Source organism: Clostridium sp. Marseille-Q2269 (assembly GCF_943736985.1).
In the GTDB taxonomy this organism is placed as follows: Bacteria; Bacillota; Clostridia; order Clostridiales; family Clostridiaceae; genus Clostridium_F.
Genome location: NZ_CALSFS010000006.1, coordinates 1 through 57,671 on the forward strand (window position 1 = coordinate 1; position 57,671 = coordinate 57,671).

52 protein-coding genes, 7 pseudogenes and 1 riboswitch (1 of these 60 running past the window's edge) are annotated in these 57,671 nt (G+C 26.3%); of the genes and pseudogenes, 48 read left to right on the forward strand and 11 right to left on the reverse strand.

Features of this window, described 5'->3' with window-relative positions:
* Positions 1–1,333: 1,333 nt before the first annotated feature.
* From NGI68_RS08920 to NGI68_RS08935, 5 genes and pseudogenes are all read right to left on the reverse strand, one after another.
* A complete protein-coding gene (locus NGI68_RS08920) occupies positions 1,334–1,549 on the reverse strand; it encodes a DUF2922 domain-containing protein (RefSeq protein ID WP_251861126.1) in 216 nt (71 codons plus the stop codon).
* Between the two features lie 40 nt (positions 1,550–1,589).
* Positions 1,590–1,789: pseudogene (locus NGI68_RS17080) on the reverse strand (DUF1659 domain-containing protein).
* A 186-nt stretch (positions 1,790–1,975) separates the two neighbouring features.
* Positions 1,976–2,089: pseudogene (locus NGI68_RS08925) on the reverse strand (YvrJ family protein); the annotation flags it as partial.
* A 79-nt stretch (positions 2,090–2,168) separates the two neighbouring features.
* Complete coding sequence (locus NGI68_RS08930; protein WP_353505371.1) at positions 2,169–2,390, reverse strand: transposase; 222 nt, start codon at positions 2,388–2,390, stop codon at positions 2,169–2,171.
* A 20-nt stretch (positions 2,391–2,410) separates the two neighbouring features.
* Entirely contained in the window at positions 2,411–2,746 is a 336-nt protein-coding gene (locus NGI68_RS08935) for an IS5 family transposase (RefSeq protein ID WP_251861129.1), read from the reverse strand.
* Positions 2,747–3,160: 414 nt separating this feature from the next.
* Between NGI68_RS08935 and NGI68_RS08940 the strand changes: the two genes are divergently transcribed.
* From NGI68_RS08940 to NGI68_RS08970, 7 genes and pseudogenes are all read left to right on the forward strand, one after another.
* The gene (locus tag NGI68_RS08940) at positions 3,161–4,744 is read left to right on the forward strand and encodes a PTS transporter subunit EIIC (protein WP_251861130.1); all 1,584 of its coding nucleotides are present in this window, start codon (positions 3,161–3,163) and stop codon (positions 4,742–4,744) included.
* Between the two features lie 117 nt (positions 4,745–4,861).
* Positions 4,862–6,187, forward strand: a complete 1,326-nt coding sequence (locus tag NGI68_RS08945; RefSeq protein ID WP_251861131.1) for a 6-phospho-alpha-glucosidase — start codon at positions 4,862–4,864, stop codon at positions 6,185–6,187.
* Positions 6,188–6,593: 406 nt separating this feature from the next.
* Complete coding sequence (locus NGI68_RS08950; protein ID WP_251861132.1) at positions 6,594–7,355, forward strand: MurR/RpiR family transcriptional regulator; 762 nt, start codon at positions 6,594–6,596, stop codon at positions 7,353–7,355.
* Positions 7,356–7,862: 507 nt separating this feature from the next.
* Positions 7,863–8,060, forward strand: coding sequence for a cold-shock protein (locus tag NGI68_RS08955; protein ID WP_003356423.1), 198 nt, complete (start codon positions 7,863–7,865; stop codon positions 8,058–8,060).
* 341 nt (positions 8,061–8,401) lie between these two features.
* Positions 8,402–8,956 (forward strand): DUF1003 domain-containing protein, encoded by a 555-nt coding sequence (locus NGI68_RS08960; protein WP_251861133.1) that lies wholly within the window; start codon positions 8,402–8,404, stop codon positions 8,954–8,956.
* A gap of 434 nt (positions 8,957–9,390) precedes the next feature.
* Positions 9,391–9,822, forward strand: coding sequence for an Rrf2 family transcriptional regulator (locus NGI68_RS08965; RefSeq protein ID WP_251861134.1), 432 nt, complete (start codon positions 9,391–9,393; stop codon positions 9,820–9,822).
* Positions 9,823–9,968: 146 nt separating this feature from the next.
* Positions 9,969–10,121 (forward strand): annotated as a pseudogene (locus NGI68_RS08970) (MurR/RpiR family transcriptional regulator); the annotation flags it as partial.
* Between the two features lie 116 nt (positions 10,122–10,237).
* Here the strand turns inward: NGI68_RS08970 and NGI68_RS08975 are convergent.
* The 4 genes from NGI68_RS08975 to NGI68_RS08990 all read right to left on the reverse strand — a co-directional run bounded on the left by NGI68_RS08975 (position 10,238) and on the right by NGI68_RS08990 (position 13,896).
* The gene (locus NGI68_RS08975; RefSeq protein ID WP_251861135.1) at positions 10,238–10,891 is read right to left on the reverse strand and encodes a response regulator transcription factor; all 654 of its coding nucleotides are present in this window, start codon (positions 10,889–10,891) and stop codon (positions 10,238–10,240) included.
* A gap of 50 nt (positions 10,892–10,941) precedes the next feature.
* Entirely contained in the window at positions 10,942–11,574 is a 633-nt protein-coding gene (locus NGI68_RS08980) for a hypothetical protein (RefSeq protein WP_251861136.1), read from the reverse strand.
* The gene (locus NGI68_RS08985) at positions 11,571–13,016 is read right to left on the reverse strand and encodes a HAMP domain-containing sensor histidine kinase (protein ID WP_251861137.1); all 1,446 of its coding nucleotides are present in this window, start codon (positions 13,014–13,016) and stop codon (positions 11,571–11,573) included. Before NGI68_RS08985 ends, NGI68_RS08980 begins: the two co-directional genes overlap by 4 nt.
* 475 nt (positions 13,017–13,491) lie before the next feature.
* Positions 13,492–13,896, reverse strand: coding sequence for a helix-turn-helix domain-containing protein (locus tag NGI68_RS08990; RefSeq protein ID WP_251861138.1), 405 nt, complete (start codon positions 13,894–13,896; stop codon positions 13,492–13,494).
* Between the two features lie 305 nt (positions 13,897–14,201).
* Between NGI68_RS08990 and istA the strand changes: the two genes are divergently transcribed.
* The 34 genes and pseudogenes from istA (at position 14,202) to NGI68_RS09155 (ending at position 45,238) form a co-directional block, all read left to right on the forward strand.
* Complete coding sequence (gene istA / locus NGI68_RS08995) at positions 14,202–15,353, forward strand: IS21 family transposase (RefSeq protein ID WP_251861139.1); 1,152 nt, start codon at positions 14,202–14,204, stop codon at positions 15,351–15,353.
* A gap of 273 nt (positions 15,354–15,626) precedes the next feature.
* Positions 15,627–16,082 (forward strand): annotated as a pseudogene (locus NGI68_RS17240) (ATP-binding cassette domain-containing protein).
* 24 nt (positions 16,083–16,106) lie between these two features.
* Positions 16,107–16,292 carry a hypothetical protein gene (locus NGI68_RS17245; RefSeq protein WP_502799378.1) on the forward strand — a complete coding sequence of 62 codons (186 nt, stop codon included), beginning with the start codon at positions 16,107–16,109 and terminating at the stop codon, positions 16,290–16,292.
* 245 nt (positions 16,293–16,537) lie between these two features.
* A riboswitch (purine riboswitch) is annotated at positions 16,538–16,639 on the forward strand.
* A 180-nt stretch (positions 16,640–16,819) separates the two neighbouring features.
* A complete protein-coding gene (locus NGI68_RS09005; protein WP_251861140.1) occupies positions 16,820–18,121 on the forward strand; it encodes a nucleobase:cation symporter-2 family protein in 1,302 nt (433 codons plus the stop codon).
* A gap of 22 nt (positions 18,122–18,143) precedes the next feature.
* Positions 18,144–18,716, forward strand: coding sequence for a xanthine phosphoribosyltransferase (locus NGI68_RS09010; protein ID WP_251861141.1), 573 nt, complete (start codon positions 18,144–18,146; stop codon positions 18,714–18,716).
* Positions 18,717–19,039: 323 nt separating this feature from the next.
* Entirely contained in the window at positions 19,040–19,735 is a 696-nt protein-coding gene (locus NGI68_RS09015) for a response regulator transcription factor (protein WP_251861142.1), read from the forward strand.
* Between the two features lie 145 nt (positions 19,736–19,880).
* On the forward strand, positions 19,881–20,783 hold the full coding sequence (locus NGI68_RS09020; protein ID WP_251861143.1) for an ABC transporter ATP-binding protein: 903 nt from the start codon (positions 19,881–19,883) through the stop codon (positions 20,781–20,783).
* A 1-nt stretch (position 20,784) separates the two neighbouring features.
* Positions 20,785–21,534, forward strand: coding sequence for a hypothetical protein (locus NGI68_RS09025; RefSeq protein ID WP_251861144.1), 750 nt, complete (start codon positions 20,785–20,787; stop codon positions 21,532–21,534).
* Between the two features lie 19 nt (positions 21,535–21,553).
* Positions 21,554–22,249, forward strand: coding sequence for an ABC transporter permease (locus tag NGI68_RS09030; RefSeq protein ID WP_251861145.1), 696 nt, complete (start codon positions 21,554–21,556; stop codon positions 22,247–22,249).
* Positions 22,250–22,417: 168 nt separating this feature from the next.
* Positions 22,418–23,329, forward strand: coding sequence for an ABC transporter ATP-binding protein (locus NGI68_RS09035; protein WP_251861146.1), 912 nt, complete (start codon positions 22,418–22,420; stop codon positions 23,327–23,329).
* Between the two features lie 4 nt (positions 23,330–23,333).
* Entirely contained in the window at positions 23,334–24,098 is a 765-nt protein-coding gene (locus NGI68_RS09040) for an ABC transporter permease (RefSeq protein ID WP_251861147.1), read from the forward strand.
* A 98-nt stretch (positions 24,099–24,196) separates the two neighbouring features.
* Positions 24,197–25,096 (forward strand): sensor histidine kinase, encoded by a 900-nt coding sequence (locus NGI68_RS09045; protein WP_251861148.1) that lies wholly within the window; start codon positions 24,197–24,199, stop codon positions 25,094–25,096.
* Between the two features lie 70 nt (positions 25,097–25,166).
* Positions 25,167–26,033: pseudogene (locus NGI68_RS09050) on the forward strand (sensor histidine kinase); the annotation flags it as partial.
* Positions 26,034–26,277: 244 nt separating this feature from the next.
* A pseudogene (locus tag NGI68_RS09055) lies at positions 26,278–26,532 on the forward strand (ATP-binding cassette domain-containing protein); the annotation flags it as partial.
* Between the two features lie 53 nt (positions 26,533–26,585).
* Complete coding sequence (locus tag NGI68_RS09060; protein ID WP_251861150.1) at positions 26,586–27,608, forward strand: hypothetical protein; 1,023 nt, start codon at positions 26,586–26,588, stop codon at positions 27,606–27,608.
* Between the two features lie 258 nt (positions 27,609–27,866).
* On the forward strand, positions 27,867–28,223 hold the full coding sequence (locus NGI68_RS09065; RefSeq protein WP_251861151.1) for a CidA/LrgA family protein: 357 nt from the start codon (positions 27,867–27,869) through the stop codon (positions 28,221–28,223).
* Positions 28,224–28,225: 2 nt separating this feature from the next.
* On the forward strand, positions 28,226–28,921 hold the full coding sequence (locus tag NGI68_RS09070) for an LrgB family protein (protein ID WP_251861152.1): 696 nt from the start codon (positions 28,226–28,228) through the stop codon (positions 28,919–28,921).
* A 202-nt stretch (positions 28,922–29,123) separates the two neighbouring features.
* On the forward strand, positions 29,124–30,029 hold the full coding sequence (locus NGI68_RS09075) for a helix-turn-helix transcriptional regulator (protein ID WP_251861153.1): 906 nt from the start codon (positions 29,124–29,126) through the stop codon (positions 30,027–30,029).
* Between the two features lie 108 nt (positions 30,030–30,137).
* Positions 30,138–30,401, forward strand: coding sequence for a zinc ribbon domain-containing protein (locus tag NGI68_RS09080; protein WP_251861154.1), 264 nt, complete (start codon positions 30,138–30,140; stop codon positions 30,399–30,401).
* 164 nt (positions 30,402–30,565) lie between these two features.
* Positions 30,566–31,465 (forward strand): SPL family radical SAM protein, encoded by a 900-nt coding sequence (locus NGI68_RS09085; protein WP_251861312.1) that lies wholly within the window; start codon positions 30,566–30,568, stop codon positions 31,463–31,465.
* A 133-nt stretch (positions 31,466–31,598) separates the two neighbouring features.
* Positions 31,599–33,107 carry a DUF1846 domain-containing protein gene (locus tag NGI68_RS09090; RefSeq protein WP_251861155.1) on the forward strand — a complete coding sequence of 503 codons (1,509 nt, stop codon included), beginning with the start codon at positions 31,599–31,601 and terminating at the stop codon, positions 33,105–33,107.
* A gap of 279 nt (positions 33,108–33,386) precedes the next feature.
* On the forward strand, positions 33,387–33,938 hold the full coding sequence (locus NGI68_RS09095) for a DUF5317 family protein (protein ID WP_251861156.1): 552 nt from the start codon (positions 33,387–33,389) through the stop codon (positions 33,936–33,938).
* A 140-nt stretch (positions 33,939–34,078) separates the two neighbouring features.
* The gene (locus NGI68_RS09100) at positions 34,079–34,564 is read left to right on the forward strand and encodes a hypothetical protein (protein WP_251861157.1); all 486 of its coding nucleotides are present in this window, start codon (positions 34,079–34,081) and stop codon (positions 34,562–34,564) included.
* Positions 34,539–35,219: an accessory gene regulator ArgB-like protein gene (locus tag NGI68_RS09105; protein ID WP_251861158.1), complete on the forward strand. Its 681-nt coding sequence runs from the start codon at positions 34,539–34,541 to the stop codon at positions 35,217–35,219. The genes NGI68_RS09100 and NGI68_RS09105 overlap by 26 nt, the downstream gene beginning before the upstream one ends.
* The gene (locus NGI68_RS09110; protein WP_251861159.1) at positions 35,212–35,346 is read left to right on the forward strand and encodes a cyclic lactone autoinducer peptide; all 135 of its coding nucleotides are present in this window, start codon (positions 35,212–35,214) and stop codon (positions 35,344–35,346) included. Before NGI68_RS09105 ends, NGI68_RS09110 begins: the two co-directional genes overlap by 8 nt.
* Before the next feature lie 67 nt (positions 35,347–35,413).
* The gene (locus tag NGI68_RS09115; protein ID WP_251861160.1) at positions 35,414–37,117 is read left to right on the forward strand and encodes a bifunctional diguanylate cyclase/phosphohydrolase; all 1,704 of its coding nucleotides are present in this window, start codon (positions 35,414–35,416) and stop codon (positions 37,115–37,117) included.
* Between the two features lie 229 nt (positions 37,118–37,346).
* Positions 37,347–37,855 (forward strand): annotated as a pseudogene (locus tag NGI68_RS09120) (GNAT family N-acetyltransferase).
* Positions 37,856–38,301: 446 nt separating this feature from the next.
* The gene (locus tag NGI68_RS09125) at positions 38,302–38,751 is read left to right on the forward strand and encodes a hypothetical protein (RefSeq protein WP_251861161.1); all 450 of its coding nucleotides are present in this window, start codon (positions 38,302–38,304) and stop codon (positions 38,749–38,751) included.
* Positions 38,752–38,777: 26 nt separating this feature from the next.
* Entirely contained in the window at positions 38,778–40,628 is a 1,851-nt protein-coding gene (locus NGI68_RS09130; protein WP_251861162.1) for a PAS domain-containing sensor histidine kinase, read from the forward strand.
* A gap of 271 nt (positions 40,629–40,899) precedes the next feature.
* Positions 40,900–41,367, forward strand: a complete 468-nt coding sequence (locus NGI68_RS09135) for a hypothetical protein (RefSeq protein ID WP_251861163.1) — start codon at positions 40,900–40,902, stop codon at positions 41,365–41,367.
* Positions 41,354–41,983: an accessory gene regulator ArgB-like protein gene (locus tag NGI68_RS09140; RefSeq protein WP_251861164.1), complete on the forward strand. Its 630-nt coding sequence runs from the start codon at positions 41,354–41,356 to the stop codon at positions 41,981–41,983. The genes NGI68_RS09135 and NGI68_RS09140 overlap by 14 nt, the downstream gene beginning before the upstream one ends.
* A gap of 64 nt (positions 41,984–42,047) precedes the next feature.
* Positions 42,048–42,182 (forward strand): cyclic lactone autoinducer peptide, encoded by a 135-nt coding sequence (locus tag NGI68_RS09145; protein ID WP_251861165.1) that lies wholly within the window; start codon positions 42,048–42,050, stop codon positions 42,180–42,182.
* A 36-nt stretch (positions 42,183–42,218) separates the two neighbouring features.
* Positions 42,219–44,117: a PAS domain-containing sensor histidine kinase gene (locus NGI68_RS09150; RefSeq protein WP_502799379.1), complete on the forward strand. Its 1,899-nt coding sequence runs from the start codon at positions 42,219–42,221 to the stop codon at positions 44,115–44,117.
* A 254-nt stretch (positions 44,118–44,371) separates the two neighbouring features.
* On the forward strand, positions 44,372–45,238 hold the full coding sequence (locus NGI68_RS09155; protein WP_251861167.1) for a tRNA 2-thiocytidine biosynthesis TtcA family protein: 867 nt from the start codon (positions 44,372–44,374) through the stop codon (positions 45,236–45,238).
* 90 nt (positions 45,239–45,328) lie between these two features.
* On the opposite strand, the gene NGI68_RS09160 is transcribed toward NGI68_RS09155, so the two are convergent.
* Positions 45,329–45,874 (reverse strand): helix-turn-helix domain-containing protein, encoded by a 546-nt coding sequence (locus tag NGI68_RS09160; protein WP_251861168.1) that lies wholly within the window; start codon positions 45,872–45,874, stop codon positions 45,329–45,331.
* 369 nt (positions 45,875–46,243) lie between these two features.
* Between NGI68_RS09160 and NGI68_RS09165 the strand changes: the two genes are divergently transcribed.
* The 6 genes from NGI68_RS09165 to NGI68_RS09190 all read left to right on the forward strand — a co-directional run bounded on the left by NGI68_RS09165 (position 46,244) and on the right by NGI68_RS09190 (position 56,146).
* Positions 46,244–47,644, forward strand: coding sequence for an APC family permease (locus NGI68_RS09165; RefSeq protein WP_251861169.1), 1,401 nt, complete (start codon positions 46,244–46,246; stop codon positions 47,642–47,644).
* Positions 47,645–47,767: 123 nt separating this feature from the next.
* A complete protein-coding gene (locus NGI68_RS09170) occupies positions 47,768–48,844 on the forward strand; it encodes a M24 family metallopeptidase (RefSeq protein WP_251861170.1) in 1,077 nt (358 codons plus the stop codon).
* Positions 48,845–49,235: 391 nt separating this feature from the next.
* The gene (gene adhE, locus NGI68_RS09175; RefSeq protein ID WP_251861171.1) at positions 49,236–51,827 is read left to right on the forward strand and encodes a bifunctional acetaldehyde-CoA/alcohol dehydrogenase; all 2,592 of its coding nucleotides are present in this window, start codon (positions 49,236–49,238) and stop codon (positions 51,825–51,827) included.
* A 497-nt stretch (positions 51,828–52,324) separates the two neighbouring features.
* Positions 52,325–54,913 (forward strand): bifunctional acetaldehyde-CoA/alcohol dehydrogenase, encoded by a 2,589-nt coding sequence (gene adhE / locus NGI68_RS09180; protein WP_251861172.1) that lies wholly within the window; start codon positions 52,325–52,327, stop codon positions 54,911–54,913.
* A 303-nt stretch (positions 54,914–55,216) separates the two neighbouring features.
* Positions 55,217–55,534, forward strand: coding sequence for a DUF2325 domain-containing protein (locus NGI68_RS09185; RefSeq protein ID WP_251861173.1), 318 nt, complete (start codon positions 55,217–55,219; stop codon positions 55,532–55,534).
* 21 nt (positions 55,535–55,555) lie between these two features.
* Entirely contained in the window at positions 55,556–56,146 is a 591-nt protein-coding gene (locus NGI68_RS09190; protein ID WP_251861174.1) for a DUF3793 family protein, read from the forward strand.
* Between the two features lie 125 nt (positions 56,147–56,271).
* On the opposite strand, the gene NGI68_RS09195 is transcribed toward NGI68_RS09190, so the two are convergent.
* Entirely contained in the window at positions 56,272–57,231 is a 960-nt protein-coding gene (locus tag NGI68_RS09195; protein WP_251861175.1) for a PLL family lectin, read from the reverse strand.
* A 95-nt stretch (positions 57,232–57,326) separates the two neighbouring features.
* On the opposite strand from NGI68_RS09195, the gene NGI68_RS09200 reads away from it, so the two are divergent.
* Positions 57,327–57,671: the 5' portion of a phosphatase PAP2 family protein gene (locus NGI68_RS09200; protein ID WP_251861313.1), read on the forward strand. The gene runs 180 nt beyond the window's last position; the window shows 345 of its 525 coding nt (coding positions 1–345); the start codon lies at positions 57,327–57,329; its stop codon lies off the right edge, out of view.

The following is a 57,671-nucleotide window of genomic DNA, read 5'->3' on the forward strand; positions in this document are numbered from 1 at the left end:
TTGAAGTCATTAATATACATGTAACAAATAATATTAGATTATTTGCTACTACAACTGATGAATAACTTACATTAAATTTTTTAAGTAGATGTACTATAAAAAATATGAGTCCTATCATAGAAATTATTTTTACTTCTATAGTTATATTAATAACTAATTATTTTAATATTACTGATATTATTAGTAAAGCTAATAATAATCATATTATACATATATTTATTAAATTCAATAAAATGATGATAAATCAACACACTATAAAGGCATCATTATTGATTTTATTAGTTTTGTTATATACAATCATATACATAATAACATACGGTATTTTTTATAAGATTTATTATATAAAGGGACTTTTTATTAATAATTCAGATAATGTTTTATGTTATAACAAGCAACTTATCAAAATAAAATTTTTAAGTAATTTTTATTTTTATCAAAAAGATAAAAAATTATTATTTAGAAATTTTGATAGATTAAAATCTATTATTTTTACTTTGATTATATTTATAATAATTACTATATTTACAATAAAAAACAGTAAAAATGATATATTTATTTTTCTTTTAATTATTAATCATTTTATGTCTTTATCAATATTATTTCAAATTATTTATGACAATATTAATATAGAACAAGATAAAACAGATTTATTTTCTTTAAGTGGAATCTCTAAGTATGATTTTTATATTCAAAAAAATTTTTATTCACGAATAGTACCAGCTATATATATTTTTATTTATAATTTTATTATATTGATTATGTTTAATTTACAAATTAAACAAATTATTATTTATTTATTGATAAATTTATTTACAATTTTCATTGGAAGTTCATTAGTAACATTAATAAGTATTTATATGAATAATATAGAGACTTATTCTTTTAAAAATTTGTTTTACATGGTTAAATATATTAGTAAAATATTAATATATTATGCAATAATTTTACTTATTACAATTATTGCACTAAGTAAATATATATTATTAGGTATTGTTATAATTATATTATTAAATAAAATAACTAATAAGTTAATTTATTTCCGATTAACTCATAGTATTAGTTAAATTATTATCTTCATACTAAATACGAAGATCTAAAAGGGAGGACAACCAATGAGTTCAAAAAATAAAGATACTAAAAAAGAAAATATAAAATTTATTTTTTATTTTTTAGTTTTCATAATTTTATGTATTTTATTTTATTTTAAATAAGAAGATTAAAGCATTAAAAGGTATACCCTAATTCCAAACTTATTTGGTATTTTAATATTTTCAGTTTTAACACTTAAAAAGCTCCCACAATTTAATGTGAGAGCCTTTATTTATTCTTCTATTTAAATTTCTTCTGTATCTGTAGTTATTATTCTAGCAACTCTAAGGCTTGAAAGTTCTCCATTTTTAGTTTGAAATATGTTTTGATCCACTATAGCTTTACCACAATTTTTTATTTCCTCTTCTGTTACTTCATCTTTAACCTTTGGAATTCTTAGGGTTGAACTAGTGTTTTCTGCAGTTCTAAACACTAAATTTAGATATTTTTTTGCACTCATATTTTATTCCTCACTTTAATTATTTTAATAATGTATAATTTTATAATAATGTAGCTTCTGATATATCCTCTGGCATTAATGGTTCTATGGCATCCACCACTGTCATAAGGGCCTCTGGTTCTGCATCAAACTTTACATTTTTGTAGCTAGATTTCTTTATTATGTTTTTCCTTTCTCATCTAAGCCATCTTGGTAAGATATAGCTAGACTTCTTTCTAAAAGATTCTTATTTACTGCCATGTTTTTTTACATCCCCTATTTTCTTTAAATTTTATTTCACCTATATATATGACTAAGGAATGGTAGTAGCAGAAAATTTTAAGTTACCTTTCCTAGAATTTATTCTTTTACAATAAAAAAGAAAGATCCTAAATAAGACCTTTCTTTTTTGTGATTTGCAGCTAATTATGATCTTTTAGTATAGTCATTAAAATCCTTAATTAAATCATCTAGTTTTTTTTCAACTCTAACTAAAAGATATACACTGATGGCTATGGGGAATCCTACATTACTTATAAGTTTTACTAGGTTGTCATACATGTTCCCACCACCCTAAGTAGAGAATTAAATTGAATCTATAATCTAGGGCGTGTCTGAAAACAATATATCAAGAGCTTATTTAGATAAAAGAAAAATGGCAGAAATATAAACAAATTTCATTTGTGCCATATGCTTTATCAGCTAAAATATTACTACCTTGTATATCAATGTTTGAAAGGATATCTATGGCTTGTGTACTGTCATGTAAATTACCAGATGACAATTGCAAGTATACCGAATTGCCAAGGGCATCCACAACTGCATGAATTTTTGTCGTATGTCCTCCGTGGCTTAATCCAATATGTTGTTTCGTTTCGTTGTTTACAGCCCCTTTTTAGCACCTGCACTATGTTGGTAGGCTTTAATGCATGTTGAATCGATACTTAAATTTTCATAATCTGCTTCTGAGGTTAGCTCTTTAAAAATTACTACTAAAGTACCGTCATCACGCCACTTACAAAAACGACTATATACTGTTTTCCATGACCCAAAGCGTTCAGGTAAATCACGCCATGCAGCACCGCTTTTTGCAATCCATAGTATGGCATTGAACATAATTCTATTATCTTTGGGTGGTCTTCCTGTCTTTGCAACGGGAAATAAGTTTTTTATTTGATTCCATTGTTCATCTGATATTTCGTAGCGTTTTTGTGTCATTGTTTTAACCTCATAGTTTTTTATATTATTATACCTAAAATTTAAGTCTTTTGCACTAGTTAGTTTTAAGACACACCCTAATTAAATAGTATATTTATATAATATTAAAAAGAAATAAGCAATATTAAATGTATATATAAATATAATTATTTTTAACATAAATGTAAACGTTAAAAACCTGTTATGAATTTACTTAAATTGTTTCTAAATGGTTATTTTGTATTAAAATACTGTGGAAAATTTGTTAAAGTGGAAATGTAAACATTTTAATGGATTTTAAGGAAAGGAGAAAATTTTAAAAAGGAATAATTATTAATTTTTACGATTATTTACAAGATGGTATTTAAGTACTATATGGAAAGTTATAACTGACATTTTAAAAGTGAAATTATGTTTGAAAAGGAGCGATCATAAATGAAAGATTTAATAGTAGATAAAATGCAAATATTTGCTAAGGCTATAATTGTCCCTGTACTGTTTTTGCCTATTGTAGGTATAATTTTAGCTTTATCTTCTATTTTAAGTAATCCTTCTATTGTAGGACAAAAGGATTTTTTTATGAATATAGGTAAATTTATAGGCAGTGGACTTTGGCCTATTATGAATAATTTGAGCATTATTTTTTGTGTAGGAATAGCTATGGGAATAGCAAAAGAAAAGAAAGCAGAAGCTGCATTGGTAGCTGTATTTTCTTACCTAGTATATTTAGGAGCTAATAATCAATGGCTTACTTTAACAGGAAAATTAGTAAAATATAAAGTTTCTGCAGATTTATATGGAACTGGACAGACTGTGCAATTGGGGTTTCAGGTAATAGATATGGGAGTTTTTTTAGGAATGATTCTTGGAGTAGTGGTAGCCATTATTCATAATAAATGCTGTAATAAAGAGTTCCCAGGAGCATTAGGGTTATATGGGAATACAAAACTTGTATTTATAGTACTAGTTCCTATTTTATTGGTATTGGCGGTGTTATTTAGTTATATATGGCCTGTAGTGGCAAGTGGCATTAGCGCTTTAACTGGATTTATAAATTCAGCTGGTTCTATAGGCGTATTTTTATATGGATTCTTAAATAGATTTTTAATTCCAACTGGGTTGCATCATCTAATATGGACACCATTTTCTTATTCTAATATTGGTGGAGAATTGGCTGTAAATGGACAAAATTATTATGGAGCATATAACATATTTTTAGCCCAATTAGCTGATCCATCTATAAAAGTATTTCATTCATCAGCAAAGTATTTACAGTATGGTATGGTTAAAATGTTTGGATTAGTGGGAGCTGCATTGGCATTTTACAAAACAGCTAAACCTAAAAATAAAGTTAAATTAAAATCTATTTTATTGCCTGCAGTAGCAACATCAATTTTAGTTGGTATTACAGAACCTTTAGAGTTTACATTCTTATTTGTAGCACCATTTTTATGGGTAGTTCACTCAGTTTTAGATGGTATATTTGAAGCAGTAGTGGCTTTATTAGGAGTTAGAACTTATGCAGCAAGTGGATTTATAGATTTTATAGCCTATAATTTACCAGCAGGAATTGGTAGGACTAAATGGCCTATATTTATTGCTGTTGGATTAGTGCAATTAGTACTATATTTCTTTATATTTACATTTTTAATTAAAAAATTTAGTCTTAAAACCCCTGGTAGAGAAGACAATGAAGTAAAATTAGTAAATAAAAAAGAATTTAAAGAGAGTTTAGATAAAAGTTCAGAAGAAGCTGCAGCATCTAAAGAATCAGAGCCTAATTTGGCAGGTATAATAGTTAAAGCTGTTGGTGGAAAAGAAAATATTGAAACAGTGGATAATTGCTTTACTCGTTTAAGGCTAAAGCTTAAAGATTCAAATTTAGTTGATGAAGCATCTTTAAAGGGTACTGGAGCTGTTGGAGTAATAAAGAAGGGCAATAATGTTCAAGTAATATATGGGCCAAAGGTAAATAAAATCAGAAGTATAGTAGATAAATATTTGGGTATTAAAAATTAAGTTAATATAAAACAAATTACTAGTTAACTTAACATGTTTTTTTATGTGGTTTTTGTATTTAAGTAGATTAGAAAATCTGTTAAATTATAAATATAAACTTAGAAAGAAGGAATAATTATGAAAAAATTTTCAGTAACAATAGCTGGCGGTGGAAGTACCTTTACACCAGGGATAATATTAATGCTTTTAGACAATTTGGATAAATTCCCTATAAGAAAATTAAAATTCTATGATAATGATAAGGAAAGACAAGCAGTAGTTGCTGGAGCTTGTGAAATTATTTTAAAAGAAAAAGCACCTGAAATTGAATTTTTAGCTACTGTAGATCCAGAGGAAGCTTTTACAGATATAGATTTTGTTATGGCTCATATAAGAGTTGGAAAATATGCAATGCGTGAATTAGATGAAAAAATACCTTTAAAATATGATGTTCTTGGTCAAGAGACTTGTGGACCAGGAGGAATAGCTTATGGAATGAGATCAATTGGTGGAGTTATTGAGATACTAGACTATATGGAAAAATATTCACCAAATGCATGGATGTTAAATTACTCTAACCCAGCAGCAATAGTTGCAGAAGCTACTAGAAGATTAAGACCTAATTCAAAAATTTTAAATATATGTGATATGCCAATAGGCATAGAAGTACGTATGGCAGAAATCTTAGGATTAAATTCAAGAAAAGACATGGCAACTCGTTATTATGGACTTAATCATTTTGGATGGTGGACAGATATTCGTGATAAAGAAGGCAATGATTTAATGCCAAAAATAAAAGAACATGTTTCAAAACAAGGTTATGTAGTTAGCAAAGGGGATACCCAACATACTGAAGCAAGTTGGAATGATACCTTTGCTAAAGCAAAAGATGTATATGCTGTTGATCCAGATACATTACCTAATACTTATTTAAAATATTATTTATTCCAAGACTATGTTGTTAAACATTCTAATAGGGAATACACAAGAGCAAATGAAGTAATGGACGGAAGAGAAAAGTTTGTATTTGGAGAATGCAGAAAGGTTATAGAAAACCAATCAACAGAAGGTTGTGAACTTCATATAGATGAACATGCTTCATATATAGTTGATCTTGCAAGAGCCATAGCATATAACACAAAAGAAAGAATGTTATTAATTATAGAAAATAATGGAGCTATTCAAAACTTTGATCCTACAGCTATGGTTGAAATACCTTGCATTATTGGTAGCAATGGACCAGAACCATTATTAGTAGGTAAAATACCACAATTCCAAAAAGGATTAATGGAACAACAAGTTTCTGTGGAAAAGTTAGTAGTTGAAGGTTGGATAGAAAAATCTTATCAAAAATTATGGCAGGCTATTACACTTTCTAAAACAGTACCTAGTGCATCTGTTGCCAAGAATATTTTAGATGATTTAATAGAAGCAAATAAGGGTTATTGGCCTGAGCTAAAATAATAAAATTTATATTATTAGCATGAAAATATATAATTCATAAATACAATTTAAGTATATATCTGTAATAGAATATAGATATAAAGTTTGATTTAGACTAATTAAAATATAAAATATATGTGACATTATATTGCTAAAGTGATTTGAAAATTTACTTTAGCAGTTTTTTTATAATATAAAAATTTTAAATAATAAAGTAAAACAAAGATAAAAACAATTTATTTAATGTCTAATTAAATATTAAAAGAGATTATTAAATATTGTGCTAAAAATATATTTGTAATCATATTACTTAAGTGGTCATTACTTTTAATTTTGTAAAATGTGATATATAATAAAATAAAAATATTTATAAAATAAAAGTAATTACAAGATAAAGATTACAGTATTTATAATAGGGGCGAAATATATGAATTTAGACATTAGTAAAATTGTACACAAATATAACTTAAGTAAAACAGAAGAGAATATACTGAGTTATATGATAAATAATATAGATCATGTGAAAGAATTAGGTGTAAGAGGTATAGCAAAAGAACATTATACATCTACAACTACCATTGTAAATTTAGCAAAGAAGATGGGATATTCAGGATTTCTGGATATGTACTATAATATAAATTTCACGTTAAAGGATAAAAAAAATTATTTTGATAGTGGAAAAAATAATAAATATTATGGAATCGAATTAGAAGAATTATTATCTCTAATAGATAATAATGATATAAATAATTTTATAGATTTATTGATAGAAAATAAAAATGAAGTTATATATACCAGTGGAGTAGCATTTTCATATTCTATTGCACAATATTTTACTAGAAAGTTAATAGTTCTGGGATTTAAGTGCATTTATTCTGAAGCATATGAAAGCTATGATGTAAATGCTGTAAAGGGTAAATTATTAATAGCTATTTCAAAATCTGGTGAGACGGAGTTTTTGATAAAAACTTCTAAATCTGCTAGAAAAAATGGAATAAAAATAATTTCTTTTACAGGAGAATCAGAAAATACATTAGCTAAAATGTCAGATATAAATTTTAAAATATACGACATGCATACTATTGATGATAGAAATAAATTATCTAATTCTTTTTATCCCAATGCATTAATGTTATTTGAATTTTTAATTGGTAAATATTTGCAAAAAATCAAAGCTGATTCAGTTTAATATCAAAAATTTAGTGTTGGATTTCATCATAATGTTTTATTTCATTGGTATTTTTTCTAATCTTATTAAGGAGATAAGCTTTGTATTTTTATGAAATTCAATATGAAATTCTTGTCTATATTTATCAAGATCATTTACCCATCCTACTTGTTTCATATGATCAACTTTTCCAGTACCATAGGCTTTAATAACATCATTATATGTTGATTTTAAAGTGATATCTTTTGGTAATACTAGAGTGTTTTTGTATGAATCTTTTGTCTTTTTTATTTCAATTTCCCCTTAATAAATGGGTTGTTTAATATTAAAATAACTTGTTTTATATTAAAATAACTTGTTTTATATAATAAACTGTGTTATTCTTAATAAGAACTTAAATTAAGAGTAAATAATGTAACATAAATATATTTCAATTAGTACTTAATAAATATAGTATGGTGATATGGAAATTTTATTAGTGGGTTATTACAATGAATTTAAGAATAAAATTTCGGAGGTACACATTATATGAATGGTACAGTAAAATGGTTTAATGGAGAAAAAGGATTTGGATTTATTACAGGAGAAGATGGAAATGATGTTTTTGCACATTTTTCTCAAATAAATTCAGAAGGTTACAAATCACTTGAAGAAGGTCAAAAAGTTTCTTATGACGTTGTTAAGGGACCAAAAGGACCTCAAGCAGAAAATATTACTATTATTTAATTAATGAATATTTTACCCCTTGAATAGATAGTCTATTCAAGGGGTTTTTAGTTGTTTATAAATCTATACAAGATTTGTTTTAAATATGAAAAAATTATCCTAAGTTTTAGTAGCCTATTTAAAAAATATGAAATAAACTTACAAGTTGCATAGGTTATTTAAAAATATTATAATTTATACTAATAAAGGAGAATATATACCAAGAAGAAGATTTACTATTATGGATAAAATAGGCTATTATATAAAGAAATACTTTTTGTAAGGGAAGAAAAAATTTTAGAATATACAGAGGATTAATGTGAAATATTAAAAAATTAAATAATGAACAGGGGAGATTATTTATGGATGATAAGAATGTAATGTCCTACAGCAAAGAAGAGTTAATACGGAAAATATTAGAAAAAGATAAGGATTTAAAAGGCAGTAATATTGATGAAGAATTATTTCATGAACTTATTAGTGGTAAGATTTCAAAGAATATAAATAATGCACATGATAACAATTTAACATTAGGACAAAGAACTGCTGATAAAATAGCTACATTTGGTGGAAGTTGGACATTTATAATTACTTTTGGTGTAGTATTATCGATTTGGATTATAGGTAATGCTGTTATTTTAAGCAATAAAGCATTTGATCCATATCCTTTTGTATTTTTGAATCTAATATTATCTTGTCTTGCGGCTATACAAGCGCCAATAATAATGATGTCACAAAATCGTCAAGTGGAAAGAGATAGATTAACTGCTGCAAATAACTACCTTGTTAATTTAAAATCTGAAATTATAATAGAAGATTTGTACAATAAAATTGATATGTTAATAGATCAACAGGAAGAATATAAAAAAAATCAAGAAATATTATTAAAAAAAATAGAAGAATTAAAATCTAATTAATTTATAATGACTTTATTCAAAATGATTTTGAAAAGGTTTAAAGATCTTATAGATAGATGTAGAAAAAAATAAAGCCTCCAATGAAAAATGGAAGTAGGTTTACCAATCCCAATAAGTAAAATCTTATTGGGGTAATAATTTTTATATTTTTATTAAATTTAATATGAAGTTCTTATCCTTATTTACTAATATATTCAATAAAATAGGAAATTGATCCTGCTTTTTTATATAATCAATTTTTGGAGTATCATAAGCCTTAATAATATCGTTATATGTTGATTTTAAGGTAATACCTTTTGGTAATAATACAGTATTTTTTATAAATTTATCCTTTATTTACTGCAAAAACTATAATTTTGCAGTAAAAAGAATTTATAAAGCTATTAACTTTAATCATAGTTAGAACTACAATAGTTACAACAGGAGTGATAATAATGAAAATAAGCAGTAGATTTTCTGTAGCAGTTCATATTTTATCCATATTATCTATGGAAGATAAAAACTTATGTACTTCTGAGTGGATAGCAGGTAGTGTAAATACCAATCCCGTTGTTATACGAAGAGTAATAGGAATGTTAAAAAGAGCTGGTTTAGTTAATGTTATAGCAGGCACTGGTGGAGCTTATTTATTAAAGGATTTAGATCAGATAATATTGCTAGATGTTTATAGGGCTGTAGAGGTGGTGAAAGAGGGAGAATTATTTCAATTTCATGACTCACCAAATATAAATTGTCCTATTGGCGCAAATATTCAATCTGTTATGGAAGGTGTTTTGTTAAATGCCCAAGAAGCTATGGAACAGGTATTAGAGAATGTAACCATGGAATATATAGTTACAGGTATAAGAAAAAAAATTAAGAAATAGATCAATTTTTTTATAATGGGTGTAACTTAGAAGGTTACAACTACTTATTAAATTCATAACTTGTGGAAATAAGTTAATTATCATAGATGAAAATTTTTTTGGAATTGTTGTAACCAAAGTAATTATAAATAAAATAGGAGGTTATTAAAATGTCATTAAATATTAAAGTATATGACATGCATACTATTGATGATAGAAATAAATTATCTAATTCTTTTTATCTCAATGCATTAATGTTATTTGAATTTTTAATCGGTAAATATTTGGAAAAAATTAAATATAATCCTATTTATAATTGAATATATCATGGAAATATTTCAAACTATTATGCTATTTGTTTGTTAGCTGCAAAATGTATATGTATTATAAAAAAAGTTGCTTAATTAGTGATAAAACTAATTAGCAACTTAAAAAATTAATCTTCAAGCATATAACCAACTTTATATATGGTTTTTATATAATTTTTTAAATCTAATTTTTCTCTAAGTCTTTGAACATGAATATCCACAGTTCTTGTTTCTCCATAGTAATCATATCCCCAAACCTTTTCTAAAATTTGGTCTCTAGATAGGGCAATATTTTTGTTATTCAAAAATAAAATTAATAATTCATATTCTTTTAAAGTTATATCTACAATATCACCATTACTTTTCACTAATCTCTGATCTGGGAATATATCTAAATGCTTAAATCTTATATTTTCTTCTATATTTCCACATCTTCTTAGCACTGCTTCTATTCTAGCTAACAGTTCTATACTTTCGAAGGGCTTAGTTATATAATCATCTGCACCTAATTTTAGCCCTCTAACTTTATCAATAGTAGAATCCTTAGCTGTAACAAATATTACTGGTATACCTTTACTTTTAATCTTTGCAATTAAAGTAAAGCCATCAGTTTTAGGCAACATAATATCTAGAAGAATAATATCCATATGTTTATTTTGAATATAATCCATTGCTAAGTTTCCGTCTTCAGCTTGAATTACTTCATAGCCTGCCATTTCAAGGTTAATAGCTATAAGTTCTCTAATAGCTATTTGATCTTCAACTACTAAAACTTTTTTCATTTAGTTTCCTCCTATAATCATATTATATATTTTGGAGTTCCATCATTATATTAAAGTTTTTGAAATAAAAACACACTTTTGCTTTTACAATTTATAGTTATCATAAATTTATTATCTTTATGTTTCATATCTTGAAAATAAATTATTTTATATTGATCTGTCTTATAATTTTTAATATTCTCATCATACTTAATATAATAGTTATTAGGATTTATTTTTAACTCTTTAAATAAAGAATTTGATATTTGAAGTATTTCTTTTTTACTTAATAATGAATACTTACCTATAATGGGCCCTTCGCTTTTATTATAAGTTAAATAGGTTATTTCTTCAGTGGTAGTATCTATTATGCATTGAGAAAAATACATATTGTCAATAGATCTTAATGTTATATTCCAACAAAGATTACCACTTTTATAATCTGTTTCTATTCTTATATTCTCAATTAGTTCATTTCTGTTCATATCTACATTAAAACCTTTTTTAAAAATATCTAAAGCTTTTTTTAATGCCTTTTCTCTTGTTAGTGAGTTACTACTTTGTAAATTATTAAATTTTAAGTTTTTATTTATATCTTTTTCAGAGTACAATTTATCTGTATGATATTTGGAAAACAGTGTACAATGTGTTAAACCCCATATTACTAATAGGACAGATAAAACTAATATAATAATTCTTTTCATAATGAAGAACGCTCCTTAATAAATTCAAGTATTACTTCTGTACCTTCGTTAAGTTCACTATTAATTAGAAATCTAATGTTATTTACAGTACATATTTTATCGCATATTGATAATCCTAGACCAATTCCACTTTTAGCTCTATCTCTAGCTTTATCCACCATATAAAAAGGTTCTTTAATTTTGTCCAATTCATTTTTAGGTATACCAACACCGTTATCTTTTATAGATAGTTGAATTCTTTCATGACGTTTGTCCAAATTAGATTTTATTTCAATAATACTTCCACTTATTGAAGCCTTTATAGCGTTATCTAAAATATTAATCAATAGTACAATTATAAGCTGCTTGTCTCCATTTACATATATATTGTCATGAACATTAAATTTTATAGTTAAATTATTATTGTCTTTTTTTAAGCTTAAACTTTTATAAGCAACCTCAATACATTCATTTAATGACAATTTTTCTAAATTTATTTCATTTTTATTAATTAATATTAATTTTATCAAAGTGGAACATAAATTTTCTAATCTTTTACCTTCTGAGTTTATGTAATTTAGTGCTTTAATCTTGATTTCTTCATTAATTTTGCCATTAATAAGTAAATCAGAGTATCCAATAATTGATGTAAGAGGTGTTTTAAATTCGTGAGTTAAACTATCTATGAATCGCTGTTTTGCCTCATTTAAATCTTTTAATTCATCTATAGTTTTTTCTGTTGTTTCAACCATAATATTAAAATTATTTGCAAGTTCACCAATTTCATCTTGAGTGTTTTTAATAATGGCACGTTTACTATAATCTCCTTGTGCTATTTCTTTAGATATTTGGCTAAATTGTAATATAGGTTTAGTAACTTTTTTAGATATAAAATACATTCCTAAACCAAGTGTTGTGAGTACTATTAGGTCTAACCAAAGAAAAATATTATAATTTTCTTTTTTTTCTTTTTCTATATAATTTATATCTTTCATTAGAATAAATTTTAAAGTATCTTCTTGTATTTTAATTTTAGAGCATATAAATAGATATTTTTTATCATTAATTTTTCTAATTAAAAAACGTCTTTCATCAAATTTAGCGTTATATAGCTCAATTCTTTTGTTATTAATTTTTATTCTTGAATTTGAAAAAATCAAATCATCATTTTCAGTATAAAATTCTACAGCATTTTCAGTTATTTTATCATTATTAAAATACTCTGCAACGGCTATTCTAAGAAGATTTTTTAACTGAATATCTTGATAAGTATTATTTTGACGTATTATATCTCTATTCAAATAAATACTTCCTTCTAGTCTTTTATGTTCATCTATGGTTGATGCTATAGTTCTATTTAAGTCTCTTATATAAATATTTTCTATAATAAATATTCCTACACCATTAAATATAATAATGAACAATACCATGGAGTAAATAAATATTTTTTTCCAAAATTTCATTCCTTTAACCTCTAACTTTATAAGGATTTTTTGTTTTTATAAATTAGTATGTAGATTATCAATTTTAAATTGTACTGTTTTATAGTTCAGTACATTTTTAAATAAATATGAGAATATATATTTAACTAATTAAAATTATACACTAAATTTTTTTAAATATAACTTGGTTATTAATGTAAACATCATAGTACACAATGTTTATTAATGTATTATAAATATAAATTTAATAACTAGATTATATTAGAATAAACAATATACATTGGTAATTTATTTCAATATATTAAAGTTACAAAATAAATTCCATCCATTAATAGTATAATAAAATGTACCCTATAGGTTAGATACTTTAAAAAAGTCTATCTCATAGGGTACTTTTATGTATAATTAAATAATAATTTCTGTAAGTTATTATTTGATTTATAGTTATAGCATTTTATAAATAATTACTTTAAAATGTTTTTCCCTTAAAACAGAATTATAGATTAAAAGATTTTCGAAATACACTAGGTGTAATGCCGTAGACTTTTTTAAATGCTGCCGAAAATTTACTAGCACTTTCATAACCTAATGTTGTAGAAATATTATGAATACTCATTTCATCATGAGATAAAAATCTAATTACATATTTTAGTTGCTCAAAAACCATAAGTAAATCAGGAGTATTATAGTGGTCAGGTTTTAAAGATATATTTTTGGATAATAAAAATAATGGTTTAGATGAAAATTTATTTAGATGTTTAATTATAAAATCTTCAAATAAAATAGTAAAGGTGCACCATACAGGTTCATCTTCATTAATAATTATCTTAATTTGTTTCCCTTTATTAACAAATAAATGGATACCTTGATATAAAAGTCTGGATTTTTCACCTTTTCCCACAATAGCAATATTACCTCTATATAAAGAGCATATCCATATATGATCTTCTGGAATGTGGTAGGTATGAGTTACTGGTTTTAATAATCAAACATATGAATCAGTAAAAAGTAAACCATCATCAGGTTGAACTTCTATAAACCAGCTGTATCCATTTTCTTTAGGTAGACGATAAATAGTTCCATTTCCATAGTTGAATTTTCTACAATTGAGATATATATTAATGCTAAAATAAAAATGTACTAAGTTGCTAATATTTTTATGTACAACATTGCCTAAATTCTTTACAGTATTATTGGGTGATGAATATGAATGTAAAGATGAAAATTAATACTGAAATAGAAGTAAACTCAGTGGAGGATTTAGGCAAATTAAAAATATTAGTGGAGGTTAACAACTTGGGAAAACCAAATTTCAGTGAACTAGGAAGAAAATTAGGCGTTGATAGAAGAACTGTAAAAAAATATTATGAAGGTAATGTACAAAAGGAACGAAAACAGAAAAAATCTAAAATAGACGATTATTACGATATTATTACTTCTTTATTATCAGCAGAAAATAAACAGATATTCTATTACAAATCACATCTATATAGATATGTCGTTAGAGAGCATGGACTAGAGTGTTCTAGGAGTAATTTCAATTATTTCATTCTAAAAAATAGCAATTTTGCTGAGCATTTTAATCCAAAGTCCAAAAAAGATGCTATAAAATCCGAAACTCCATTTGGCAAGCAAGCTCAATTTGATTGGAAAGAAAAGCTCAAATTTTCATTTAAAGATGGAAATGAAATGATTATAAATGTAGGTAGTTTAGTGTTATCAGCATCTAGATTCAAAGTATGGACTATTTATCCTTCAACTAGCCAAAATCATTTATTTGATTTTTTAGCTAACGCATTTGAAATAATAGGAGGTGTTCCAGAAGAAATATTAATAGATAATGCATCAACAATGATGGATCAGGCAAGAACCGAAGGTTCCGAAGGAAAAATTAACAATAAATTTAAGCAATTAGCCGATGATTTTGGATTTAAAATAGTTCCTTGTATTAGAGCAAGACCTAATACTAAAGCAAAAGTGGAAAATCCAATGAGAATAATAGATGAAATAATGAATTACAATAGTATTGTGGAAAATTTACAGGAGTTACATGAAAAGATGAGTATTATAACAAATGAAGCTAATTCAAGGATATGTCAAGCTACAGGCTTACCGCCTATATTAGTTTTTAACAAAGAAAAAGAACATCTCTTGCCACTACCACATGATAAGGTATGTTCTTTTTACAAAAATATCACCACATCAGTAAAGGTAAATATAAATGCTCTCTTTAAATATAAACAGAACATATACTCTGTTCCACCTGAACTTATTGGTAAAACAATTGTTATAGAAGTTACTGAAGATAACCTCTATTTTAATTTCTTTTACATCTTTAATCCATCCGTTGTTTGTTGATTTTGCAATGCCATATTTGTTATTTAGCTCTGATAAGCTCATGACTGACTTAAATAAGTCTACTATCATATCTTTATATTCTTGATCGTATCTTGTGCCATTTCCCATAATGGACACATCCTTTCTTAACTAAATATTATTTTACTTAGTTCGATTTAATGTGTACACTACTTTATACTAGCACCAAAATCAGTTAAGACAGTAAAGGGAGACATATCATATAATAATGTTATCTTTGCATATGAAGGAAAAGATAGTAAAGTACTAAATCATATTGATTTAAATATAGATGCAGGACAAACCGTAGCATTAGTTGGTCCATCAGGATGGGGAAAAAGTACATTATATAGTTTGTTACCTAGATTTTACAATATTGAAGATGGTAGTATAACAATAGATGGTATTAACATTAATAATATAACTATTAATTCTTTAAGAGGGCATATTGGTATTGTACAGCAGGATATATTCCTTTTTGATGGAACAATCAGAGAAAATATAGCTTATGGTAAACTCAATGCAACAGACGATGAAATATGGAAGGCTGTAAGACAGGCTCAACTTGAGGATGTTATATTAGCTCAACCAGATGGATTAGATACATTTATAGGAGAAAGAGGAATAAAATTATCTGGAGGATAAAAACAAAGATTGTCAATTGCAAGAATGTTTCTTAAAAATCCATCTATTTTAATATTAGATGAAGCTACATCAGCTTTGGATTCTTAAACAGAAGCAGCTATTCAAAAAGCATTGGAAGCTTTGTGCAAGGGCCGCACCACTTTGATTATAGCTCATAGAATATCTACAGTAAAAAATGCACATAAGATTGTAGTTTTAAATGGAAATGGTATTGAACAACAGGGAACACATGATGAATTAATCAATAATAAAGGAACCTATTTCAGATTATATAGTAAGCAAAATGTATTAGTGTAAATATAAATTTATAGTATTTACCAAATAAAATATTAAAATCCTAAAATGATCTTTAGCTTTAAAATATTAATAGTTTAAATTTACCTGTTATGCTAGTTAAATTCAGCGTACACAATTATATTCTGCATATTAAACATTGGCTATCTCATAATTGTAAATAATTCAAAAGAATTCACTTAAAAGTAAGTTATATTTTAAAAAAATTATATTTAATTATCAATAAGATAAAAAATATGTTATAATGTCATATATCATATTAAGAAGCTCGTATATCATCGGTAATATGGTCCGAAAGTTTCTACCTGCTAACCATAAATTAGCAGACTACGGGGTATTGTGTATTTTGTAAATGGACATACAGTATGTCTATTTGTTATGAACTCAACACCTCAATTTTTATTGAGGTGTTTTTTTGTTTTACAAAATTGTTTACCTATATAGGTGGATTCTTATTTATGTACCTTGATTTGCTGTATGATAAATAAATTTTAGAGCACTAATAAATTTAGGGAGGAAAAATAGTAAATATGAGTAAAAATCAGATGGATGTGAAGTTAATATATGGGGTGAATGATAAACCACAAATATTAATGCAAATTTTACTAGGACTACAGCATATTTTTGCGGCTTTTGGAGGAATAATCGTTGTTCCTATTGTTGTTTCTGCTGCCTTAAAGTTTGATGCTCAAACTTCAACGGCCTTAATTAGTGGGGCTATTTTAGCTGCAGGAGTGGCTACTTTTATTCAATCCAAAGGTATAGGACCTGTTGGAGCAAGAGTTGCTTGCATTATGGGTACTGATTTTACATTTGTTGCACCAGCTATTGCTGTTGGTGGTAAATTTGGATTATCGGGTATATTTGGTGCAACAATTTTAGGAGCTTTTATGGTAATTATTTTAAGTTTTTTTGTTAAGCCATTAATGAAACTATTTCCACCTATTGTAACAGGAACAGTAGTAAGTTTAATTGGATTGACTTTACTACCAGTTTCAATAGATTGGGCAGCTGGTGGTGTTGGATCACCCAATTATGGAGATTTAAAAAATATAGGTATTGCTTTATTTATAATGGCGGTTACATTGCTTTTAAATCACTATGGAAAAGGTCTAATAAGCAGTGCTTCAATATTAATAGGAATGATTATAGGATATATAGTTTGCATTCCACTTGGAATGGTAGATTTTTCATCGGTGAGTAAAGCAAGTTGGATAGAATTACCTAGAATTTTAGCACATGGTGTTAATTTTAATTTAGAAGCGGTGTTACCTTTTATTCCTGCATATTTTGTTACTGTAATAGGAACTGTGGGATGCCTTAAAGCTATTAGTGAAGTTTCTCAGATTAGATCAGATGAAAAGCCCATTGCAGCAGGGGTTTTATCAGATGGTGTAGGAAGTATGTTAGCAGGTTTCTTTGGTGCCATGCCTAACACATCATTTAGCCAAAATATTGGATTGATTCCGTTAACAAAAGTAGCTAGCCGTTATGTAACAATGATGGCTGGAATATTATTGATTATCTTAGGACTATTTCCTAAATTTGCTGCATTAATAAATATAATGCCACAGCCAGTATTAGGTGGAGTAGGAATTGTTATGTTTGGAACAGTTGCCGCAGCAGGAATTCAAACTTTAAGTACGGTGAAGATAAGTAATAGAAATATGTTAATAGTTGCAACAGCTATTGGATTAGGATTAGGAGTTACTTTCCGTCCAGAATTTATTGCTAAATTACCAGAGGCGTTAAAAATGATTTTTTCATCAGGGATTTCTACTGGCACAATTGTAGCATTATTATTAAATGTAATATTAAAAGAAGACAAATAAGAATTCTCACGAGGTGATATAAATGGAAAAATTACAAAATCGTATTTTACAAGAGGGTCATGCATTATCCAAAACTGTATTAAAAGTAGATTCATTTTTAAACCATCAAGTAGATCCGGATTTAATGTATGAAATAGGAACTTATTTTAAAGATTATTTCAAGGAACATGAAATTACAAAGGTATTTACCATTGAAAGTTCGGGAATCGCTCCAGCTGTTATGACAGCAATGCAAATGAATTTGCCAATGGTAACATTAAAAAAACAGAGTTCAAAAATTTTAAATGGAGATGTATATCAAACTACAGTACATTCTTTTACAAAAGGATCAGATTATGAATTAACATTATCTAAAAAATATATCACAAAAGAAGATAATATACTAATTATAGATGACTTTTTAGCAAATGGAGAAGCTGCGTCAGGGGCTGCACGTTTAGTTAAAGAGGCAGGAGCTAAAGTTTCAGGATTGGGAATTGTTATTGAAAAATCATTTCAACCTGGACGTAAGATGTTGGAAGATAAAGGGTATGATGTATACTCACTAGCCCGTATAGCTAAATTAGGACAAGGCATAATAGAGTTTGTAAAATAAAAATTATATATCATAATAGATATTATTTTAATCTGGAACAACAAAATACACTTCATAAACGTATAAATCTGTTTATGAAGTGTATTTATTTTATTAAAATTATATTAGTATACTTATTTATGTAAAAGTATTTATAAATATATTTATATTTATTTCATATTTGCAGTTACCTGATTATAGAGAATAATTATTTAAATTTTGTAGTAATGGTATTTAAAGTTAGTTTTTATATAATAAATTTTGAATATGTAAATGTAATATATTTATTGGTATAATATTACTAAAAGATACAACAGATATTTTATATGATGTGAGGGTTAATTATGGATAAAAATATTAATATATTGGTAGTAGAGGATGATAATGATATAAATAATATATTATATAAATTAATGAAAAAAAATGATTACCATGTAGTTCAAGCTTATTCTGGTACAGAAGCTATGATGAATATAAAAAATAAAGAATTTGATTTAGTTTTACTTGACTTAATGTTACCTGGTATTACCGGAGAACAGTTGGTACAAAATATAAGAAAAACTAGAGAAATGCCTATAATTGTTATTTCAGCAAAGATAGATAAAAAAGATAGAGTTAATTTATTAAATTTAGGTGCAGATGATTATATTACCAAACCTTTTGATATAGAAGAATTATCAGCAAGAGTTTATTCTAATCTTAGAAGATATGTGAAATTTAATAATGGCAGTAAAATGAAAGATAAGTTGGTTTATAAAGATATAATTTTAAATAAAGAAACTAAAGCAGTTTATGTTAATAATAAAAAAGTAGTTCTTACGGTAAAAGAATTTAATATAATTCAGTTGCTTTTAAGCCATCCTCAAAAGATATTTTCTAAAGCAAACCTATTTGAAAGCATATGGAAAGAAGAGTATTTGGGAGATGATAATACAGTGAATGTTCATATGAGTAATTTAAGGAATAAGCTTCAAAAAGCTAACCCAAAAGAAGAATACATAGAAACTATATGGGGGATGGGTTATAAACTTAAAATGTAGATAAAATTCTTAGTTTAAAAAAACATATATAATTGCAGTTAAACTTAAAGGATAAACTTAATGTTTTCTTAAGAAATCCTTTAAGTTTTTTTATGTTCAGAATTATAGAATAATCTTAAAGGTTAGATTTGAGAGGAGATTATTTATGGAAGAAATTTTAAAGATCAAAGATGTAACTAAAGTTTATGGGAAACAAACAGTATTAAATGATGTTAAGTTATCTTTAAACCAAGGAGAAATTATGGGTCTGGTAGGTCCTAATGGTGCTGGAAAGACAACACTTATGAAAATTATAACTAAGCTTATTAAAAAATATAACGGAAATATTTATATAAATAATGAAAATATAAAAAAATACAAAAGGTATGATACAAAACAAATAGGTTGTGTAATAGAAACTCCAGGTTTTTACCCAGAGTTAACAGGTTATGAAAATTTATTATTTTTTTCTTATATATCTGGATTAAAAGATAAGAAGGAAATATATGACATAGTTAAAAAATTAGGCATTGAAAATTATATAAATAAAAAAGTTAAAAAATATTCTTTAGGAATGAAGCAAAGACTTGGAATAGCTCAAGCCGTGTTAGCATATCCACCCATACTAATATTAGATGAACCAACTAATGGATTAGATCCGGCTATAGTTCCACAGCTTAGAGAATTTATAAAGTACATAGCAAAAGAAAAAAATACTGCTGTACTTATATCTAGTCATATTCTTTCAGAGATAGAACTAATCTGCGATAGGGTCACATTTATACAAGAAGGAAAAATAATTAAAATTGAAGACTTAAAGAGGGGAAAAGAAGACAGTGTGATTATTGCCTTTGAAACTACTAAATTAGAAAGATTAAAAGATTTCTTATATAAAAAGAAATTTAATTATAAAGTGTGTGAAGTAGATAAATTAGAAATTAAATTAAAGTCTTCCCAAGTGGAAGATTTAGTTTCAAATATAAGTAAGGAAAATATACCACTTAGAGGGGTATATGAAGTAAAAGAAAGTTTAGAACAAAAATATTTAAAAACTATGGAGGAAGAATAAAATGGGTAGATTACTAATAATATCATGGCTAAATGTCAAAAATATAATTCATTCAAAAAAATTTCTATTTGGAATAATTGCAGCTTTTGCTTATTCTATGCTATGGGTATTAATAGGTTTATTTGTGCATCCATTAACCCCTAGACTTGAGTTATATGCTTCTGAAATAGGAAGGTTTTTATATTTAATAATATTATATGTTTCAGTTTCAATGCTACGAAGTGATATAAAATTAAATACTGTAAAAACTGTTTTTACAGGAATATTTACAAGGATAGAAATAATGATATCTAAAGCTATAAGTTTAATTATATGGGGAATAATATTTTTTTTAATAATTGAAATAAATAATGTATTAGTATCTTGCATTTTACACAAAGGCATAGGTATTTCTGGTTTTTTATCATTTAATCATTTGCAATTATTTGTAACTTATATTGTAATAACATTTACTATGGGCAGTCTAATGTTATTAATAATTTCTTTAATATTTAATGATAAAAAATCCATTTTATTTTACATGGTATTTTTTAGCATGGTAAATTTTTATACTGCGGCTATTCCTATTTTAGTTAAGAGGAAACCAGAAATGGCAGAAAAATTTTTTATTTATATGAAAACACCATTTTACAATGTGGTAGATTTAGCTCAAGGAAATCTTAATATAAATACAGTACTAATAAATATATTATGGGGAGTAATTTTTTTTGGATTCTCTATGTTTATTATTAATAGAAGAGAAATTAAATAACTTATAGAAAGAAGGTGTTATGTTGGAGAAATTTTTAAATATTATAACTTTAGATATAAGAAAGAAAGGGTACTTTAGGAGTGTGATAATTCCTTTAGTATCTATAATTTGCATTTTGTTTTTTAGCTGTACTTTAATAAAAGAAAACATAACAATAATACCTAGAATACTATTAACTATAATTCCGTACATTATTTTAGCTAATTACAGTTTTTCATTAACTCAGGAGTTTACAAATAAAACAGATAAAATAATATTTACAGGTATATTTAGTAGAAATGATATAATTATTTCTAAATTAATAAGCTTTGTAGTTATATCTGTAGTATGCTTTGTGGTCTATGAAATTATATCAATTATATGTAATACATTTAGATTTCAAATATTATTTAATACTTTATGTTCCTTTATTATTTATGGTTTTACTTTAGGGGCCTTTATATTATTAGTTTCGGTACTTACTTCTAATTCTATAATTACAGGAATTGTTACATATATATTTTATTTTGATTTAATAATACTACTTTTTAATCAGGTACTAGCCTCTAATATTAATAAAGGAATTAAAAATATTATAGAAAATTCACCTTCTTATATAGCAAATACAGGATTTTATGTAGGGAAATATAATATGAACCAATCTATTGTTATGATAACCTTTGGAATTATATTTTTAATATTATCTTGTGTTATAATTAACACGAAAAATATGTAAATATTAGTAACTGAAATCCTAAAATTACAAATAATATATATTATAGTGTAAACAAAAAAATATAAAATTAATGACTATAAATATTTTTTAAAAAAAGCAGTATAAGCTAAATAATATTTGTTAAAATTGAAGTTATATATTATTTATTTCAGTAAGGAGATCAACTATATGGATAATATCATAATAAAAATAAATGAAGTTACAAAAAAATATAAAAATATAAATGTACTTGAGAATATCAATATAACAATAAAAAAAGGAGAAATATATGGCCTTATTGGGTTAAATGGAGCAGGGAAAAGCACATTATTAAAGATAATAACAGGTCTTATTATACCTAATAGTGGAAATATTGAATTGTTTGGAGAATATGAAAAAGATAAAGTAGAAAATAGTAGAAGTAGAATAGGTGCTATTGTGGAGAATCCAGCACTTTATGATAATAGAACTGTATATGAGAATATGTATATTAATAGAATTCAAAAGGGTATACCAGGAGATGAATCTATAAATAAGGCCTTAAATCAGGTAGACTTAATGGATGCAAAAGATAAAAAAGTAAAGACTCTATCAGTAGGAAGTAAGCAAAGACTGGGTATAGCTATGGCATTGCTTGGAGAACCAGAAGTTTTAATTTTAGATGAACCAATCAATGGATTAGATCCAATAAAAATAATAGAACTGCGTAATCTTTTAAAAAAATTAAATTTAGAATATGGGGTTACCATTCTTATATCCAGTCATATATTAGGAGAGCTTTATCATATTGCAGATTATTATGGAATAATTCACAAAGGAAAATTAATAGATCAACTAACACTAGATGAATTAAAGGATAAATGTAGAAAATTTATTCATATTAAAGTTGATGATTCAGCTAAAGCAGCAGTTGTAATAAGTAAAAAATTAAATACATTAAATTATAATGTTTTTCCACATAATGTTATAAAGTTATATGATTACATAGAAGAGTCAGGGAAAGTAACAGAAACACTGGTAAAGGAAGGAATTACAGTGGAACAAATTATGCCTATGGGAGAGGATTTAGAAGCATACTTCTCCAAAGTTATAGGAGGATAAGTAAATGACTAATTTATTAAAAATAGAATTTTATAAATTTAAAAGGTCTAAGATGGTTTATTTCTTTATATTTTTATGTATAATGCAGTCTATAGTAGTGTATGCTCTTACCACCTATGGATTTTCAACAAATTTAGCAACAAGTAGTGGTAAAGAAACATTATTATTTATGTTTGGTATACAGGATGGGTTAGCATTAAATATAATTGCTGGAATTTTGGCTGCAGATTATATTTGTATAGAGTTTACTTCTGGGTATATTAAAAATTTAGTTGCTTATGGACATAAAAGAATTAATATTTTTATAGCAAAAAGTATAGTTTACTACGTTACTGTTATAATTATTACTTTTATAGGTCCTTTAATAATGGCAATTATAAATACAGTTCTAAATGGATATGGAGAAGCATTTACTTTTCACTCTCTAATGTTTTTGATAAAAATATTTTTCTTTATGGTAATTACACATATTGGTATAGGCAGTATTAGTGTTTTAGCAGCCTTTGTATTTAGAAATTCTAATATTGTTATCTGTATAGTTATAGGGATTGATTTTATTAATAGAATTTTAAATATATTAAATATTCAAAAACCGTCACCAATAATAAAATGGGTTTTTGATAAAATCATATTAACTCAAGGTAGTATTGTTTTAATGGATAATGCTGGATTAGCAGAATTTTTACAAGCATTTATTATATGTTTAATAACTATATTAGTAACAACATCACTAGGAATTTACATGTTTAAAAAATCAGATATTAAATAAAAACCTAGTTTAAATTTAATTATATGCCAATAAATAAATTATGATATTATAAAATGTTAATAATGTTTCTTAAACCTTAATGAAAGGCAGGAAATAGCATGCTTTATATAATTTTAATTTTATTAATAATATCAGTATTCTTAGCTATGCGTTTGTTTTATCTGGAAAAACAAATAGATAGTTTAATAAAGCAACTTGCATATATTAATGAAAGTAATATACATAGAAAGATAACTATAGGATTGATAAATAAGAGAATTGAAACATTGTGCAAAAAAATAAATGAAATTATAGATATAAAAAATCAAAGTGAAGCAAATAAGGTTAAACAGGAAAAGCACTTAAGACAAACTATTGCCAATATGTCTCATGATATTAGAACTCCACTTACATCAATTATGGGATATATACAGTTTATGAAACTAGATAATATAACAGAAGAGGAAAAAAACCATTATTTATGTATAGCTGAAAAAAGAGCAAAAGCTTTAGAGTGTTTGCTAAATGATTTTTATGAATTATCCTTAATAGAATCTTTGGATTATGAATTGGATCTAAAAAGGTTAAATATTAATAAAGTGCTTCAAGAAATTATATTAGAAAAATATGCTGATTTTGCAAATAAAAATATTGAGCCAAGTATAGAAATACCAGATAAAAATATTTATATTATAGCAGAAGAAGGAGCTTTAGGAAGAGTAATTGACAACTTATTAAGCAATACTATTAAATATGCAAAAGAAAGTATTAAAATTTCTCTAAAACATGAAGATAATACTGTAGTATTAACCATTAGTAATATTGCGGCAAATCTTACTTTGCAAGATGTAGAAAATATATTTGATAGATTTTATATGGCAGATAAAACACGTACAGGAAAAGGGACAGGCCTTGGATTATCCATTGCTAAAGGGTTAGTTGAAAAGATGAATGGAAATATGAAAGCAGATATGAAAAATAATATGTTTAATATATATTGTATATTTTCCATTATTTAGTTCTGTTAAGTTATATGAACATTGATTTCCCTACACCTATGAAAATATAATAGTTTCTCTACAACCACATATTTTAGTATGTTTTTTATCTTTTAGATATTATAAAAATAAACATGTATATAAATTGTTACAAAATGGCCTTAATAATTTAGATGAATGTTTTTTAGAATTGGGAAATTCAGTTTTAGGAGAAGGTATTTCTAGTATTTTAAGAAAAGAATATAGTTTGTATGAGGGTGAGATTATAAAATTAAACAAGGCACAAAATGAGCATCTAACTTTTATAAACCAGTGGGTTCATCAGATGAAGACCCCTTTGTCAGTAATACAACTTCAAATACAAGAGTATGAAGGGGAAGAACCTAGTGAAAATATTAAAATGGAGATAAGTAAATTAAATAAAGGGTTAAATATGGCTATGTATTTTGCTAGGTTGGATTATTTTCGAAAGGATTTTATAGTAAAAAAAATATGTTTACATAATTTAGTTATGGCTAAAGTTAATGAAGAAAAGCAAATATTTATTAAAAATGGTATAATACCAAAAGTTGAAATAGATGATTCAATAGAAATTTACAGTGATGATAAATGGATAAAATTTATACTAGAGCAGCTTATAGTTAATGGAATAAAGTATTCTAAAAATAAAGGTAAAGAATTAATTATAAGAGCTTATGATGAGGAGCAGATTATTAAGTTAAATGTTATTGATAAAGGAGTAGGTATACCTAAAAAAGATATTAAAAGAGTATTTGATGCTTTTTTTACAGGAGAAAATGGACGGAGTTTTGGAGAATCTACAGGTATGGGATTATATTTAGTTAAGAGAATTTGTGATAAATTAGAACATAAAGTATTTATAGAGTCTAAAGTTTCAGAGGGAACTACTGTTTCAATAATATTTAAAAATACTGTCCCTTCTATATTAAATATTTAGCATAGAAGGGATAGTATTTATATTAGTTAATATGCAATAAAGATAGATTAAATTAAATACAAAAATAGGTGGATAGTTTGAAAATATACTATCCTATTTTTTATTTATTAAGAAGTGTGACATGTATGTCACAATCTTGTAAGGTATTAAGATAGCATATAGATAAAGTATCTTTTAAACTAAATATATAAATATTAGTATTTACTAAGATTATAGTATTAACGGAATAGGAGATGAAAATAAAATGAATATTTTAAATGTTAACAATCTGAAAAAAGTATATGGAAAGAAAGTTATGTTTACAGCTTTAAACAATATAAGTTTTAATATAGATAAAGGAGAGTTTGTAGGAATTATGGGGCCTTCAGGAAGTGGAAAAACTACTCTTTTAAATATGATTTCTACAGTTGATAAACCAACTTCAGGAAAGATAATCATAAAGGGAGACAATCCTTTAATATTTAAAGGAGAAGATTTGGCCCTATTTAGAAGAAGAGAACAAGAGTATTATGGATCTCAAATCTTTTATATAGAATAAAAGATAATAGTAGAATGTTTTTTTTAATAACTATAACTTCTGCAGTTGCATTTACATCTATTGGAGCTGTATCGGCATTTTGGATAAATAAAGAAAGTGAAGTTAGTAAAAATTTCCCTGAAGCATTTTTCTATGCATCTGATAAAAAGGATTATGACAAATTAAATTTTATAGAAAACTCTTTAAAAAAACAAGGCTATAATTATACAAAAGTTCAGGGTGAAATTAAGACTTTATCATATAAAAAGGATAATGAACCTATAAATATAATCAATGAAAGTACCTATAACATTATAGCTAAATCACTTGGAAAAGAAATAATAAATATAAAGAATAATGAAGTAGTATTAGGCACACCATTAAGAAGCAGTAAGGATAATAATATATTAATAGACAATATGGAGCTGAAGATTGATAGAAAATTAGAGGAAAGAGTGATTCCTGCCTTATACGATAATTTATATATTGTAAATGATAATGAGTATAATAGGATTAAGGGGTCAATAGTTTCATTTTGTGCATTTAATGTGGAAAATTATAAAGATACTTTAGATATTTGTAAAAGTTATATAAATGAATTTGGACAACATAATTATAAAGATCATAGTATTATTTTAATGAAAGCAGATGTTTTAGAAGCATACAAAATAGGATATGGAGTAATGATGTTTTTAAGCATATTTATAGGGATAATATTCTTTGTAACTACAGGAAGTTTTATATATAACAAATATTATATGGATGTTAGAGAAGATAGAGTTAAATATGAGCAGCTAAATAAAATTGGATTAACTTTTAAAGAAATAAAGAAAATATCAACTATTGAAATTGGAGTATTATTTTTATTTCCTTATATAGTTTCAGTAACACATTCACTATTTGCATTATTAGCGTTAAAAAATGCTTTTGATATGGAAGTTAGCATAGCAGCCTTTTTTGTAATGGGAAGTTTCTTTATTATTCAAATAATATATTTTTTAATTATAAGACAAAATTATATACTAGAAATAAGAAGAAACTTAAGAAATAGAATATAGATAAAAATTTTTTAATAATAATAAAGAAGTTTTAAAAAGAATGTATAACAGAGATACATTCTTTTTTAGTAATTGATTTCATTAGTATAATATAAGGTATCTGTACATGTTAAAGAATTCTTATATATGTTATATATTGGGATAATACTGATTTTTTTCAAAGTTCCAACTTCTATTTTGCTATGGTATTTATAATAAAAAAGTAATAAAATAAATACTAGTCATTTAAAACTTAACATTTAGAAGAGAGGTGTTACCTTGAGATTATTAAGACAGTTAGGGATAATTTTATTAATTTGTTTACTAGGAGAAGCAATTCATGACTTTTTTAAATTGCCTATACCAGGAAATGTTATAGGAATGATAATATTATTTCTATGCTTATCCTCAGGTATAATAAAATTAACTAAAGTAAATTATATAAGTAAATTTTTACTTGATCATTTGGCTTTTTTCTTTATACCAGCAGGGGTAGGTATTTTATCCTGTATGCCTATGCTAAAAGGGAAATGGTTGGCATTTTTAGCAGTGTGTTTAATAACAACTGTTATTATAATAGGTGTTACAGGCTGGACCATTCAATTATACATAAAACTAACAAATAAGGAGGCTTGATGATGACTCAAGATATTTTAAATTCCCCTATCTTGGGAATACTATTGTCAATAATAGGTTTTGAAATAGGACTTTACATATATAGAAAAACAAAAATAGCTTTATTTAATCCACTTTTAATATGTATAGCTATAATAGTATGTATACTACTAAGTTTCAATATTAAATTGGACGATTTCAATAAAGGTGGTAGCCTTATATCATTCTTTTTAGGACCTGCTACTGTGGTACTTGCAGTGCCTTTATACAAAAAGATTGATGTAATAAAGCGTTATGCTATACCTATATTGCTAGGAGTAACTGTAGGATCTATTACTGCTATAGTTAGTATATTCTATATTTCTAAGGCTTTTGGTCTGACCAGTAAGCTATCTTATTCATTAGTTCCAAAGTCTATAACAACACCTATAGGAATAGAGGTATCTAAATTTTTAGGTGGTATACCAGCTATTACAGTATCTGCTATTATAATAACGGGTATAATGGGTGCTGTGGTAGCCCCTATAGTATGTAAGATATTTAATATAAAAAATAATATAGCCATAGGTATTTCTATTGGAACATCATCTCATGCAATAGGTACTACAAAGGCAATCGAAATGGGAGAAACTGAAGGTGCTATGAGTAGCTTAGCCATAGGTATAGCAGGGCTTATTACTTCTTTTTTAGCACCTATAATAATGAAATTCTTGCATTAATCAATAGAAATATAAAATTTATTATATTGTTATTTTAAAATAATTAATTTTTAAAAGCTTGAGCTAATTATAGTTCAAGTTTTTATTGTTGCTCTAAGTTTAAATGTAATATACTTTAAATTTAACAACGGTGTATATGTAGGCCAATTAATAGGGTAAGAAAAACTGGAATCTTTCTGATATAATGAGATTGGTGATAAATATGAAAATTAATAGATTAGTAGAAATAATTATAATTTTACTTAATAGAAAAACCATAACATCAAAAGAATTATCACAAAGATTTAATGTGTCTCAGAGAACTATATATAGGGATATAGAAGATTTATCTAGTGCCGGTATACCTGTATATATGGTAAAAGGTAAAGGGGGAGGCATTTCTCTTTTAGAAAATTATATTTTAGACAAGACTATTCTTTCAAATGAGGAAAAAGAGAATATAATTTTTGCCCTGAAAACTTTAGGAGCTACAGAGCAGCTAAACACAAATAATACTTTAGAAAAGGTTACCAGTTTATTTGGAAATATTAGTTCTCAACATTGGTTGCAAGTGGATTTCAATGAATGGGGAAATAATAAGAGAACTGATAAAAGATTTGAAAAAATTAGATTAGCAACTATAAAACAAAGAATTTTAGAATTTAAATATGTTAATTCTAAAAATATTAGAAGCAATAGAATGATAGAACCTTATAAAATTATTTTTAAGGGTCAATCCTGGTATTTGTTGGGGTTTTGCTGCAAAAAAAATGATTTTAGAATGTTTAAGATCACACGTATGAAAGAAGTAAATGATATAAATATTAATTTTCAACCAAGAGATATTAGTGATTTTTTTAAAAGATATCAAGATAATAATTATTATTCTACTATTACATTAAAACTCAAGTTTAATAAGAATATGTTATATAGAATTGTTGATTATTATAATGAGGAAGAAATACTAGAACAAACAGATGGATCATATTTAGTAACAGTTGAATTTCCCTATAATGAATGGATATATTCTTATATATTATCTTATGGTAATAATGTAGAAGTTATAGAACCAACTTTTGTTAGAGAAGAAGTAAGAAAGAGGATTAAAGGAATGCTAAACATTTATTAAATATGACATACAGGTGTCATATACTTTTTGATAGTATGAATACAAAGGACTTTATTAGTGTTTTTAGATATAAGTTATGAGATATATAATAAAAGGAGTGTGTTCATCATGGAAAAAATGTATTGTCAAAGTTGTGGTATGCCACTTATGAATGAAAAGGAATTTGGAATTAATAAAGATGGTAGCAAAAATAATGAATATTGTACTTATTGCTTTGAAAAAGGAGATTTTAAAGGCGATATGACAATGGAACAAATGATTGAAGTGTGTGTTCCCCATATGGTTGCAGCTAATACTAATATGAGTGAAAAAGAAGCAAGAGCTAGTTTACAACAATTTATACCTACATTAAAAAGATGGAATAATAAGTAGTTTAAAATAAGTTAAACATCATAAAATAGATTTAATTTTTGTATTATTAGTTTTAAGATTAAACCTATTTTATTTTTATAGAATATTAATATTAAGGAGAAGTATAACTATAGTTGAGAAATTTTTAAATTAATTAATGTAATACATGTTAAAAAGGAGAGATAATTAAATTGGAGTATATTCCTGCAAAAACTTTAATATCTAATTATAGCAAGGATAATTGGTGGTTTGGAATAAATTATAATATGAATATTTATAAAGGTTGTTGCCATGGATGTATTTATTGTGACTCTAGAAGTGAATGTTATGGTATAGAAAATTTTGATAGTGTAAGGGCAAAAAAAGATGCAGTACAAATTATAAAAAATCAATTGAGAAGAAAAAGGAAAAAGGGAGTTATAGGAACAGGAGCTATGAGTGATCCTTATAATCCTTTTGAAAAAAATTTGATGCTCACAAGAAGTGCACTAGAACAAATAAATAATTTTAATTTTGGAATAGCAATAGCTACTAAGAGTAATCTTGTAGCAAGAGATGCTGATATTTTAAAACAAATCAAAAAGCATTCACCTACATTAATAAAGATTACAATAACTACATATGATGATGAGTTGTGTAGAAAAATTGAACCAAATGTATGTGTAACATCTAAAAGATTTCAGGCCATAAAGGAGCTTTCTAAAAATGGTATATATACAGGTATATTACTTATGCCGATTTTGCCTTTTATAAATGATAATGAAAAAAATATTATAAGTATAGTAAAACAAGCTCATGAATGTGGTGCAAAATTTATTTTTGCATATGGTATGGGATTAACTTTAAGAGGAAATCAAAGAGAATATTTTTATGAAAAATTAGTTGAACAGTTTCCAAAGTGTAATATGGTAGCAAAATATAAAGATACCTTCGGAAATAAATATGAATGTTCATCACCTAACAATAAAAAATTGTGGAATATATTTAAAAATCAGTGCGAAAAATTGGGCATTTTATATATAATGGAAGATATAGTTTCATCATATAAAAGGAACCCTGGTAGTAATCAACTAAGTTGGTTTTAAAAATTGAAATAATAAAAAAACTCACTATATAGTAATTTACTTTCAATTAAAACTGTGCAATAATATAAAAATGTAAAAAACTAAAATTTTTATAATTAAAAAACAAAATAATAAAGTATAGTGAGGCGTAAATATGAAAATAGGATTTGACCATGAGAAATACCTTGAAGAACAATCAAAGTACATATTAGAAAGAGTTAACAATTATGATAAACTATATTTAGAATTTGGAGGAAAACTTTTATTTGATTTACATGCAAAAAGGGTTTTACCAGGATTCGATGAAAATGCAAAAATAAAATTACTACATAAGTTAAGAGAAAAAGTAGAAATAATTATTTGTTTATATGCAGGTGACATTGAAAGAAATAAAATAAGAGGAGATTTTGGTATTACTTATGATGTGGACGTTTTAAGACTTATTGATGATCTAAGAGAATATGAGCTTGAAGTAAACAGCGTTGTAATAACAAGATATAATGGTCAACCTGCAACTAATATATTTATAAATAAATTAGAGCGTAGAGGGATAAAGGTTTATAAGCATGAGGCTACAAAAGGATATCCAACAGATGTTGATACCATAGTAAGTGATGAAGGTTACGGTAAAAATCCATATATAGAAACAACAAAGCCTATTGTAGTTGTAACAGCTCCTGGCCCAGGAAGTGGTAAATTAGCTACTTGTCTTAGCCAACTTTATCATGAATATAAAAGAGAAAAAGTTGCAGGATATTCAAAATTCGAAACTTTCCCAGTATGGAATGTACCTTTAAAACATCCTTTAAATATAGCTTATGAATCAGCTACAGTAGATCTTAAAGATGTTAATATGATAGATTCTTTCCATTTTGATGCATACAACAAAGTAGCAGTAAATTATAATAGAGATATTGAAAGCTTCCCAGTACTTAAAAGAATCATAGAGAAAATAACAGGAGAAGAATCAGTGTATAAATCTCCAACAGATATGGGAGTAAATAGGGTAGGTTTTGGTATAGTTGATGATGAAGTTGTTAAAGAGGCATCTAAACAAGAAATAATAAGAAGAGCTTTTAAAACAGCTTGCGAATACAAAAAAGGATATGTAGATAAGGAAACTTTCCATAGAGCTAAACTTATTATGGAAGAACTTAATTTAAAAGAACAAGATAGAAAGGTTGTTATACATGCAAGGGAATATGCAGCTAAATTAAAAGAAAAAACTAATAAAAGTGAAACTTGTACAGTTGTAGCTTTAGAATTAGAGGATGGAACAATATTAACAGGTAGAAGTTCTGAAATAATGGATGGAACAGCTGCTGTAATTTTGAATGCAGTTAAATATTATGCAAATATATCTGATGATATACATCTAATATCACCAGTTATATTAGAACCAATTATAAATTTAAAGGCAAAAACTTTAGGAAGTAAAAGAACTGCCCTAAGTTGTGAAGAAGTGCTAATAGCCCTTAGTATATGTGCGGCTACAAATCCAACAGCTCAAGTAGCTATGGAAAAATTACCAATGCTAAAAGGATGTCAAGCTCATTCAACTACAATAATAAGCACCAATGAAGAACAAACTTTTAGAAAACTTGGGATAGATGTGACTTGCGATCCAGAATATGTTTCAGAAAGTCTTTATTATAATAATTAAAATTAATACAAAATATTTATATACCCAAAGCTTATTATTTTAAATAATGAGTTTTGGGTTTTTGATTTTTTATAAATAATAATTATATGTAAATTTAGGAGTTATTATTTAGTTACCTCTATTATAGAAAATATGGATATAGAATTTTAATTTATATAAAACATGTTAATAAATATTTAGATTAATAGATTAATTTTATACTTAATTAAAAATTAATGTTAAATTAATAAAAATAAAATACGTATAAATAAAATATATATTAAATAAGGAGGTGAATTTATGCTGGAAACAATAATATTAGCTTTGATGATAGCAAAATTAAAAGGATATAAAATAAAATCAATTTTTAAATCATGGCATATATACCCTGCGCTATCCATTGAACTAATATATGTAGTTGTGCAAATAAATATATTTTTACAAAACTATAGTTTAATACAATATATTAAGATATTAGAACCAATTTATATTTTTTCTTATATATTCATTATTATAAAACATGAACAATATAGAGAAGCTATTATAGGTTCTCTATTTATTCTTATAGGTAGTGTGCTAAATAAAATTGCTATAGTAGCTAATAATGGGAAGATGGCAGTTTTTCCTACAATATCATATTTAACAGGATATGCTAAGCCAGATGCTTTTTTAAAAGTTAATGATATACATATTTTAGGTGCCCCATATACTAAGTTCAAGTTTCTAACAGATATAATTGATACCGGATATAGTGTTATGAGTATAGGAGACATATTTATAAGATTTTTCGTATTTATTACTATTTTTAACACTATAAAACATCTAAATAGTATAAAAAATACAAATAATTAACAGAATTTTTATTAATATGTATACTATTGAAAAATATATACTAAATATTACAAATGAATTTATTTTATTTACATAATGTTAGTGATATAATTATAAAAGATTTATAAATATTTACATAATTAACAAGGGGGGAATAGAGTGTGTTAAGATTATCTATGGTAGAATTTGTTGCAAGAGCTATTCCCGAGGCATTTCTACTTGTTTTTGCAATTTATACATTTTCGAATACTAGAATAAATAGGAAAAACTATTTAATATCTAGTTTATTAATGGTAGGGATGATATTTATAATTAGATCTTTACCAATTAGCTACGGAATTCACACTATACTTAGTATAATGGTACTTATTTTATTAAGTTATTTTGTAAATGGAATAGATGTGATGAAGTCAGGGAAAAGCACCATTATTACAATAATAATTCAACTTATTTGTGAAGGCGCTAATATTTTTATAATACAGCATATTTTCAAAAAGGATATGAATTATATATTTAAAGATCCTAGATTAAAAACCATATATGGGATACCATCATTAATTATATTTGGTTGTATTATAATATTATTTTATATTAAATTACTAAAGAGGAAAGAGATTAAGTATGATCAACGCAGAAACTCTATCTAATAATATTGCCACAAAGGTAGCATCAGAATTAAATTTAGATAATGATAAAAAAGAAGTTATAGCTTATGGAACTTTTGCTTTTATTCAAACTATATTTTCTATATTGCTTATAATTATATTTGGATATCTAGTTAATGTTCAGATTGAAGCATTAATAATATCATTTGTAATAAGTATATTAAGAAAATATTCAGGGGGAGTACATGCTACTTCTCCAAATAAATGTGCAGCTATAGGCACATTTATTTGCGTTGGGTTTGCTACTATATCAGTTTATTTAACAAATTTATTAATTAATTTAAATATGCTAATATTTCTAGGTATAATCATTTTTTCATGGTCTTATTATATTATTTATAAATTGGCCCCTGTAGATTCCCCTTCTAAACCCATAAAAAAACAAAAAAAGATAAAAAAATTAAAAAAAAGGTCGATTATAATATTGAGTATTTATTTATTTATAATATTAATAAATTATATTCTATATTATAAAATGGGAAAGGGAAAATTCATTATATATTCTTTGTGTATATGTAGTGGAGTATTATGGCAAACATTAACTCTTACATCATTGGGATATCTAATAGTTACAAAATTAGATAATTTTCTTACTTATGTAATGAATATTAAAAAGGGGGACAAAAAACATGAATAAATTGAGCAAGAGAGCTTTGATGTTAATTGCAGCATTTACAACTCTTTTTGCATCTTTAGTAGCATCATCAGCTTGTTATTGGTGTGTATATCAACCGGAAGAACCAAAATGTTTAAGAGAAGACTAGAATGAAAAGATCGGTGTAACCGATCTTTCTTATTAATAAACAATCTGTAATTATGAGGTATACTAATATGAAAGATATGAGAAAAGATAAGCGATATCAAATAAATAATATAGTATCTATAGTAAAATTATCTTCCTTATTGCTTTCAGCTATAGCTATATTTAAATGCTTTTTTACTGGAAATAATAAGGTATTAGATTATAAAAATAATATGTCTGCTACACATATTATCTCAGTTACTACATTAATATTTTCTTTAATATATTGTACATGGACATTTTTAACGAGCAATAAATTTAAAGTAAATCATAGAAAAAGGATATATTTTGTTGAAAATATATTACTTATATTACTATTTTCCTTTGTAGTTATAGGAACAGGTGCGTACGATAGTGAATACAAATTTTTATTTTTATTTATGATTATAATAACAACTATACAATCAGGAATGAAGCAGGGTATAATAATAGCCTGTTTAGCTTCATTAATAATATTAATTATGGACATTATTTGTGTTCCTAACCTAATAGTTAATGAATATTTTGAACAAGATTTAATATTAGCTGGGGTATTTATACTTACAGCTTGGCCGTTGGGGTTCTATGTAAAGGTGGAAAGTGAGCACATTGAAAAACTTGAAAGCTTAGTTAATAAAGATGGACTCACAGAGGTATATAATCATAGATTTTTTCATGATGCTTTAAGTAAAGAAATAGTAAGGTGTAAAAATAATAATAAAGTACTCTCTATGATATTTATTGATATAGATTATTTTAAAAACTATAACGATCTATATGGTCATCAGAAAGGGGACGAAGTACTTAAAGCTATAGGTAAAATATTGAGAGATAATACAAGAAAAGAAGATATAGTGGCAAGATATGGTGGAGAAGAATTTTCAATATTATTATATGATACTGAAGAGGAAGAAGCTATTAACATAGCAGAAAATATAAGAAAAGAAATAGAATGTACCCATTTTGAAGGTGAAGAAAACCAACCTAATAGAAACTTAACTGTATCAATTGGAATATCTATATATCCACATAAAGCTAAAAATGATGTAGAACTCATTAAAAGTGCTGATGATGCTCTTTATAGAGCTAAGTTTTTTAACAAAAATAGAGTTGAAGCCTATACTTCTATTTTGGATGAACTTAAAAATGATATAGATGAAAAACATATAGATTTAGTTACTTCAATAAAAACATTAATAAGTGTAATTAATGCTAAGGACAGATATACCTATGGACATGTTGAAAGAGTGGTTCTTTATAGTAGATTATTAGCAGATAAGCTTAAAATAGGAGAAGAGGATAAAAAAATATTAATATATGGAGCATATATGCATGATATAGGTAAAATAAATATTTCAAGAGAAATATTAAATAAAAAGATGGCATTAACTAAAAAAGAATGGGAAATACTAAAACAGCACCCTGTAAATGGAGTTGAAATAGTAAAGCCTGTAACCTCTCTTCATAATATTTCTGACATAATACGTCATCATCATGAAAGATATGATGGAAGAGGATATCCAGATAATCTTAACAGGGAAAACATACCTTTTCTTGCTAGAGCCTTAACAGTGGTAGATAGTTTTGATGCTATGACGTCTAATAGACCTTATAATACAAGAAAAACTTATGAAGAGGCTATTGAAGAACTAAAACAATGCAGTGGTACTCAATTCGATCCATACATAGCAGAAAAATTTATAGAAGTTATTATGGAAAATAAAGATAGTTTTGATGACTTAAGCTTATTATAATATAGAGATACGTCAATTATGAAGATAAAATGAGTAATATCTATATTAATAGGGTCATTCACTTCCAATCTGAACTAATGCAATAGAAACTACATTAAAAGATATATACAATATTTGAAAGAAATGAGTATATTTAGTATAATCTCAGGTATGTAGAGCAATCCTATTAATGATGCAAAGTTTGCATCATTAATAGGTTTTTTTATTATGTTAGGGAGGGCTAATACCAATGGGAAATAACAATGTAAAATTGCGTCAAGAAGTTTTTAAATCAGATGCTTTAAAAATTGCTAATTGGTTAGAGGATACTGAAATAACACAATATTTAAATGAAAAACAGAATGTAAGCAAAAGTATTAAAGATATAATGTATAGAATAAATATGCCTATTCTTACACATTTATTTAACCAAAATGGTAGCTTTTTTATGGTAACAACAACTAAGAAAGAGCCAGTAGGTTTCTTAAGACTTGTACCTAAGAATAATGTTGCAGAAATTGTTATAGTAATAGGAAATAAAGAAAAATGGGGAATAGGCTTAGGAACTAGTGCAATTTTTGAAGGTTTAAAGCACGCATTTTTCAATGGCGTGTTAATGAGGTAGTTGCAAAAGTTAATTTTAAAAATAAACGGTGGAGAAAGGTATTTAGAAAAATTGGATTTACAGAGGATAAAGAATTAGCAAGAGAAATGCAGTATTCTATGTCTATGAAAGAATTTTTACAATTAGTAGCATAGTATTACTGTTACTAATTTATGAAATTCTAAAGAAATATAAAATATATTATTATTTAAATGGGATATATAATATATTTTCTATATAATTAAATATATTTCTAAAAGTATAATATCATAAATAATTCTAATATAAAGTCATATGCAGTAAAATGTATACGGCTTTTTTTGTTTTTAGTATTAAAAATAATTTAGTATAAGTTTAGGTTGATTAATATGCTATCAGTATTAAAATATATTTAATTTGGGAACATTTTTTTACATAAAACTATTAAAAATAACATGATAAATCAAAATTTAATAAAAACACTATATTTTTATAGAAAAATTATGAAAATATCTATATAATAAATGGAAAATGTATTTTCTTGTTAGCATTAATTCTATAAAATAGAAAAATATGATATAATTACATATAGATGTTATAAATGAAAAGGAATAAAAATATTATGAAATTATCAATACTAGAGTTTTTTTTAATATCAATACCAGAAAGTTTTGTGTATATAACAGGAATTTGTTTTTTATCTAAAAATTCATTCAATAGGGAAAAATTAATAATAATGTCATTATTATTAGCTATAGAATCCTATAGTGTAAGAATGTTACCTATACATTTTGGAAGTCATATATTTATAAATATTATTTTTTCTATAATAATATCCGTTAATATTGGAAAGCTATCTATCCAGAAAGCTATTTCTTATAGTATGATTATGGTTATAATTGTGGCTTTAAGTGAACTTATAACTTTTTTTGTTATGTTTTATATATTAAAAATTAATATATATTCACTAAAATTTACATCTTTAGCTAGAATAATATATTTTATCCCCTCATTTATTCTATATTTATTTAGTATCTTTACTATAAATAAGTTAATAAATAGAAATAAATAATGTAATAATATATAGGAGTTATGTTAATGGATTTAAATAAAATAGAATCTAAACATTCAAATCATGATAGAAAAATATACAATAGTATGTTAATAGTGAAATTTGTCACATTAATTTTTTGTGTAAGTACTATTTATATGAATTATGCAGAAAAAAATAATAAAAGCATTTCTGAGAATCATTATTTAAATATATTAAGTCATGGCATAATAATAATAGCTTTAATCATTGTATATATTATTTGGAATTTTATATCATTGAAAGCTTTTAAATGTAAAAGTATAAAGGTAATTCAATTTATAGAGAATATTATATCAATTATGATTTTTACATTTATAATAGTTATATCAGGAAGTTATGAAAGTTCTTATAAATTTTTATTTTTGCTATCTATAATTCCAACTACCATACAATTAGGAATGGAGTATGGGATAATTACGTCTATTGTATGTTCAATTATAACCTTGGTTATAGATTTGATATATGCACCTAAGGCTCCAGTTAATATATATTTTGAAAGAGATTTAATTTTAGCAGGGGTGTTTATAATGACATCTTGGCCTTTAGGATATTATGTAAATATTAAAAGAGAAGATTTAAGAAAAAAAGAGGAAGAGGTAAGTTTATTAGCTAATAAGCTAAGTGAGAAAGAAATACAAAAAAAATGCATGGAGCAATTGCTTGTAAAAAATGAGAATTGTTATAATCTACTTATAAAAAATTCAAAGGATGCTATATTGGTACACAGGTATGGAAAAGTTATTTTTGCAAATGAAAAGCTAAAAAATATTTTAGGATACAATAAAGATTATAGTTTTAAAGACATAAATATAAAGAGATTGGTTCCTAAAGATCAACACAACAATGCAGACAAAGAATTTAAAAAATTATATCATGGTAGTGAGAACATAATTAGATTTCAGCACAATATAAGCAATAATAAAGAAAAAACAATACAAAATATATCAACTTATGTTGTTTATAATGGAATGCCTACAATTTTAAGCATATTGCATGATGTAACATCTAAAATACAAGTAGAAAAGCTTGAAAAAGATGTTAAAAAGAATATAGAATTATTAAATGAAAGTAGGGAATATAACAAATTAATTACAGAGTTTTTATCAAATATATCACATGAATTAAAAACTCCTTTAAATGTTATTTTTACAGCAGTACAATTATTAGAGTTTTATGGAAAACAATATAATAATAATGAAAAGCAAGATAAATACTTAAAGCTGATGAAACAAAATTGCTACAGACTAATGAAATTGATAAATAATTTATTAGATACAACTAAATTAGATTCAGGCTATTTAAAATTAAATTTGGTTAATTATAATATAGTAAATTTGATAGAGGAAATAACATTATCCGTAGCATCCTATGCTGAAAGTAGAGGAATAAATATTATATTTGATACGGATATAGAGGAAAAAATAATTGCTGTAGATCCAGATAAAATAGAAAGAATTATTTTGAATTTACTTTCCAATGCCATAAAATTTACTGATTCTGGAGGACAAGTATTTGTAAATATAGAAGATTGCAAAGAAAATGTATATATACATGTAAAAGATACAGGAGTAGGAATACCAGAGGATAAACTTCAATCCATATTTGAAAGGTTCTTTCAGGTGGATAAAACTTTAAAGAAAAATAAAGAAGGAACTGGTATAGGATTGCATTTAGTAAAATCTTTTGTAGAAATGCATAATGGCAGTATTGATATAAAGAGCCAATTAAAAAAAGGAACAGAGTTTATAATAGAATTACCTACTGTAGTTTGTGATGAAAATGAAACATCAAATAATATGATTTATGAAACTAATATAGAGAGAATAAATATGGAATTTTCAGATTTAACTCAATAATATAGTCATAACAAATAATATATAATATTAAATTACTTGAAGATTATTGTAGCCTATAAAATAAATCCTCTAAAATTGTAATATTACAATTTTAGAGGATTTATTTTATTTTTATTTATTAAAAGTCACACAATTTTATAAGTTAATAAAAAAACACTAATATATATCCAAAAATGTTAAAAATTTAGAAAAATAACAAAATAACCTTACATTATTTCCTAAAAGTGTTATAATTATAGTATAAATGTTATGATAAAGGAAGGATTTAATTGTGTTGAAGATTGGTATAACGGAGCTATTAATAAGAACCTTACCAGAATGCTTCTTAATTATTTTTATAACACAAGCTTTTAGTAATATTAAAATAAATAAGAGTAAATATTTAATAACTAGTGTTTTATTATCTATAATTATATATTCAATTAGATTACTACCAATACATTTTGGGGTGCATACTATATTAAATATTATAGTAATAATATTAATAAGTACACTTATAAATGATATTACTCCTATTAAAGCTATAACTTATTCTTTAATCTTAATGAGTTCTTTAGCATTAAGTGAAGCTTTAAATTTATATTTTATATATAAAATGTTTGCTACAAATATAGAAGCCATTTTAAATGATCCATTAAAAAAATGTATTTATTTGATGCCATCTATGGTTATGCTAGTAATTATAGTTTTATTTATTTTAAAAATAAAAAATAGGAGATTAAAGGATGTTTTTAATTGAACATGCTTCTAATATAATAGCAAGCAAAATTACAAATAGTTTAAATTCAGATAAGGAAACAGAAGAAATAATTTCATATGGAGCATTTGTATTATTTCAGATTATATGGTCATTCTTATGTGTAGTAATTTTAGGAGAAATATTTAACGTTTTAATAGAATCTATTGTTATTGTAGTAACTATAGCAATATATAGAAAGTATTCTGGAGGGTTACATGCCCACTCCCCTAATAAATGTGCAATTTGGGGTGCGATTATTTGTGTTGGATCTGGAATTGTTGTGAAAAATATTAATATAAATTTGAATATAACTTTTATATGTATATTTATTTTCACATTTATGTATGCTCGCTATTGTGTTTATGAGTTTGCTCCAAGAGATACTAAACATAAGCCTATAAATAATATAGGTGAAAGATTAAGACTAAAGAAATATTCATTTATAGTAATTGATACTTTATTTGTTATTGGAATTTTGCTTATATTATTATATTTAAAATATAGATATGATATTTTAATATATTATAATAAATGTATAATTATAGCAGTGTTATGGCAAAGTTTTACCCTTACTCCTGTGGCAAAAAAAATATTTGGGAAATACGCTATGGAATAATAAATTTATTAGCATACTTACGTTTTAAAGCTAATTCATATATAAAATAATAGGGGGTATTATAATGAAAAAACAATTAAAAGAAAAATGTATACAAATAAGTGCAAAGTTACTTAAATTTGTGGCTTATTCTACAGCAGATTCAGCTTGTGTGCTTAGTGCATATCAACCTAAGGAACCAAAGTCATTAAAAAAATAAAATATAAATAGTGTATATAGATAAGTAAATTTTCTTATACACTATTTCTTCGTATATTATATGACTGTGAGTGTGAGATTTATGAGCCAATTAAATGAAAGCAGAGAAAAAAATATATATAATATAACCTGTACAGTGAAATTGATATCCTTACTTTTTTCTTCTATAATACTATATAATTATATTTCTAAATGTAATTATGCTAGTAAAAATAGTTATTATAATACTATATTTGCAATAACATTATCATTAATAATGACTATTATATATCTAATTTGGTCTTTTTTTGCTATAAAAACTAGGATGTTTAAGAATATATTGCTTATGCAAAAAATAGAGAATATATTTTTTATTTTAATTTTTACAGCTATGATAATAATATCAGGGAAATATAGCAGTCAGTATAAATATTTATTTTTATTTATTATAATTACTACTACTATTCAAAGAGGATTAAAGTCTGGTATGATTATTTCAATAATATCTTCTATTATAATATTAACTATAGATTTATCTATGGCTAAATGTAATGGAGTAAATCCTTATTTTGAAAATGATTTAATTCTTTCTGGAGTGTTTGTTCTAACGGCTATGTCCTTAGGATATTATGTTAAGATAGGTAATGAGAGTATAGCAAAAAAGAATATAGAGTTACAAAATTTGAATAAAAAGTTAAATGAAAAAAATAGTCAAAGAAGATATATAGAAGAACTTCTTTTGAAAAATGATACCTGTTATAATCTACTAATAGAAAATGCAAGAGATGCTATTATAATACATAGGAAAGATAAAATTGTTTTTGCTAATGAAAGTGCAGCAGAACTATTAATTTGTAATAATAATGGTGAACTTAGAAATGTAAATATAAATGAATTTATAGTAAAAGAAAATCAAAAGAAGATAAAAGATAAGTTACAAGCAATATATAAAGATAAAACTGAAATAATATCTTTAGAACAGATTATACAAAACAGTAAAAAAGAGAGAGTAAATGTTGAAAGTACATGTACGTATATTATATATAATAATAAGCCTGCTATATTATCTATATTAAGAGATATAACCTCAGAAAAGCAGGTGGAAAAACTTCAAAAAGATGTAGAAAAAAATATAGAATTATTAAATGAAAGTAGAGAATACAATAAATTAATCACTGAGTTTTTGGCCAATATATCTCACGAATTAAAGACACCTTTAAATGTAATATTTACAGCAGTGCAAATATTAGATTTATATAAAAAGGATGAAAAGTCCCATGGTAAAAAAGAGCAATATATAAAAGTTATAAAACAAAATTGTTATAGACTTATGAGGTTAATTAATAATTTATTGGATACAACTAAACTAGATTCAGGATATTTAAAACTCAATTTAGTAAATTGCAATGTAGTAAATTTAATAGAAGAAATTACTTTATCTGTAGTTTATTATGCAGAAAGTAAAAATATAAATATTGTATTTGATACAGATGTGGAAGAAAAAATTATGGCTGTAGATCCAGATAAAATAGAAAGAATAGTATTAAATTTATTGTCCAATGCTATAAAATTTACTGGTAGTGGTGGAAATATATATGTAAATATTAAAGATCTTGATGATAGTATTACTGTGTATGTAAAAGATACAGGTATAGGTATACCAGAGGACAAAAAGAAAAGTATATTTGATAGATTTATTCAAGTAGATAAAACTTTAAGAAGGAATAAAGAAGGCAGTGGTATAGGATTATACTTAGTTAAATCTTTTGTAAGTATGCATGAAGGAAGTATAGATATTAAAAGTGAAATGGGCAAAGGTAGCGAATTTATAATAAATATACCAGTAAAATTAGTAGAAAATCAATTAGATGAAGAAAACAATATAATGTATTCGCCAAGTAAAGAATATGTAAATATGGAGTTTTCAGATATTTATTCAGAACTTTTGTCTAAATAGTGCTTTTATTATGTGTGAGTTCATGAATCATCTTCTACAATAAAGCTTTATATAATAATATATAATAAAATTTTAATTTATTAAATTTTCATAAGTAAAAAATATTATAAAATTATACTAGTGTAATATAAATAAGAAATTTGTATAAGTCATGTTTATTAATAAATATGGCTTATTTTTGATTTATTAAAAATTTTTTAGTACAAAATAATATAAAAGTGTTATAATATTTTTCGTAAGTGAGGTGAAAAAATATGAGTAATATAGCTGGAGAAGGTTGTGAAGTTTTAGTACCTTTTAATGAGAGAAAACCTCTTAAGGACATAGAGAGAAGTATTGTTAAGAAATATAGAAAACCTATGTGGAATAAATTTGTTAAAGCTATTAAAGAATTTAATCTTGTAGAAGATGGTGATAAAATAGCTGTAGCAGTTTCTGGTGGGAAAGATAGTATAGTTATGGCAAAATTATTTCAGGAATTAAAAAAGCATGGCCAAATAAATTTTGACTTAGAATTTATTTCAATGGACCCTGGTTATCATAAAGACATAAGAAAGTTATTAATAGACAACTGCAATTATTTAGATATACCTATTAATTTATTTAATTCTGACATCTTTAAAGTTATAGATGATATAGCAAAGGATTATCCTTGTTATATGTGTGCTAGAATGAGAAGAGGAGCTCTTTATTCTAAAGCACAGGAATTAGGATGTAATAAATTAGCATTAGGTCATCATTTTAATGATGTTATAGAAACTATTTTATTAAATGTGCTGTATGCTGGAAACTTTAAGACTATGTTGCCTAAATTCAAATCTACAAATTTTAAAGGGCTAGAATTAATAAGACCATTATATTATGTAGAAGAAGAATATATACAAAAATTTATACAAAGTAGTGGTATATGGCCACTAAACTGCGCTTGTATGGTGGCAGCGGGTAAAGTAGGAAATAAAAGACATGAGATTAAAGATTTAATTAAAGAATTAAAGAAAAATTTTAAAGATGTAGATAAATCTATTTTTATGTCATCTAAAAATGTGAATATGGAAGCTATCTTAGGATGGAAAAAACATGGAGAAAAACATTCTTATTTAGATTTTTATGATGAGGATTAATAAATAGAAAAAGATTGGCAAATTAAATTTAAACTTGCTAATCTTTTTTTATTTATTAATGGCACATGAATGTGGAATATATAATGATTTTTAGAATATTACAGGGTAGACAACTGTTAATATTTTAGAATCTGTTTTAAGAGGATTAACTAATATATGTGGTATAGTGGAAGGAAAATGAATAGAGTCTCCTTCGTTTACAAAATACTCTTCACCATCTAAAGTAGCTATAATAGCACCTTCTAATACATATACAAATTCTTCTCCTGGATGACTAAATTTGTGACCATGTTGTTTTTCCGCTGGAATTACAACCAATATAGATTCCATATTTCTTTCTGGAAAGTTACCACTTAGCCGTATGAATTTAGAACTGGAGCCTTCCAGTTCAAAAACTTCTCTTTCTTGTTTTTTTACTAAAAATTTGTGAAGTTCTGGAGTTTTAAAAAAATAAGTTATAGGTACATTTAGTGCATCTGCAATTTTTTTTAGAGAAGTAATTGCAAGAGAAGACGAATTATTTTCAACTTGTGATAAAAAGCTTATAGATAAACCTGTTTTCCCACCAAGATCTTTTAAGGTTAAATTTTTTTCTTTTCTTAGATTTCTAATTTTTTCAGCAATTTCATTGATCATTTTGACCTCCAATACTCATACTAACAAAATCCAGAAAAATCTTACTTTTCTTTCAATAATAATAGCATAATAAGTGTTTCAATTCAATATTATTAGCTCAGCATTAGAAAAAAATTATACAATTATTTGTATAAAAATATACAATAATAAGATTATTTATAACCAGACAAATTAAAAAAATATTTTAATATAAGTGTAAAAATATAATATATATTGTAGTAAATAATAAATAATTACTGTATAACAGTAGAAAATCGTGTACATATCATATAAATTATGATATTATCAAAATATACTGAAATATTTACAAAACTTTGTAGGTATAAATATTCAATGTGACTGAAGATTTTGATTAAAGGGGGAATAAACATGAAAAAGAAAATAGGTCTATGGGACTTAGTTTTCATGAATGTATCAGCGCTCTTTGGGATTAGATGGATAGCCAAATCTACAGCATCTAGCTTTGGATTAGGTCTTGGTGCAATACCAGCATGGGTAATATTTGCATTTATATTTTTCTTGCCAAGTGCTCTTATTTGTGCAGAACTTGCATCTACTTATCCAAGAGATGGAGGGCTTTATGAATGGGTAAAAGAAGCCTATGGAGAAAAATGGGGATTTATGGTGTCTTGGCTAAACTGGACAGCTAAATTATTTTGGTATTCATCATTTTTAACATTTTTAATAGTAAATGTTTCTTATGCATTGGGAAAACCAGAACTTGCAGGTAATAAGATGTTTGTACTTATATGTTCATTAGTTATATTTTGGATACTTTCATTAATTAGTACTAAAGGTATGGCTTTTGCTAAAATATTTACTAATTTAGGGGCATTAGGTTCAACTGTACCAGCGATTCTTTTAATAGTAATGGCGTTTGTATCTGTATTAGTGTTTGGACATAAACCAGCATCAACATATACAGTAGCTACATTAACACCAAAATTAAACATGGATGCTTTAGCAGCAATTTCATCTGTTATGTTTGGACTTGCAGGGGCAGAAACTGCTGCAAATTTTGTTACAGAAATGGAAGACCCTAAAACAACTTTTCCAAAGGCTATTTTAATATCAGCAGCTATAGTTGGAGGTCTTTATGTATTAGGTTCTATTGCAGTAACTATGATTATACCAACAGATAAAATAACTGCATCAGAGGGTATATTAACAGCATTAGGAACTGTTGCAGCTAACTTAGGCATAGGACCATGGTTTATAAGAATAATAGCATTAGGTATTTCTTTGTCAGTTTTAGGAGCTATAATACTTTACATAGCATCACCAATAAAAATGTTATTTGGTAGTGTACAAAAGGGAATATTTACAGAGAAATTCACAAAGGTTAATGAACATAACATACCTGTACAAGCAGTTATATTACAAGCTATTATAGTAAGTATTATATTGTTAGCCACTACATTATTACCATCTGTTGATGCTATATATAATGTACTTGTTACAATGACAGCATTAACGTCATTATTCCCATATGTTATATTATTCCGTTCATATGTTAAATTAAGAACAGATAGACCAAATGAAATAAGACCATATGAAATGGCTAAAGATAATGGGAAGGCTGTAGTTATAGCTAATATGTTATTTATAATATCAGTGATAGGTATAGTATTATCAGCGGCACCAGTTATGCCTAGTTTAGCTGAAAATATAGTATATGAATTAGAGATGATAGGTGGAGCTGTTTTAGTTATAATCATAGGAATAATTAAATGGAATAATTTTGTTAAAAAAACAGGATTTAGACAATAAAAATAGAAAGATAATAAGAGACTGTCTAAAAGATAGTCTCTTTTACCAATAAAATTAGATTTTATTTCTCTTTTATACATAGGAGAATAAAAAAATAAATAGAAAAACTTAGGAGGGGATTTTATGAAACAAGAAAGACTTAACAAAGTTTTAGAAGGGATGAAAGAGAGAGGAATTTCTCAAATGCTAGTTTCTGATCCAGCGGCTATTTTTTATCTAACAGGAAAATGGATTCATCCTTATGAAAGATTACTAGCACTTTATTTAAATACTAATGGTAATCACAAATTTTTCCTTAATGAATTATTTACAGTAGAAGAAGATTTAGGAATTGAAAAAGTATGGTTTAATGATACACAAGATGGAGTAGAAATCATCTCAAAATATGTAGAAAAAGATAAAACTATGGGTGTTGATAAAAATTGGCCAGCACGTTTCTTATTAAGGCTTATGGAATTAAAAGGTGGAAGTGAATTTGTAAATTGTTCTAATATCATAGACAGAGTTAGAATGTGCAAAGATGAAGAAGAACAAAAATTAATGAAAGAATCTTCAAGAATAAATGATATAGAAGTAGAAAAATTAATAAAATTAATTCCAGAAAAATATACAGAAAAGAAAATGGGCAAAATATTAGGAGATATTTATTCAGAATTAGGAGCAGAAGGATTTTCATTTGACCCAATAGTAGCATATGGAGCAAATGGAGCAGATCCTCACCATGAATTAGATGAGTCTGTAGTTAAAGAAGGAGACAGTATAGTTATAGATATTGGATGCGTAAAAGATTCTTATTGTTCTGATTTAACTAGAACAGTATTTTATAAATCTGTTTCAGAAAAATCAAAAGACGTTTATAATACTGTATTAGAGGCTAATAAGAGAGCAGAAGCTATTATAAAGCCAGGAGTAAGATTCTGTGATATAGACAAAGCTGGTAGAGACTATATAGAATCTAAAGGATACGGTAAATATTTTAATCATAGAATTGGACATTCAATAGGAATAGAGGATCATGATTTTGGAGATGTTTCATCAGTTAATACTGAAGAAATAAAGCCAGGAATGATATTCTCTGTAGAACCAGGAATATATATACCTGGAGAAGTTGGAGTTAGAATAGAAGACTTAATTTTAGTAACAGAAGATGGTTGCGAAATATTAAATAAATACAACAAAGAATTGACTATAATAGAATAGTTAAGGGATTTAAAATATAGAATAAATTATTTAAATATAAAATTTATAAATAATTTTTTGTAAAAAATAAATTATAACTATGAAAAAGTGATTTTAACAATTCAGTTTTTCATAGTTATTTTTTTATGAAAAGATTGTTTTAAATTTAACAAATTAATAAGTTTATTACCTCATAAAGATAAAATAAAAAAAAGAAAAGGTTAACAATGAAAAATATTACAAAATTTACTACTAGGTGTTGACGTGGCATAAAATAAGCGTTACCATGGAGTTGTTGAACAAATGACAAACCAAAATATAGAAGATATTAAAAGTATTAATATTAAATTAGTACTTTTTATATATATAAAGCTTGTTAAAAAATAAACTATTACTTAAAGAGGTGTTCTTAATGAAAATTACAACTACCGAAGAATTAATCAAAAAAATTGAAAAAATTAAAGAGGCACAAAAAATTTACTCCACGTATTCTCAGGAGCAAGTAGATAAAATATTTAAAGCTGCAGCTATGGCGGCCAATAAACAAAGAATAAAGCTTGCAAAATTAGCAGTAGAAGAAACAGGTATGGGAGTGATAGAAGATAAAGTTATAAAAAATCACTTTGCATCTGAATATATATACAATAAGTATAAAGATGAAAAAACTTGTGGTGTAATAGAAAAGGATGAAGCCTTTGGATTAACAAAAGTTGCAGAACCAATAGGAGTTATTGCGGCAATAGTTCCAACAACTAATCCAACTTCAACAGCAATTTTTAAATCCTTAATAGCTTTAAAAACTAGAAATGGTATAATTTTTTCACCACATCCAAGAGCTAAAAAATCTACAATAACAGCAGCTAAAATTGTTTTAGATGCAGCAGTTGAAGCAGGTGCACCAAAGGAAATAATAGGATGGATAGATGAACCTACATTAGAATTATCAAATGCAGTAATGAGTAATGCAAATTTAGTTCTTGCAACAGGTGGTCCAGGCATGGTTAAGGCAGCTTACTCTTCAGGAAAACCAGCTATAGGGGTAGGACCTGGAAATGTACCAGCTATAATACATGAAACAGCAGATATTAAAATGGCTGTAAGCTCAGTAATACTTTCTAAAGCTTTTGATAATGGTATGATTTGTGCATCAGAACAATCAGTAATTGTAATGGATAGTATATATGAAGAAGTAAGAAAAGAATTTAAGTTTAGAGGAGCTTATATATTAAATAAAGAAGAAGTACAAAAGGTTAAGAATATAATTCTAGCTAGTAGCGGTGGAGTAAATCCTAAAATTGTTGGTCAATCACCACAAAAAATAGGTGAAATGGCAGGAATAAAAGTTCCAGCTTGGGCTAAAATTTTAGTTGGAGAAGTGGAATCTGTTGAATTAGAAGAACCATTCTCTCATGAAAAATTATCTCCAGTTTTAGCAATGTATAAAGCTAAAACTTATGAAGAGGCCTTAAGGAAAGCTGAAAGATTAGTAGAATTAGGAGGATTTGGACACACATCTTCATTATATATAAATACAATGAAATGCAAAGAAGAAGTAGAAAAATTCTCAAATAATATGAAAACAGGAAGAACAATTATAAACATGCCATCAGCTCAAGGTGGTATAGGTGATATATATAACTTTAAATTAACACCATCTCTAACTCTTGGTTGTGGATCTTGGGGTGGAAACTCAGTATCAGAAAATGTAGGTCCAAAACATTTATTAAACATTAAAAACGTAGCTGAGAGGAGAGAAAATATGCTTTGGTTTAAAGTTCCAGAAAAAATTTATTTTAAATATGGATGCCTTCCAATAGCTTTAAAAGATCTAAAAAAATTAAACAAAAAGAAAGCATTTATAGTTACAGGAAGAGTATTAAACAGATTAGGAGTAGCTAAGAAAGTAACAGATATGTTGGATGAAATGGGAATAGCTCATAAGGTATTCTGTGATGTAGAAGCAGATCCAACTTTAAAAACAGCTAAAAAAGGTGCTGAAGCAATGGCAGATTTTGAGCCTGATACAATAATAGCATTAGGTGGAGGTTCACCTATGGATGCAGCTAAAATAATGTGGGTTATGTACGAGCATCCAGAAGTAGAATTTGAAGACTTAGCTATGAGATTTATGGATATAGGAAAGAGAATATATGAATTCCCACATATGGGAGACAAAGCTATGATGGTATCAGTAGCTACATCAGCAGGTACTGGTTCAGAAGTAACTCCATTTGCTGTTATAACTGATGAAAAAACAGGAGTAAAATATCCATTGGCAGATTATGAATTAACTCCAAATATGGCTATAGTAGATGCAGATTTAATGCTTAATATGCCAAAAGGATTAACAGCTACATCAGGAATAGACGCTTTAACTCATGCAGTAGAAGCTTATGTATCAGTTATGTCTTCAGAATATACAGATGGATTATGTTTAGAAGCTATAAAATCTATATTTGAATATTTACCAAGATCTTATAAAAACGGCGCTGAAGATATAGAAGCAAGAGAAAAAATGGCTCATGCATCAACTATGGCAGGCATGGCTTTTGCAAATGCTTTCTTAGGAGTATGTCATTCTATGGCTCATAAATTAGGAGCTATGCATCATGTACCACATGGTATAGCTAATGCTTTATTAATAAACGAAACAATTAAATTTAACTCAGCAGATATGCCAAGTAAGCAAGCCACTTTCCCACAATATAAATATCCAAGTGCTAAAGCTAAATATGCTAAAATATCAGATTGTTTAGCATTAGGCGGAAAAACTGATGATGAAAAAGTAGAATTATTAATAAAAGCTATAGATAAATTAAAAGCAGAAATAGATATTCCAACTTCTATAGAAAAAGCAGGAGTATCAAAGGAAAAATTCTTTGCTACATTAGATGAAATGTCAGAAAATGCTTTTGATGATCAATGTACAGGGGCTAATCCAAGATATCCACTAATAAGTGAAATAAAAGAAATGTACACTAATGTTTTCAGTGATAATAAATAAAAATATTTTAGATATATAGTGTAGAACAGTTATCATAGTTAAACCAAACTAAAACTTTAGTTTTTACCCAGAAACAAAACATTTATACGAAAAACGGGGCTGTCGCATTAAAGAATTTAAGCACAATATATTGTTTTATAGTTTAAAGTTAACACAATGTATTGTAGGATTTATTCTTAGTGAGACAGGCGCGTTTTTTTTTGTTTCATAATATTTGAAAAAACTATTTAAATAAGAAATTTCAAAGTCATTGAAATGGTTACCAAAAACAGTAATTTCATAAACTTATTTAGAAAGGAAAAAATGACATAATAAAACATGATAATTATTTAACAAAAACTATTGACTTATGTGTAATAAAATATTATGATGTAGTTGTTAAATAAATAACAAGCTAACAAATGACAACACATTGGTAATATCCCCAGAGTTTAAGACTTTTTATATTTTAAGTGAGTTTGTTAAAAAATAAACTATCATTAGAAGAGGTGTTATTGATGAAAATTACAACTACCGAAGAATTAATCAAAAAAATTGCAAAAATTAAAGAAGCACAAAAGATTTACTCCACATATTCTCAGGAGCAAGTAGATAAAATATTCAAAGCCGCAGCTATAGCTGCTAATAAAGAAAGAATAAAGCTTGCAAAAGTGGCAGTAGAAGAAACAGGAATGGGTATAGTAGAAGACAAAGTTATAAAAAACCACTTTGCATCTGAATATATATATAATAAGTATAAAGATGAAAAAACTTGTGGTGTAATAGAAAAGGATGAAGCCTTTGGATTAACAAAAGTTGCAGAACCAATAGGAGTTATTGCAGCAATAGTTCCAACAACTAATCCAACTTCAACAGCAATTTTTAAAGCCTTAATAGCTTTAAAAACCAGAAATGGTATAATTTTTTCACCACATCCAAGAGCTAAAAAATCTACAATAATGGCAGCTAAAATTGTTTTAGATGCAGCAGTTAAAGCAGGTGCACCAAAGGAAATAATAGGATGGATAGATGAACCTACATTAGAATTATCAAATGCAGTAATGAGTAATGCAAATTTAGTTCTTGCAACAGGTGGTCCAGGCATGGTTAAAGCAGCCTACTCTTCAGGAAATCCAGCTATAGGGGTAGGACCTGGAAATGTACCAGCTATAATACATGAAACAGCAGATATCAAAATGGCTGTAAGCTCAGTAATAATTTCTAAAACTTTTGATAATGGTATGATTTGTGCATCAGAACAATCAGTAATTGTAATGGATAGTATATATGAAGAAGTAAGAAAAGAGTTTAAGTTTAGAGGAGCTTATATATTAAATAAAGAAGAAGTACAAAAGGTTAAAAAGATAATTTTAGTCAATGGTGGATTAAATGCTAAAATTGTTGGTCAATCACCACAAAAAATAGGTGAAATGGCAGGAATAAAAGTTCCAGATTGGGCTAAGCTTTTAATTGGAGAAGTGGAATCTGTTGAATTAGAAGAACCATTCTCTCATGAAAAATTATCTCCAGTTTTAGCAATGTATAAAGCTAAAACTTACGAAGAGGCCTTAAAGAAAGCTGAAAGATTAGTAGAATTAGGAGGATTTGGACATACATCTTCATTATATATAAATACAATGAAATGCAAAGAAGAAGTAGAAAAATTCTCAAATAATATGAAAACAGGAAGAACAATTATAAATATGCCATCAGCTCAAGGTGGTATAGGTGATATATATAACTTTAAACTAGCACCATCTCTAACTCTTGGTTGTGGATCTTGGGGTGGAAACTCAGTATCAGAAAATGTAGGTCCAAAACATTTATTAAACATTAAAAACGTAGCTGAGAGGAGAGAAAATATGCTTTGGTTTAGAGTTCCAGAAAAAGTTTATTTTAAATATGGATGCCTTCCAATAGCTTTAAAAGAATTAAAACAAATGAATAAGAAAAAGGCGTTTGTAGTTACAGATAAGGTACTATATGAATTAGGAGTTGCTAAAAAGGTAACAGATGTATTAGATGAAATAGGAATAACTCATAAGGTATTCTTTGATGTAGCACCAGATCCAACTTTAGAAACAGCTACTAAAGGTGCAAAAGAAATGGCAGATTTTCAGCCTGATACAATAATAGCTGTAGGTGGAGGATCAGCTATGGATGCAGCTAAAATCATGTGGGTTATGTACGAGCATCCAGAAGTAGAATTTGAAGACTTAGCTATGAGATTTATGGACATAAGAAAGAGGGCATATACTTTCCCACACATGGGAGACAAAGCTATGATGATATCAGTAGCTACATCAGCAGGTACTGGTTCAGAAGTAACTCCATTTGCTGTTATAACTGATGAAAAAACAGGAGTAAAATATCCATTGGCAGATTATGAATTAACTCCAGATATGGCTATAGTAGATGCAGATTTAATGCTTAATATGCCAAAAGGATTAACAGCTGCATCAGGAATAGACGCTTTAACTCATGCAGTAGAAGCTTATGTATCAGTTATGTCTTCAGAATATACAGATGGATTATGTTTAGAAGCTATAAAATCTATATTTGAATATTTACCAAGATCTTATAAAAACGGCGCTGAAGATATAGAAGCAAGAGAAAAAATGGCTCATGCATCAACTATGGCAGGCATGGCTTTTGCAAATGCTTTCTTGGGAGTATGTCACTCTATGGCTCATAAATTAGGTTCTATGCACCATGTACCACATGGTATAGCTAATGCTTTATTAATAAATGAAACAATTAAATTTAATTCAGCAGATATGCCAAGAAAACAAACAGCTTTCCCACAATACAAGTATCCAAGTGTTAAAGCTAAATATGCTAAAATAGCAGATTGTTTAGCATTAGGTGGAAAAACTGATGAGGAAAAAATAGAATTGTTAATAAAAGCTATAGATAAATTAAAAGCTGAAGTAAATATTCCAACTTCTATAGAAAAAGCAGGAGTATCAAAGGAAAAATTCTTTGCTACATTAGATGAAATGTCAGAACAAGCTTTTGATGATCAATGTACAGGAGCTAATCCAAGATATCCATTAATAAGTGAAATAAAACAAATGTACACTAATGTTTTTAGTGATAAAAAGTAAAAACATTTTAAATAGATAGTGTAGAACATTTATAATAATTAGACCAAACCCAAACTTTAATTTTTACCCATAAATAAAACATTTATACGAAAAATGCCCTAGATTAAAAATGATCTAGGGCATTTTTAATTTGGTGGTAAATGAATGCTCATTTTTATTTTTAATAAATAAAAGAGAGTATATTTCCAAAAGGCTATTGATTTTAATTATCATTTGTTATATAATTTATATGAAATTGATTATCATTGTCCAGGGTAAATGAATATTAATATAATTAAAATAGATAGTTTAGGGGTGTTATTAATGAGTGTTTTCGTTGTGGGAGGAGACAGAATTAAAACCATAAAAGAAAACTTAAAAGAAATGGGGTTCAATAAGATAAGCCATGTTACTGGTAGAAGAACTAGACATAGAAAAATACAGGTACCTACTAACACAGATTTAATTTTAGTATTAACTGATTACATAGGGCACACAGTAGTAGAATCCATAAAAGAGCAAAGTAAATCTCAAAATACTAGACTAGTTTATTCAAGAAGAGCTTGGACTAGTATTGAAAAAGCATTAAAAGATACTATAGGTGGTGTAAATAATGTTAATGAGGTTGCTAAAAGAAATTAATGCATTAAAAAGGGGTTAAATATGAGTAAAAATCTAGTAACGAAGTATATGAATATTATAAACGCCATGGAAGATAAGAAATATTTATATTCCTTACTTTTATATTTAATTGCACCAACTTTAGATGGGGTAAAGCCTTCAACTATTGTTACGTTTAGTACAAGCGGCAAAAACTTGGACTTATTATGGTATAAACATAAAAAAGAGTTTTTAAATATTTATAAAATCAATTATATAGAATTGAAAAAAACAAATAAATGTACCACGATTTTATTTTACCATAAAGAATCATTGAACGAGGTATTGTATGATAAGTATAATCTAGATTTTTTAAGCCAGATAGGGTACAACCAATTTTTAAATGTAGAATATTTTTTATATAAATTGAAAAGTAGATTTGAAAGTATATGTCCTCATGAAATAGGTATATTTTTAGGCATACCCTTAGAGGAAGTAAAATCTTTTATACAAGATCCAAAAAGAGAATGCATATACTGCGGTTATTGGAAAGTGTACAATGATATACAAAAATCTAAGAGACACTTTACCTCTTACGACATAAGTAGAACTAATATGATTTTAGAAGTTTTAAGAAAAGAATGGAGTGCATAATTAAAATTTGTATGGAAACATAATAAAAATAAAAAAATACACTTCATAAGCTAAGTTAGCTAGCCATTTTATGAAGTGTATTTTCTATGGCAGAAGTTAAATTTTAATATATATTTAATAATATATTAATCGTATATTTTTTCCATGGCATTTTCCATAGTACCTCGGGCAAATACATTTATGCTAGAAGAATCTTTAGATACAGAAACAGGTTCAGAAGTCAGGTTTCCACCTAAGTTTTCCCAGCTACTCCAAGTAGATCCGTTCCAATATATATACATAAGTGTATTATTTCTACCGCGAGCAAAAACATCAATTCTATTTTGCCCTCTAGAAGAAGCACAAGGAGCGGATGTTAAGAAACCACCTAGGTCTTGCCACTGACTCCAACTAGTTCCATTCCACCATTTATGAATTAAAGTATTATTTATACTACGAGCAAAAACATCAATTCTATTAAAACCCCAAGAAACTGCACCAGGACCAGAAGTTAGATTTCCACCTAGAGCCTCCCATTGACTCCAACTAGAACCATCCCACCATCTGTGATACAATTGGTTATCTGATCCTCTAGCAAAGCAATCTAATCTATTAGAAGCCCAGGAACAAATGGTAGGAGCTGATGTAAGCTGTCCACCAAGATTTTCCCAACCACTCCAACTGGAACCATCCCACCATTTATGATACATTGCATTATCGGTACTACGACCAACTACATCAATTCTATTAAATCCCCAAGATACAGCTTTAGGAGAAGAGGTTAATGTGCCACCAAGATTTTCCCAATAATTCCATCTATCATTATCAAACCAATTATGAACTAACTCACCATTTCTTCCTCTGGCAAATAAATCGATTCTATCATCAGACCAAGAAGAAGCCCCTAAGCCAGATGTAATATTTCCACCTAGATTGATCCAGTCACTCCAGGAGTCATCTTCATCTTCCAATTGATCATATTCTTGTCTAAAGTTTCTATAATTCCCATCGATACCATTACAATATATTGAAAAATATGGACAGATAAAATCTTCATTTGTATCATAAGTATTAGGGTAATTCGGATTAAAAAAGAATGGATACATAGAAAACTCCTTTTAAAATTGCTCAATTTATAATATTCTATACCCTAAAATATGTTACAATTATATTCTAAAATACATAAGTGGAGAGTGATATGGTGACTTTTATACAAAACTTAGACATTTTTATACTGGACCTTATTCATAAAACTATTTCAAATAGTTTTATGGATAAAATAATGATATTTATCACAAGTATAGGCAACTTAGGACTAATTTGGATAGGAATATCATTAATATTATTATTAAATAAGAAATATAGAAAAGTAGGAGTATTATGTATAGCCGCTTTATTATTAGATACAATTTTGGTGGATTTATTAATTAAGAACATAGTACAAAGGGGAAGACCCTTTACAGCCATAGAAGGAATAAATTTATTAGTTAAAGCTCCTAAAAGTTTTTCTTTCCCATCAGGGCATACAGCTGCATCTTTTGCTATA

Bases quoted from the DNA above. Each gene is read 5' to 3' on its own strand.
- NGI68_RS08920 (WP_251861126.1), bottom strand. From the start codon at position 1,549: ATGAGTGCAAAAAAATATCTAAATTTAGTGTTTAGAACTGCAGAAAAC.
- NGI68_RS08935 (WP_251861129.1), bottom strand. From the start codon at position 2,746: ATGACACAAAAACGCTACGAAATATCAGATGAACAATGGAATCAAATA.
- NGI68_RS08940 (WP_251861130.1), top strand. From the start codon at position 3,161: ATGAAAGATTTAATAGTAGATAAAATGCAAATATTTGCTAAGGCTATA.
- NGI68_RS08945 (WP_251861131.1), top strand. From the start codon at position 4,862: ATGAAAAAATTTTCAGTAACAATAGCTGGCGGTGGAAGTACCTTTACA.
- NGI68_RS08950 (WP_251861132.1), top strand. From the start codon at position 6,594: ATGAATTTAGACATTAGTAAAATTGTACACAAATATAACTTAAGTAAA.
- NGI68_RS08955 (WP_003356423.1), top strand. From the start codon at position 7,863: ATGAATGGTACAGTAAAATGGTTTAATGGAGAAAAAGGATTTGGATTT.
- NGI68_RS08960 (WP_251861133.1), top strand. From the start codon at position 8,402: ATGGATGATAAGAATGTAATGTCCTACAGCAAAGAAGAGTTAATACGG.
- NGI68_RS08965 (WP_251861134.1), top strand. From the start codon at position 9,391: ATGAAAATAAGCAGTAGATTTTCTGTAGCAGTTCATATTTTATCCATA.
- NGI68_RS08975 (WP_251861135.1), bottom strand. From the start codon at position 10,891: ATGAAAAAAGTTTTAGTAGTTGAAGATCAAATAGCTATTAGAGAACTT.
- NGI68_RS08980 (WP_251861136.1), bottom strand. From the start codon at position 11,574: ATGAAAAGAATTATTATATTAGTTTTATCTGTCCTATTAGTAATATGG.
- NGI68_RS08985 (WP_251861137.1), bottom strand. From the start codon at position 13,016: ATGAAATTTTGGAAAAAAATATTTATTTACTCCATGGTATTGTTCATT.
- istA (WP_251861139.1), top strand. From the start codon at position 14,202: ATGAATGTAAAGATGAAAATTAATACTGAAATAGAAGTAAACTCAGTG.
- NGI68_RS09005 (WP_251861140.1), top strand. From the start codon at position 16,820: ATGAGTAAAAATCAGATGGATGTGAAGTTAATATATGGGGTGAATGAT.
- NGI68_RS09010 (WP_251861141.1), top strand. From the start codon at position 18,144: ATGGAAAAATTACAAAATCGTATTTTACAAGAGGGTCATGCATTATCC.
- NGI68_RS09015 (WP_251861142.1), top strand. From the start codon at position 19,040: ATGGATAAAAATATTAATATATTGGTAGTAGAGGATGATAATGATATA.
- NGI68_RS09020 (WP_251861143.1), top strand. From the start codon at position 19,881: ATGGAAGAAATTTTAAAGATCAAAGATGTAACTAAAGTTTATGGGAAA.
- NGI68_RS09025 (WP_251861144.1), top strand. From the start codon at position 20,785: ATGGGTAGATTACTAATAATATCATGGCTAAATGTCAAAAATATAATT.
- NGI68_RS09030 (WP_251861145.1), top strand. From the start codon at position 21,554: ATGTTGGAGAAATTTTTAAATATTATAACTTTAGATATAAGAAAGAAA.
- NGI68_RS09035 (WP_251861146.1), top strand. From the start codon at position 22,418: ATGGATAATATCATAATAAAAATAAATGAAGTTACAAAAAAATATAAA.
- NGI68_RS09040 (WP_251861147.1), top strand. From the start codon at position 23,334: ATGACTAATTTATTAAAAATAGAATTTTATAAATTTAAAAGGTCTAAG.
- NGI68_RS09045 (WP_251861148.1), top strand. From the start codon at position 24,197: ATGCTTTATATAATTTTAATTTTATTAATAATATCAGTATTCTTAGCT.
- NGI68_RS09060 (WP_251861150.1), top strand. From the start codon at position 26,586: ATGTTTTTTTTAATAACTATAACTTCTGCAGTTGCATTTACATCTATT.
- NGI68_RS09070 (WP_251861152.1), top strand. From the start codon at position 28,226: ATGACTCAAGATATTTTAAATTCCCCTATCTTGGGAATACTATTGTCA.
- NGI68_RS09075 (WP_251861153.1), top strand. From the start codon at position 29,124: ATGAAAATTAATAGATTAGTAGAAATAATTATAATTTTACTTAATAGA.
- NGI68_RS09080 (WP_251861154.1), top strand. From the start codon at position 30,138: ATGGAAAAAATGTATTGTCAAAGTTGTGGTATGCCACTTATGAATGAA.
- NGI68_RS09090 (WP_251861155.1), top strand. From the start codon at position 31,599: ATGAAAATAGGATTTGACCATGAGAAATACCTTGAAGAACAATCAAAG.
- NGI68_RS09095 (WP_251861156.1), top strand. From the start codon at position 33,387: ATGCTGGAAACAATAATATTAGCTTTGATGATAGCAAAATTAAAAGGA.
- NGI68_RS09105 (WP_251861158.1), top strand. From the start codon at position 34,539: ATGATCAACGCAGAAACTCTATCTAATAATATTGCCACAAAGGTAGCA.
- NGI68_RS09110 (WP_251861159.1), top strand. From the start codon at position 35,212: ATGAATAAATTGAGCAAGAGAGCTTTGATGTTAATTGCAGCATTTACA.
- NGI68_RS09115 (WP_251861160.1), top strand. From the start codon at position 35,414: ATGAAAGATATGAGAAAAGATAAGCGATATCAAATAAATAATATAGTA.
- NGI68_RS09125 (WP_251861161.1), top strand. From the start codon at position 38,302: ATGAAATTATCAATACTAGAGTTTTTTTTAATATCAATACCAGAAAGT.
- NGI68_RS09130 (WP_251861162.1), top strand. From the start codon at position 38,778: ATGGATTTAAATAAAATAGAATCTAAACATTCAAATCATGATAGAAAA.
- NGI68_RS09140 (WP_251861164.1), top strand. From the start codon at position 41,354: ATGTTTTTAATTGAACATGCTTCTAATATAATAGCAAGCAAAATTACA.
- NGI68_RS09145 (WP_251861165.1), top strand. From the start codon at position 42,048: ATGAAAAAACAATTAAAAGAAAAATGTATACAAATAAGTGCAAAGTTA.
- NGI68_RS09155 (WP_251861167.1), top strand. From the start codon at position 44,372: ATGAGTAATATAGCTGGAGAAGGTTGTGAAGTTTTAGTACCTTTTAAT.
- NGI68_RS09160 (WP_251861168.1), bottom strand. From the start codon at position 45,874: ATGATCAATGAAATTGCTGAAAAAATTAGAAATCTAAGAAAAGAAAAA.
- NGI68_RS09165 (WP_251861169.1), top strand. From the start codon at position 46,244: ATGAAAAAGAAAATAGGTCTATGGGACTTAGTTTTCATGAATGTATCA.
- NGI68_RS09170 (WP_251861170.1), top strand. From the start codon at position 47,768: ATGAAACAAGAAAGACTTAACAAAGTTTTAGAAGGGATGAAAGAGAGA.
- adhE (WP_251861171.1), top strand. From the start codon at position 49,236: ATGAAAATTACAACTACCGAAGAATTAATCAAAAAAATTGAAAAAATT.
- adhE (WP_251861172.1), top strand. From the start codon at position 52,325: ATGAAAATTACAACTACCGAAGAATTAATCAAAAAAATTGCAAAAATT.
- NGI68_RS09185 (WP_251861173.1), top strand. From the start codon at position 55,217: ATGAGTGTTTTCGTTGTGGGAGGAGACAGAATTAAAACCATAAAAGAA.
- NGI68_RS09190 (WP_251861174.1), top strand. From the start codon at position 55,556: ATGAGTAAAAATCTAGTAACGAAGTATATGAATATTATAAACGCCATG.
- NGI68_RS09195 (WP_251861175.1), bottom strand. From the start codon at position 57,231: ATGTATCCATTCTTTTTTAATCCGAATTACCCTAATACTTATGATACA.